Annotated in this window: 49 protein-coding genes and 1 tRNA gene (1 of these 50 only partly in view); 24 read left to right on the forward strand and 26 right to left on the reverse strand. The window is 39.5% G+C overall.

Annotation, left to right across the window (positions count from 1 at the left end; translation table 11 throughout):
• On the reverse strand, positions 1–474 hold the 5' end (the start) of the coding sequence (locus tag KV40_RS06805; RefSeq protein ID WP_036479254.1) for an NAD(P)/FAD-dependent oxidoreductase. It extends 1068 nt beyond the left edge of the window; only the first 474 of its 1542 coding nucleotides appear in the window; the start codon lies at positions 472–474; its stop codon lies off the left edge, out of view.
• 28 nt (positions 475–502) lie between these two features.
• Positions 503–1435 (reverse strand): LysR family transcriptional regulator, encoded by a 933-nt coding sequence (locus KV40_RS06810; protein WP_036479255.1) that lies wholly within the window; start codon positions 1433–1435, stop codon positions 503–505.
• Positions 1436–1609: 174 nt separating this feature from the next.
• Between KV40_RS06810 and KV40_RS06815 the strand changes: the two genes are divergently transcribed.
• The 4 genes from KV40_RS06815 to KV40_RS06830 all read left to right on the forward strand — a co-directional run bounded on the left by KV40_RS06815 (position 1610) and on the right by KV40_RS06830 (position 5763).
• Entirely contained in the window at positions 1610–2011 is a 402-nt protein-coding gene (locus KV40_RS06815) for an NINE protein (RefSeq protein ID WP_036479258.1), read from the forward strand.
• Between the two features lie 72 nt (positions 2012–2083).
• A complete protein-coding gene (locus KV40_RS06820) occupies positions 2084–2596 on the forward strand; it encodes a ComEA family DNA-binding protein (RefSeq protein WP_036479259.1) in 513 nt (170 codons plus the stop codon).
• A 201-nt stretch (positions 2597–2797) separates the two neighbouring features.
• Positions 2798–4141, forward strand: a complete 1344-nt coding sequence (gene miaB / locus KV40_RS06825; protein WP_036479261.1) for a tRNA (N6-isopentenyl adenosine(37)-C2)-methylthiotransferase MiaB — start codon at positions 2798–2800, stop codon at positions 4139–4141.
• Positions 4142–4359: 218 nt separating this feature from the next.
• The gene (locus KV40_RS06830; RefSeq protein ID WP_036479262.1) at positions 4360–5763 is read left to right on the forward strand and encodes a hypothetical protein; all 1404 of its coding nucleotides are present in this window, start codon (positions 4360–4362) and stop codon (positions 5761–5763) included.
• A gap of 97 nt (positions 5764–5860) precedes the next feature.
• Here KV40_RS06830 and KV40_RS06835 read toward each other — a convergent pair whose 3' ends face one another.
• Genes KV40_RS06835 through KV40_RS33175 form a run of 3 tightly spaced genes read right to left on the reverse strand, consistent with a single transcriptional unit; the run spans position 5861 to position 8324 of the window.
• Positions 5861–6949, reverse strand: coding sequence for a hypothetical protein (locus KV40_RS06835; protein WP_036479264.1), 1089 nt, complete (start codon positions 6947–6949; stop codon positions 5861–5863).
• Positions 6915–7991: a glycosyltransferase family 4 protein gene (locus KV40_RS06840; RefSeq protein ID WP_052055430.1), complete on the reverse strand. Its 1077-nt coding sequence runs from the start codon at positions 7989–7991 to the stop codon at positions 6915–6917. The genes KV40_RS06835 and KV40_RS06840 overlap by 35 nt, the downstream gene beginning before the upstream one ends.
• 33 nt (positions 7992–8024) lie before the next feature.
• Positions 8025–8324: a ChaB family protein gene (locus tag KV40_RS33175; protein ID WP_072013788.1), complete on the reverse strand. Its 300-nt coding sequence runs from the start codon at positions 8322–8324 to the stop codon at positions 8025–8027.
• 180 nt (positions 8325–8504) lie between these two features.
• On the opposite strand from KV40_RS33175, the gene KV40_RS06850 reads away from it, so the two are divergent.
• Together KV40_RS06850 and KV40_RS06855 are read left to right on the forward strand one after the other, a co-directional pair.
• The gene (locus tag KV40_RS06850; RefSeq protein WP_052055431.1) at positions 8505–9347 is read left to right on the forward strand and encodes a glycosyltransferase family 2 protein; all 843 of its coding nucleotides are present in this window, start codon (positions 8505–8507) and stop codon (positions 9345–9347) included.
• Between the two features lie 231 nt (positions 9348–9578).
• Complete coding sequence (locus KV40_RS06855) at positions 9579–10061, forward strand: DUF2243 domain-containing protein (protein WP_036479266.1); 483 nt, start codon at positions 9579–9581, stop codon at positions 10059–10061.
• 603 nt (positions 10062–10664) lie between these two features.
• On the opposite strand, the gene KV40_RS06860 is transcribed toward KV40_RS06855, so the two are convergent.
• The 3 genes from KV40_RS06860 to KV40_RS06870 all read right to left on the reverse strand — a co-directional run bounded on the left by KV40_RS06860 (position 10665) and on the right by KV40_RS06870 (position 13716).
• The gene (locus tag KV40_RS06860) at positions 10665–11096 is read right to left on the reverse strand and encodes a hypothetical protein (protein ID WP_036479268.1); all 432 of its coding nucleotides are present in this window, start codon (positions 11094–11096) and stop codon (positions 10665–10667) included.
• A gap of 75 nt (positions 11097–11171) precedes the next feature.
• The gene (locus KV40_RS06865) at positions 11172–12074 is read right to left on the reverse strand and encodes a YegS/Rv2252/BmrU family lipid kinase (RefSeq protein ID WP_052055432.1); all 903 of its coding nucleotides are present in this window, start codon (positions 12072–12074) and stop codon (positions 11172–11174) included.
• Positions 12075–12153: 79 nt separating this feature from the next.
• Positions 12154–13716: a metallophosphoesterase gene (locus KV40_RS06870; RefSeq protein WP_036479269.1), complete on the reverse strand. Its 1563-nt coding sequence runs from the start codon at positions 13714–13716 to the stop codon at positions 12154–12156.
• 60 nt (positions 13717–13776) lie between these two features.
• On the opposite strand from KV40_RS06870, the gene KV40_RS34715 reads away from it, so the two are divergent.
• The 4 genes from KV40_RS34715 to KV40_RS06880 all read left to right on the forward strand — a co-directional run bounded on the left by KV40_RS34715 (position 13777) and on the right by KV40_RS06880 (position 15785).
• Positions 13777–13929, forward strand: coding sequence for a hypothetical protein (locus tag KV40_RS34715; protein WP_156113966.1), 153 nt, complete (start codon positions 13777–13779; stop codon positions 13927–13929).
• A gap of 620 nt (positions 13930–14549) precedes the next feature.
• A complete protein-coding gene (locus KV40_RS35655; RefSeq protein WP_172657246.1) occupies positions 14550–14720 on the forward strand; it encodes a hypothetical protein in 171 nt (56 codons plus the stop codon).
• Positions 14721–15121: 401 nt separating this feature from the next.
• Positions 15122–15646 carry a GNAT family N-acetyltransferase gene (locus tag KV40_RS06875; protein WP_036479271.1) on the forward strand — a complete coding sequence of 175 codons (525 nt, stop codon included), beginning with the start codon at positions 15122–15124 and terminating at the stop codon, positions 15644–15646.
• A gap of 65 nt (positions 15647–15711) precedes the next feature.
• Positions 15712–15785, forward strand: a tRNA-Pro gene (locus KV40_RS06880).
• A gap of 11 nt (positions 15786–15796) precedes the next feature.
• On the opposite strand, the gene KV40_RS37255 is transcribed toward KV40_RS06880, so the two are convergent.
• Positions 15797–15940, reverse strand: a complete 144-nt coding sequence (locus KV40_RS37255; protein ID WP_081942796.1) for a PIN domain-containing protein — start codon at positions 15938–15940, stop codon at positions 15797–15799.
• Between the two features lie 99 nt (positions 15941–16039).
• Here KV40_RS37255 and KV40_RS06885 point away from each other — a divergent pair, with 99 nt between their 5' ends.
• Positions 16040–16252, forward strand: coding sequence for a hypothetical protein (locus tag KV40_RS06885; RefSeq protein ID WP_036479274.1), 213 nt, complete (start codon positions 16040–16042; stop codon positions 16250–16252).
• Positions 16253–16265: 13 nt separating this feature from the next.
• On the opposite strand, the gene KV40_RS06890 is transcribed toward KV40_RS06885, so the two are convergent.
• Together KV40_RS06890 and mgtE are read right to left on the reverse strand one after the other, a co-directional pair.
• A complete protein-coding gene (locus KV40_RS06890) occupies positions 16266–16760 on the reverse strand; it encodes a TM2 domain-containing protein (protein WP_036479278.1) in 495 nt (164 codons plus the stop codon).
• 360 nt (positions 16761–17120) lie between these two features.
• Positions 17121–18494 carry a magnesium transporter gene (mgtE, locus tag KV40_RS06895; RefSeq protein ID WP_036479281.1) on the reverse strand — a complete coding sequence of 458 codons (1374 nt, stop codon included), beginning with the start codon at positions 18492–18494 and terminating at the stop codon, positions 17121–17123.
• 284 nt (positions 18495–18778) lie between these two features.
• On the opposite strand from mgtE, the gene KV40_RS06900 reads away from it, so the two are divergent.
• Positions 18779–19081, forward strand: a complete 303-nt coding sequence (locus KV40_RS06900; RefSeq protein ID WP_036479283.1) for an RNA-binding protein — start codon at positions 18779–18781, stop codon at positions 19079–19081.
• A gap of 183 nt (positions 19082–19264) precedes the next feature.
• Here the strand turns inward: KV40_RS06900 and KV40_RS06905 are convergent, their stop codons facing one another.
• Positions 19265–19708, reverse strand: a complete 444-nt coding sequence (locus KV40_RS06905; protein ID WP_036479286.1) for a DUF4332 domain-containing protein — start codon at positions 19706–19708, stop codon at positions 19265–19267.
• 31 nt (positions 19709–19739) lie between these two features.
• On the opposite strand from KV40_RS06905, the gene KV40_RS06910 reads away from it, so the two are divergent.
• The gene (locus tag KV40_RS06910) at positions 19740–21092 is read left to right on the forward strand and encodes an aminopeptidase P family protein (protein ID WP_036479290.1); all 1353 of its coding nucleotides are present in this window, start codon (positions 19740–19742) and stop codon (positions 21090–21092) included.
• 293 nt (positions 21093–21385) lie between these two features.
• Here KV40_RS06910 and KV40_RS06915 read toward each other — a convergent pair whose 3' ends face one another.
• Complete coding sequence (locus tag KV40_RS06915) at positions 21386–23170, reverse strand: GAF domain-containing sensor histidine kinase (RefSeq protein ID WP_036479349.1); 1785 nt, start codon at positions 23168–23170, stop codon at positions 21386–21388.
• A gap of 754 nt (positions 23171–23924) precedes the next feature.
• On the opposite strand from KV40_RS06915, the gene cobN reads away from it, so the two are divergent.
• Positions 23925–27788, forward strand: a complete 3864-nt coding sequence (gene cobN / locus KV40_RS06920; RefSeq protein ID WP_036479292.1) for a cobaltochelatase subunit CobN — start codon at positions 23925–23927, stop codon at positions 27786–27788.
• Positions 27789–28236: 448 nt separating this feature from the next.
• Positions 28237–28599 carry a DUF1815 family protein gene (locus tag KV40_RS06925; RefSeq protein WP_036479295.1) on the forward strand — a complete coding sequence of 121 codons (363 nt, stop codon included), beginning with the start codon at positions 28237–28239 and terminating at the stop codon, positions 28597–28599.
• Between the two features lie 114 nt (positions 28600–28713).
• Here KV40_RS06925 and KV40_RS06930 read toward each other — a convergent pair whose 3' ends face one another.
• Positions 28714–29694 carry an ABC transporter ATP-binding protein gene (locus KV40_RS06930; protein ID WP_036479297.1) on the reverse strand — a complete coding sequence of 327 codons (981 nt, stop codon included), beginning with the start codon at positions 29692–29694 and terminating at the stop codon, positions 28714–28716.
• Positions 29695–29949: 255 nt separating this feature from the next.
• Positions 29950–31584 carry an L-aspartate oxidase gene (gene nadB / locus KV40_RS06935; RefSeq protein WP_036479300.1) on the reverse strand — a complete coding sequence of 545 codons (1635 nt, stop codon included), beginning with the start codon at positions 31582–31584 and terminating at the stop codon, positions 29950–29952.
• Between the two features lie 184 nt (positions 31585–31768).
• Here nadB and KV40_RS06940 point away from each other — a divergent pair, with 184 nt between their 5' ends.
• The gene (locus KV40_RS06940; protein WP_036479301.1) at positions 31769–32392 is read left to right on the forward strand and encodes an HPF/RaiA family ribosome-associated protein; all 624 of its coding nucleotides are present in this window, start codon (positions 31769–31771) and stop codon (positions 32390–32392) included.
• A gap of 79 nt (positions 32393–32471) precedes the next feature.
• On the opposite strand, the gene KV40_RS06945 is transcribed toward KV40_RS06940, so the two are convergent.
• On the reverse strand, positions 32472–33878 hold the full coding sequence (locus tag KV40_RS06945) for an aspartate ammonia-lyase (protein ID WP_036479303.1): 1407 nt from the start codon (positions 33876–33878) through the stop codon (positions 32472–32474).
• 147 nt (positions 33879–34025) lie between these two features.
• Between KV40_RS06945 and sodX the strand changes: the two genes are divergently transcribed.
• On the forward strand, positions 34026–34376 hold the full coding sequence (sodX, locus tag KV40_RS06950) for a nickel-type superoxide dismutase maturation protease (protein WP_036479305.1): 351 nt from the start codon (positions 34026–34028) through the stop codon (positions 34374–34376).
• A gap of 64 nt (positions 34377–34440) precedes the next feature.
• Here sodX and KV40_RS06955 read toward each other — a convergent pair whose 3' ends face one another.
• From KV40_RS06955 to KV40_RS06975, 5 genes are all read right to left on the reverse strand, one after another.
• Entirely contained in the window at positions 34441–35259 is an 819-nt protein-coding gene (locus tag KV40_RS06955; protein WP_036479306.1) for a pentapeptide repeat-containing protein, read from the reverse strand.
• A 220-nt stretch (positions 35260–35479) separates the two neighbouring features.
• Positions 35480–36232 carry a ferritin-like domain-containing protein gene (locus tag KV40_RS06960; protein WP_036479308.1) on the reverse strand — a complete coding sequence of 251 codons (753 nt, stop codon included), beginning with the start codon at positions 36230–36232 and terminating at the stop codon, positions 35480–35482.
• A 94-nt stretch (positions 36233–36326) separates the two neighbouring features.
• On the reverse strand, positions 36327–36974 hold the full coding sequence (locus KV40_RS06965) for a PD-(D/E)XK nuclease family protein (protein ID WP_036479310.1): 648 nt from the start codon (positions 36972–36974) through the stop codon (positions 36327–36329).
• Between the two features lie 20 nt (positions 36975–36994).
• Positions 36995–37447: a GNAT family N-acetyltransferase gene (locus tag KV40_RS06970; RefSeq protein ID WP_036479312.1), complete on the reverse strand. Its 453-nt coding sequence runs from the start codon at positions 37445–37447 to the stop codon at positions 36995–36997.
• 28 nt (positions 37448–37475) lie between these two features.
• Positions 37476–38144 carry a RibD family protein gene (locus KV40_RS06975; RefSeq protein ID WP_216595553.1) on the reverse strand — a complete coding sequence of 223 codons (669 nt, stop codon included), beginning with the start codon at positions 38142–38144 and terminating at the stop codon, positions 37476–37478.
• A 198-nt stretch (positions 38145–38342) separates the two neighbouring features.
• Between KV40_RS06975 and KV40_RS06980 the strand changes: the two genes are divergently transcribed.
• Positions 38343–40382, forward strand: coding sequence for an ATP-binding protein (locus tag KV40_RS06980; RefSeq protein WP_253274183.1), 2040 nt, complete (start codon positions 38343–38345; stop codon positions 40380–40382).
• 47 nt (positions 40383–40429) lie between these two features.
• On the opposite strand, the gene KV40_RS06985 is transcribed toward KV40_RS06980, so the two are convergent.
• Positions 40430–43867, reverse strand: a complete 3438-nt coding sequence (locus KV40_RS06985) for an amino acid adenylation domain-containing protein (protein ID WP_036479318.1) — start codon at positions 43865–43867, stop codon at positions 40430–40432.
• Positions 43868–44419: 552 nt separating this feature from the next.
• On the opposite strand from KV40_RS06985, the gene KV40_RS06990 reads away from it, so the two are divergent.
• On the forward strand, positions 44420–46162 hold the full coding sequence (locus KV40_RS06990) for a hypothetical protein (protein ID WP_052055434.1): 1743 nt from the start codon (positions 44420–44422) through the stop codon (positions 46160–46162).
• 97 nt (positions 46163–46259) lie between these two features.
• Here the strand turns inward: KV40_RS06990 and KV40_RS06995 are convergent, their stop codons facing one another.
• Entirely contained in the window at positions 46260–47828 is a 1569-nt protein-coding gene (locus KV40_RS06995) for a protein kinase (RefSeq protein ID WP_036479319.1), read from the reverse strand.
• Between the two features lie 396 nt (positions 47829–48224).
• Between KV40_RS06995 and KV40_RS07000 the strand changes: the two genes are divergently transcribed.
• A complete protein-coding gene (locus KV40_RS07000) occupies positions 48225–49436 on the forward strand; it encodes a HAMP domain-containing sensor histidine kinase (RefSeq protein ID WP_036479320.1) in 1212 nt (403 codons plus the stop codon).
• 1 nt (position 49437) lies between these two features.
• Here the strand turns inward: KV40_RS07000 and KV40_RS31925 are convergent, their stop codons facing one another.
• Both KV40_RS31925 and KV40_RS07010 read right to left on the reverse strand, forming a co-directional pair.
• Complete coding sequence (locus KV40_RS31925; RefSeq protein ID WP_052055435.1) at positions 49438–50145, reverse strand: DUF2382 domain-containing protein; 708 nt, start codon at positions 50143–50145, stop codon at positions 49438–49440.
• Between the two features lie 113 nt (positions 50146–50258).
• Positions 50259–51746 carry a DUF2382 domain-containing protein gene (locus KV40_RS07010; protein WP_036479321.1) on the reverse strand — a complete coding sequence of 496 codons (1488 nt, stop codon included), beginning with the start codon at positions 51744–51746 and terminating at the stop codon, positions 50259–50261.
• A 448-nt stretch (positions 51747–52194) separates the two neighbouring features.
• Between KV40_RS07010 and KV40_RS07015 the strand changes: the two genes are divergently transcribed.
• From KV40_RS07015 to KV40_RS07030, 4 genes are all read left to right on the forward strand, one after another.
• Positions 52195–53067, forward strand: coding sequence for a hypothetical protein (locus tag KV40_RS07015; protein WP_036479323.1), 873 nt, complete (start codon positions 52195–52197; stop codon positions 53065–53067).
• Between the two features lie 425 nt (positions 53068–53492).
• Entirely contained in the window at positions 53493–54167 is a 675-nt protein-coding gene (locus tag KV40_RS07020) for a GUN4 domain-containing protein (protein WP_052055436.1), read from the forward strand.
• A gap of 95 nt (positions 54168–54262) precedes the next feature.
• Positions 54263–54907 carry an antibiotic biosynthesis monooxygenase gene (locus KV40_RS07025; RefSeq protein WP_036479324.1) on the forward strand — a complete coding sequence of 215 codons (645 nt, stop codon included), beginning with the start codon at positions 54263–54265 and terminating at the stop codon, positions 54905–54907.
• A 24-nt stretch (positions 54908–54931) separates the two neighbouring features.
• On the forward strand, positions 54932–56602 hold the full coding sequence (locus KV40_RS07030) for an FAD-dependent oxidoreductase (RefSeq protein ID WP_036479325.1): 1671 nt from the start codon (positions 54932–54934) through the stop codon (positions 56600–56602).
• Between the two features lie 87 nt (positions 56603–56689).
• Here the strand turns inward: KV40_RS07030 and KV40_RS07035 are convergent, their stop codons facing one another.
• The gene (locus KV40_RS07035; protein ID WP_036479327.1) at positions 56690–57493 is read right to left on the reverse strand and encodes an SDR family NAD(P)-dependent oxidoreductase; all 804 of its coding nucleotides are present in this window, start codon (positions 57491–57493) and stop codon (positions 56690–56692) included.
• Positions 57494–57671: the final 178 nt, after the last annotated feature.

The raw sequence follows: 57671 nt of genomic DNA on the forward strand, positions 1-57671 counted from the left end.
TTTAATAAATTTTTGTTTGAGAATCTCTAATAAATAAACTGGATCGACACCAATATTTAAAACATCTTTAACCCAAACTTCTTTACCACCTAAAAAGCTAACTCTGGCAGGATTGTATTCAGTGGCGATCGCTCTATCTAGTTCGGCTTTAGTTAATAATTTTAGTTCGAGAAATACTTCTAATTCTTGACGCGAAATATTCCATTCCTGTTCTCTTCCCTCCAAAACACCTTTTTCAATTAATGTTACCTGCCAGCCCGTTTGTTGTAATGACGCACCTAAAAGTATTCCTAAAGTTCCACCACAAATAACAACATCTGTATCGTATTTATCTAGCTTTTCTTGATTCTTTGCAACTACTCGATCTGGCTCGATTTTACCTTCTTTTATCGCCTTCCAAAATTTATCTGCATTTCGCAAACCTGCCAAAATATCACTAGATTGCTGAGATAAATACTTTTCAGTTAAACTCATTAAAACCTCTATACAAGAAGAATATTTACTATTTAACTTTAGCTAAAAGGCTCGAAGGCGGAAAAGACATTTTGGGACTTTCTTCTAAAAGATATTCTAAAAAAGTCTGAGCGATAACCGATAGTTTTTTGCCTGCCAGACAACACGCATACCAACGACGTTCGATAGGGAAATGTTCTACATCCAGAACTGTTAAATCTCCAGAACCATCTTCAGAAATTAAACAGTGTTCTGACAAAATTGATATACCTAAATCTCCAGCGATCGCTTGTTTGATCGCTTCATTGCTGCCTAATTCTAATCTTACTTTGACCGATATATTGTGGCGATCGAATAGTTGATAGATTGCTTTTCTAGTACCAGAGCCTTTTTCTCGCATAATAAACGGCTCATCGTTGAGACTATCCAAAGAAATATTTTTTTTCTCTGCTAAATGATGGTTTTTTGAAGCAACTACTACCAAAGGATTATCGAGAAAAGGTTTACTATGTAAATCTATATCTTGTGGTGGATTACTAACTATATATAAATCGTCTTGATTTTCCAACATTCGCCGTTGAATTTCTTGATGGTTGGTAACTTTTAAGGCAATATCTATACCAGGATACTGCTTGCAAAAAGAACCTAATAATCGGGGAATAAAGTATTTAGCAGTAGTAATTACGCCTAAATGTAACTTTCCTTGTTTTGTACCTTTAAGGTCGGCTACTTTCATTTCTAAATTGTTTAATCTCTCGAAAATGTCCTGACAGGTAGCCAGCAGTTCTTTGCCAGCATCTGTAAGGTAGAGACTTTTGCCAATCTGCTCGAACAAAGGTAATCCGATTACTTTAGTTAGTTGTTTGATTTGACTGGAAACAGTTGGCTGAGTAATAAATAATTCTTCTGCGGCGCGGGTAAAACTGCCATGACGCGCTACTGTTTCAAATACTTTTAGTTGATGTAGAGTTGCATGAAACATAATATATTTAGATAATTACAGATTAATCATATACTAAAATCAATGCGTTTTTTGTTTGGCATAACATAATCTATATATTATATTTTCTTATATAATTATTTTTGTATGCAATAGTCGCGATCGCCAAAAGATAAGTTAAAGTGAACGGGAAAAATAGCAGAGCTAAATTTATTTATGTCTTTATTAGATAAATTAGATAAACTATTTCAGCATCGTAAAGAGCGACGAATAGCAGCAATCTTGGCTTTGAGTGGAACTATACTTCCGATCGCAGGACTGCATAAAATATATTTGGGTCAGCCATTATGGGGAGTTATTTATCTACTGTTATGGTCTACTCCAATACCCCGTATTGCTTCGGCTATTGATGCTGTTTGGTATTTGGTGCAGGATTCAGAGCAGTTTCAACTCCAATTTAGCGGCAATAGCAACCGCAAGTTAAATACCAACGATACTCAGCAAATAAGTACAGTCGCTGGCGCAATTAGAGAATTAGAGCGTTTGCGTCAGGATGGTTTGGTTAGCGAATATGAATTCGAGCAAAAACGCCGTAAGTTGTTAGATCGCATTGTTTGACAAAAAGGTCGGCAGGGGCAAAGCATTGCCATGCCCGTACAGGCGATATCAGATTATCTTTAGCCAATAATAATGTTTAATTGGTCGCAGATTGGAATTAGAAACCGCATTTTAAACGATCCTTATTATCGCTTTCAGTCACTTACAGAAGTTGCGATCGCGGCAGAGTTAGGGATTAAAATTAATGTCAATCAGGCTAGTATTGACGATTGGTTGAGATTGCCTGGTTTTTCAATTCATCAGGCGCGATCGCTGGTAGATTTGGTAGGTATGGGAGTACAGCTATTGTGTATTGAAGATGTTGCTGCCGCTATTAGCTTACCAGTCCAACGTTTGAAGCCACTAGAGCCGATATTACAGTTTGAATATTACGATCGCCTCAGTCCTTTAAGTCCGCAAAAAGTAAATCCCAATACCGCTTCGTTAGCCGAAATTGCTCAAATTCCAATTGTAGACAAGACTTTAGCCGAGAAAATGGTTGCAGAGCGTCAACAACAGGGGTATGCTAATTTGGCAGATTTACAGCGTCGTTTAGAGTTAGATGGTCGGGCGATCGCGCAACTGATGTACTATTTGCAGTTTTAGAAACAGCGATTTTGTGAATGGCGATCGCTTGCCAGAAATTTTCACTTGACTTTCCAGACAATCGCTACAAAGACGCGATCGCTACTAATTATTAACTAACCGCTAACAATCATTTCCAAGAAATGACTACAAGACCGCTTCTAGTTTTTCTTATACTAAGATGATAGATCTATCGCAATATTAAGTAACTCATTATAGTAAATGAATAACGCTACTAAAAAATATAATATTGTTACCTTTGGTTGCCAGATGAACAAAGCCGACTCCGAACGGATGGCTGGAATTTTGGAAACTATGGGTTTTGCAGCATCAGAAGATCCCAACGAAGCCGATTTAGTTCTTTATAATACCTGCACGATTCGAGATAATGCCGAACAAAAGGTATATTCTTATTTAGGCAGACAAGCCAAACGCAAACATCAGCAACCAGATTTAACTTTAGTTGTAGCTGGCTGTGTGGCACAACAGGAAGGAGAGCAGCTATTGCGACGGGTACCAGAATTAGATCTGGTTATGGGACCCCAACACGCCAACCGTTTACAGGATTTATTACAGCAGGTATACGATGGCAATCAGGTTGTAGCTACCGAACCAATTCATATCGTTGAAGATATTACCAAACCCCGTCGCGACAGTAGCGTTACAGCTTGGGTAAATATTATTTACGGCTGCAACGAACGCTGTAGCTATTGCGTCGTTCCCAACGTTCGCGGAACGGAACAGTCTCGGACTCCAGAAGCAATTAAAGCCGAGATGGAAGAATTGGGACGACAGGAATATAAAGAAATTACGCTACTCGGTCAAAATATCGATGCCTACGGTAGAGATTTGCCAGGCAGTACGCCAGAAGGCAGACACAAACACACTCTGACGGATTTACTTTACTACGTCCACGATGTTTCAGGTGTAGAACGCCTGCGTTTTGCTACCAGTCATCCTCGCTATTTTACGGAAAGATTGATTCGTGCCTGCAGCGAGTTGCCCAAGGTTTGCGAACATTTTCACATTCCCTTTCAGTCTGGAGATAACGAGATTCTCAAGGCAATGAAGCGGGGTTACACCCACGAAAAATACCGCCGCATTATCGATACAATTCGCCGATATATGCCCGATGCGGCTATTAGTGCCGATGCTATAGTAGGTTTTCCAGGTGAAACCGAGGCGCAGTTTGAGAATACTTTAAAGTTAGTTGAGGATATTGGTTTCGATTTAATTAATACTGCGGCATATTCTCCTCGTCCTGGTACGCCAGCAGCTTTGTGGGACAATCAAATAAGTGAGGAAATAAAAAGCGATCGCCTGCAAAGATTGAATCATTTAGTAGCAGCTACCGCCGCAGCGCGTTCGGATCGCTATCTAAATCGTGTCGAAGAAGTATTAGTAGAAGCACAAAACACCAAAGATCCTTCACAGGTAATGGGAAGAACCAGAGGCAACCGTCTGACCTTTTTTCCTGGAAAGATTGAAAAGTTAGAAGGAAAAACCGTCAGAGTAAAAATTACCGAATCTCGCGCCTTTAGTATTACGGGAGAAATGGTTGTGTAGGAGCAAGGCAATGCCTCGCCAGCACAAATACAAGCCAATGCTTTGCCCGAACAGACAATTATTGCGATAAAAGCCTAAGTATTATTACCGATCGCCCATAGTTTAGGTTGCCAAAGATAACTCAATTGTAAATATTTGCTTAAAATTTCCCCCAAAAACATAAAAATTGTGCCATACACAAATAGCAATAATACAATCCGAAGCTAATTTTCCTTATTATGCGCTTGAGTCTTTTAGGTAAACTATCGATCTATACGGCTATTCTGGCTATACCCCAACTAATAGTTCCCACTTCCGACACTGCCTCTTGCTGGAAGGCGATCGCCGCAGAGGTAACAGAATATGGCGAACCTGGAGAACAGGGAGTGACGGGAGCTAAAGGCAAGGACGGACGCAATAGCGATAGCCTTACTGTATTTGCAGACGGTTCGCCAATGACTTTAGATTTGTCTGGAGAAAATGGTTATCCTGGTGGGGTTGGTGGTAAGGGTACCAATGCTGTTTGCGATGAGCAGCCCAAAGATTTAAACAAAGATATACGCAGTTCTAACGGCGGTAATGGTGGCGACGGCGGTAACGGTGGTGCGGGTGGTAATGGTGGAGAATTAACCGTCTATACTACCGATAAACGCAATCTCCAGCAGATCTACGTAATTGCTACTGGAGGAGAAGGTGGCAGTCCTGGTGCTGGAGGAGAAGGCGGCAGCGGTTGTCAGTGCGATACTAATTATTGGGATCGCGAAACTTGTACGGGTAAACCTGGAAGTCCCGACTATAACTGCACCACTAGCGAATTTCAATGTCTTGATGGTTATTCTGGCAGAAAAGGCAGAGAAGGTATCGACGGTAGAGAAGGGCGTTTGGGTAAGCTGACTTTAATTAACTCCGAAAAATCTCTCGCGCCAGACCAACCTGAAGCTGCAATTCCCATTAACCAACTTCAAGAGCGAGGGGTGACTCTCTCTAAAAATATTTGGGAAACCAAAACAGGTGCGACCAAATTATTTGCTCCAGGTTCTATATTAAGGGACGAATACCAAGAATTAGTAGCACGCAATGAACATACGGTTCTGGTCGTTTGGGATGCACCCCAGCCTGTAGGTGAGTTTGCCGATGAAGAGGTGACTTTAAGTCTGAAAGGAGAAAATGATGCTAACGTTACGCTACCAGACGATCTCTGGTTAGAAACCACTACCCTCAAACAGGATAAAGTTACCGAACTGTTTGTTTTTAATGCCGTTAAAGAAAAAAATGTCACTAGACTAACCAGCAAAGGAGTATCGGGAAATGGTAGCAATCTTCAATGGGAAATAGTAGATAAAGCTAACCAATCTGATGTCTTAAATACAGACTTTACCATCGCCTATCGAGTTAGTCCTTCTTCAGAAGAAGCCAGGTTTCGTCGAGTGTACGACTACGAAACTAAATATAGTGGTGAGGTTCCTGCCGAGGCGATTATTCGCGAAGGCGATCGCTTTACTTTAGAATTGGGTAAATTACCCGTTCCCCCAGAATCTCTTCAGCCAGGTGTAGCCATAGAAGTTTCTCTGGTTGCCAATCGCTCTTTAGGCGATCGCTCGAAAGAGCAAAAAATGTTTATTCGCGACATCATTGAAGACTGATTGGTTTATTTTTGAAATTGTACAGCGATCGCGCCAGAGGTAATAATTACCAGCTGCGATCGCTTCTAAACGAAGTTAATAAACGAAAGAATCTTAGCTATCTCAAATAACTATCTAATAATTTAATCTCTAATTCAATCGCTTTAGCTGCTCGTGCCGCTCCATCAACAGCCATAATTTCGTTCCACTTACTCACATCGAGGGTTTTCAATCTTGCTAAAAGCGTTTTTATTGTATTACCGTCGGGAAAAGTATTGGCTACCAAACACAAACCAAGCCGTTCTAAAATCTTGGCTTTGATTTTTTGTTCGTCAAAGGGGCGAAATTCAGGTATACATAAAAATGGAATTCGCGCAGTACCAATTTCCATAACGGTATTGTTACCTCCAGAAGCGATCGCCACATCGGCAGCTTTAAGATATAAATAGGTATCTTCGCACCAACCCAAACTACAAAGGTTATGCGGTAAACTGCCACCTTCTTTATCGGTTTCACCCACAATTAACCACAACCAGTCTGGTGTTACCGAGGCAACCGCAGCTATTTTTGTTAGAGAATGACAATTTCCACCTCTGCCATTGAGTACTAAAACTACCTGTTGCTGGGGAGAGATATTTAGCTCGGCTCTAGCAGCAGATTTGGTCAAACAACGCTCTGAGTAGCGAGAAAAACCAGGAGCATAAATTGTTTTAGCTTTTATCCAGTTTGGTGTTTGAGGGACTTCTAGAAGCTGGGGATAGGTAGCAAAGAGTTTGTATGCCGCATCGTAACCACAGACATGAGGCAAGTCCGAGCGTTCGCCGTGTTGCCGCACTCCGATGACTGGTACTCCTAAAAATCTTAAAAATTGGGTTATTTCTGCCGATACATCGACTATTATCGCCGTTGGCTGCTTTTGTTCTACCCAATTAGCTATTTTTACCGCTCTTTGACGATAGGTTGCAGCATAGTAAGGAGCGTAGTGAAAAGAATGAGTCTGACAATTCTGGTTAATCGGTAATTTGGGGACATACTCTATCTTGTCGGGAGGTAAATCTAAAAGCTGATAGTTAGCTACCCCTTCCCAGTTATGTTGACTGACACCAGTGCCAATAAAAGTAACAGGTAAATCGAAATGTTGAGAGATTGCTTTAGCCCTGCGAGCGTGTCCGCTACCGTGGAGGTGTATGTAGTAGCCAAGATGCATGTTTTTCTCGCTGGTATTTATCGACAATGCATTCAAAAGCCAGAATGTATTTATTTAACATGGTTTCCAGGCTAAATCGTTCTAAAACTCTAGCTCTACAGGCATGACGAGACAAATGTTTGGCTTTTTTTATTGCTTCTGCCATCTCTTTTGTGTTGTCTGGAGTTACTAAAATTCCCGTTTGACTATCTAAGATTTCCGAAATCGCGCCGCGATCGAATGCTACAACTGGCGTACCACAGGCAAGACTTTCAATGACTACTAAGCCGAAAGGTTCTAACCAGGTTGGCGTACATAAAGTTACTGCGGCTGACTGCAACAATGGAACTAATTCGGCTTGTGCTAGATGTCCGACATATTCGACTCCTTTATTTAAATAAGGTGCAATTTTAGTTTCAAAATAAGGATAGTCGTCAATCGCTCCTGCTATTAATAAATCTATTTTGGCTTTTTGTGCCGCTTCTATAGCTAAATGCGTTCCTTTATCGGGAATAATTCTTCCCGTCCACACCGCATAATTATTTACACTCTGGGAATAGGTAAAAACATCGACATCCACACCATTGTGAATCATTGTCAATCTCTCTGTTTCCAAATCCCACAAACTAGTATTAAATTTAGAAATAGAAATATAGTAACCCCGCTGTTTTCTTTCTCGATATCTAACTGCACTCAGCAAGCGAGAAAAAGGCGGGGTATGTAAAGTTGTTACCAAAGGTATCGACAATCTATCTTCTAAAATTATGGGGAAATAGTTTAAAGAATTATCGTGAACCAAATCGAAGTCTGCTTCGCTCAGATAGTCCATAATATTCAGATAGGCTTCGTGAGATTCTTCTTCTGAATTGAGACAAAAAGAAGTATCGATAATTGGTTCGAGAGATAAATTCAAACTGCGATCGCTGTCGGGATGAGCGAATAACGTAACCCGACAACCTTTTTGTTGTAACCCTTTTACTATATTATGGGTAAAGCGTTCTAGCCCACCTGCAAAAGGTTCTTTAATGGGAAACCTACGATGACCCAAAACCGCTATTTTCATCTTAGTTAGATTAGTCGATAAGTGTGCCTGGCTTTAACCACCACGCATGGTTCCAGCATTGTTTTCACGGTTGCCAATAGGATCGCTACCTTCTTTTTCAGTACCGATAATATTACTGTTATCGGTCTTAGAGTTTTCAATCGATACCCACTTGCCGTCTTTGTCTTCTGCGTAACTGTTTTTGACAGAATTCCAGGCTACTTTAGTAGCATTCGCTTCATCCATTCCATCGTCAGAAGCAGCGTTATAGGCATTCATAAACAGTTGCTGTCCGTGCTGCGGTAATTTTTCTGTTACTTCATTTGGTAATTCTTCTAATTGTTGATAAGCCATAATTAATCTCCGATCTTTGCAATACGTTATTTAAGATCATCAAAGCAAAACAAAATTAATTACCAATCATTCTCTGGTTTGAATTTAACTAAAGATAAACTATATCTAAAGATTATTGCTAAATATAAAGTATATTTTTAAATTAATATTTAACGTTTTGGCTCGCTTACAAAATCGCTAATGTCTAACATTTCTGTTTGTACTATTTATGCCAAAAGAAAATTGCACTTGCAAAATTTAGTAGAAAGTTTAAACCGATCGACACTACAACCTGACGAATTAATAATCGTATGCATGAACGATCGCCTGCCCGATTTACCTCAGACATTTTTTAAAGTTAAAACAGATACTATCTTTACAGATAACCGTTTGCCTTTAGCGACAGCACGCACTAAATCAGCAGAAATAGCAACGGGGAAAAAGCTAATTTTTCTCGATGTGGACTGCATTTGCGACTGCAATTTAATTAGTAATTTTAATTATCATTTAAATCGAGAAGAGGCACTATATCAAGGTTCGGTTCGCTATCTGCGATCGGGATGGCACGCTGAAGATCGGACATTTAAAAATTTATTAGATTTATCCTCACCAAACAAAATACACGGCGATCGCATCATGGGAAATAATAAAATATCTCATCCCTACGAACTATTTTGGTCTTTGTGTTTTGGTATTAATAAACAAACTTTTATAGAGCTCGGTGGATTCGATTCGCGATACATAGGCTATGGCGGAGAAGACACCGACTTCGCTTTTACTGCTCGTTTGCATCGGATTCCTTTGTACAAAATAAATGCCTTAGCATATCATCAGTTTCATCCTGCTTGCGATCCGCCTCTCAATCATTTAGAGGCAATAGTTAGTAATGCTAAAGTATTTTATGATAAGTGGCAGATTTTGCCAATGAGAAAATGGTTAGATCGATTTGCGCGTATGGGATATATTAAACTAGAAGGCGATCGCTTGGAAATACTTCGTCTGCCTAGCGAAACGGATATAAAAGCCTGTCAAAAAGAATATTAGCGGCAATCTACTAAATATATTGCTACCGACGGATATCTAAACTATTTATCTCTTTTTAAGATCGAAGATGTTAATTAAATAGTAATTACTATTTGCCGAACAAATCGTTCCTAATTTTTTAGTAGCAAAACTAAAAGACAACGATTGCTAAAAAGCTCATACAACGAGCAACTTTTATAGATTAAATCAGTTAAAATTTTTCCAATTTAAAGCATTTTATTTTAATTAAAAATGAAAATAGATAGCCGTTTAAATCGCCGACCTTTAATAATTGCTGGAATATTATTAGGTTTGGGACAGGGCGGATTTTTTGACGGCATTGTGTTTCATCAGCTATTGCAATGGCATCATATGTTTTCCAATATCGAAAGTACCAGAACAATAGCTGGGTTGGAACTAAACACATTAGGCGACGGATTGTTCCATGTATTTGACTGGTTAATGACTCTTAGCGGCATTATTGTTCTCTGGCTAGCTGTCAAAGGAGATAATGTGGATTTGTCTACTTCTACTTTTATTGGTTCTTTTGCTGTTGGTGCTGGTTTATTTAATGTAGTAGAAGGTATTCTCAGTCATCACCTCCTACAAATTCATCATGTCAAACCAGGAGTTTATCAACAGGCATGGGATCTCGGATTTATTGGTGTCGGTCTATTGTCTATAGCAGTTGGCTGGTTGGTTTTGGGTAAAGATAAGCCTGTAAGCGATAAATAAAATAATAGACCTGTTTTAAGAATAGACGAATTTATTTTTATTTTTCTAACTCTTCACTAGTACTACCACCAGGAATAAATGAAGTAATATTTTGTTTGTGAGCGAGTTTATTTTCTGCTTCTCGTTCGTAAGTAAAATCTTGTTTCGACTTAACCGTTTCAAATTCTGTTTTTTCAGCTTCTCGTTCGATAAATTTAGAAGGCTGCTTTACTTCAGATAGGTCAACAGGTTATTTTTAGATTGTCGTTCGGTCATTTTTTGTTATTTTAATGCTTTCTGATGTTCAATTAATAGAAAGCAATCAGAATCCGATGAGCCACAGCAATTAAAGCTTGCTTACGACCACGACTACCAGCTAAACAACGATAAACAACCTTAAGAGTAGCTTATGAACTAAACGACCTTTAGAGAAAGTTTGTAAATAAAAGATTAAATAGCGAATTGCTCATTTCGAGCTAGACGTTTGGACATTAAATGAACCATTGAAATATAAATTACAGTGTGTTTGAAAAAAAATCAAGTATGTAAAATGTAGGCTTTAGGCTTTAGAATTAATAGTCCCAGTTCCGTAATTGGGATTATATGGTTTTCAGTTGTTAATTGCTATCTGCTACTTTTACTTTCTTCAGTCTGTTTGGATCTAGCTTCAATTTCGGCTAAAGTTTTAAGTACGAGGCGTTTTGCTTGTAGCTGCCAGCCTTGGCGTTGAATAGTAATAGCCAGCGGAAAAGCAATTGCAGGAGCGAGAAAATCTACTGGCTGTCGAAAAGAAATTCCCAACAGCAAACCCAAACCAGCAATTCCCCAGAAAGGTAAAGCTATTGTCTGACGTTGTTCTTCAAGGAGTTTGCTAATAAAACCTTCTGGCATTTGAGCGGCTAATTCTTGTTTGACTGCTTTTTGTTGTGAAGGAGAAACAGATAGTCCAATTTTTCGGCGCAGTCTTTCTATTTTCTGACTATCGGGACTAAAAATTGCTAGTTCGTCTTCTGCCATCCTAATCAGTTTTTCTGTTTGGGTAGGTTGAGCTTCCATATATATTGTCTTGGCTTTTGTTCTCAATCTACCATATAGCAGTAGCTCTTAAGTCCAATACTTTAAGCGCGATCGCTACAGGGTTTCGGGAACGAATACCTTTAAGCTATGAGGCAAACATTTTACCGTTACAATTTCTTCTTTACCAATAACTTCGCCGTCTAAAACTAGTTTTTGTGGTGGATTAGTAGTTACCTTAATCGATTTAGCCCTCAGATAACTTATGTCTTCTCTATCTACAGGCTCGTCTTTAAGCGCGTTTTTCATCAAATTATAAGATGCGGCGATCGCGCCAGCCCAATTTTCGGGATAGACAACGGTAATATCTAATAAACCATCGTCAGGAATAATACCCGCAGGTCCATGCGCCAAAATTGAAGTATTGGGGGCAGTGTTAGCAACCGTAATCGCCGTAGCGTTAACGGTAATTGTTTCTTCGACAGTTTCAATATGAGCTTCAAACTGAGGAAAATTTCGTAGCTGCTTGACTCCAGACACTACATAAGCCATCATTCCCAAACGCTCTTTAAACTGACCCTCAGTATCATCTACTGTTTCGGCTTCAAACCCAATACCAGTTAACAGAACCATTGGTTTGTCGTTACACAAACCCGTATCTATAGTACGAGTTGCTCCAGTTAAAATTGTCTCACAGGCTTCGTCTATATTAACTGGTATTCCTAAAGCTTTGGCAAAAGCGTTAGCCGTACCGCGAGCAATTATACCCAAAGGAACTCCTGTATTTACCAGAGCCTCAGCTACTTGAGAAACGGTACCGTCACCGCCAGAAGCAATAATCATCCGAGCATTTTGTTCTAAAGCACCGCGAGCTAGCAGATTGGCACTAATAACTTCAGATGTAAATTGTACGTTTAAATCGATTTTTGACGACAATAGCTCCTCAATTTTTGCTAGCTCTGCCTCTGAGTCACCCTGTCCTGCAACGGGATTGTAGATCAAATAAGCCGAACGATTCATAATAAAATATCCAAAGTATGTAATGTATATTGGGAAATTGCTGCGAAATTTTAAATAAATATTTGAATGTTGGGTAATTTCAGACTGTAAAACTATCGAGCTGGTATTTGTGCCATTTATGTCGCGATCGCTCGACTACCAGAGGCTGGACGATAAATTTTGGCGGATTGCCCCTGCCAACCTTAATCTGCAAACAAGTATAGGGCTTTTTCTTGTTAGAACCGTGACCATTACGACCGACAAATAAAAGTGATTGCGCGACTTGAAGTTTCTTCCCCTCTCTAGTTTCCTGTAGAATTGCTCCTTGTGGTCGTTGACGACGCAGACTATGACCGCTGCCGCCGCAAACAATCCAGTTTACATAAGAATCGGCGCGTCCTGTATCCTCGGTGTAGAGATGTTCTAGACAGTGAGCGTGACCCGATAGAACCAAATCTACCAGCGGACGCTCTGAAGGTGTTTTTCCTAGCTGTTGCGAGACCTCATCTAAAACTTGCCGCAAATGATGACGAATCTCTAAAGTTTGTCCCTGATTCCATTTGGTAGCTTCGGTCACGTAAGGAGGATGGTGTAAATAAATAACTCGTCCCCGCACTGTTTCGTCTTGCCAGGAGGCAATTAGTTTATCTCGCAGCCAGCTTAACTGTTCGTGGTCGGTGGCAATTTTTTCTTTTCTCAATCTTTTTTCAATGTCGCGCTGCATTTCTTCAATCTGATTGAGCTTACCTTGATAATCATCTAATCGTTCGGCATCTTCTTCTGACGAGTCTCGACGCAGTTGGGCTACTGACTGCCAAATTTTCTGCTTTTGAGTTTCTAGTTTTTCTCTACGCGCTTCTAGCTGACGACGAATTTTTCTGCCTTCTTTGGTATCGGGAATTGGCGGTGGTTCGTCAAAAGTATTAGAATCGAGAGCGATAAAATCAATACCACCATAACGAAAGCTATAGTAGCGGTTGGGCAAGCGCGTAAATTTACCTGGTTGATAGCTCAGACACCGTCTGTCTTGAAATTTAGCCGTGTAGTGGCGGTCGAGATGCTCGCCTAGTTTGTGACTAGCTTCGAGGTCTAGTAAATAATCTAAAAATGCTTTGGCATAAGCCTGACCTTCATAAGAGCCGTGCCAACCTACATCAATATCTAAGTAAGAACCAAATACGCGCCGTAAGGGTTTGGTTGTTTTGGCTAAGATTCCGTAAACTAATGGTAAGTCGTAATAGTCGTGATTGCCTGGTACGGGAAAAATTGGCAGTTTAAATACCATGCGGTCGTAAGCTATCTGCTCTGGTGATTCTCCCCCTACTAATAATTCTTGATAGGGAGCGATAAAGTTTTGATAGTAAAACTCTTTTGAACCTACTTGATAGACGACATCTCCAGTATGTATGACAAAATCAGCTTCATGCCCATGTTCTAGCATCATTTGTGCTACTTTTCTCTGAGGACTATGACCATGATGCTCGCCACAACCGCTATCGCCAATTACTAAAAAAGAAAAATCTTGGCTGTTGCTTTGGGGATCGTCTACGACCAACTGAGTTTGGTCGATCGCTCGTTCTTTAATAGCTGACTCTTGCCACCGCACTCTTTGCTTCATTCTGGCAATTTTGACCGCTATTGAGGGTTCGGTAACAAATTTCATACTTGTTTTTAAAAAGTTTAGTAGCTAGAATTGCCCCATTTTAATAGATAAAGTAAGTGTATGATGGATAGTTTAGCGCGGCGATCGCATCTACCTCCAGCCATAAACTTTACTTTAATTGCCATCTTTATCAATTGGCAACGCTTGTTTAATATTGAACTTTTAAGCCATCGGCGATCGATGGGAGTTAACCTCTTTTACAATAAAAAATAAACTGAGAGCTGGCTCGTTGTTTATTGCTCGTTTTTCGCTGTTCATTGATAAATGTCAGTTTTTATCGTCTAACAAGCTAAAAGGCGTTTTCTATTTGCGTACAATCTCTTTAAAAGTGCTACAGTATTATATGAAAATTAAGAAGAACTAACGGCAATTTGGGTTAGTATTAATGTACTTGTCTCCAAAGTCTTCAGTAAATGCCAAATTATGATTGAGGAGGCGATCGCTCTACGTTAATATATTCTAAGTAATTAGAAATTATCAAATTACCCCATCCCATCTAAATTCAACTGGTTATCGAAGCTAAAAACTTACAAGTAGTTCGATTTTAAAGCGATAACAATATTAGTTGTGCGATTGACTCTATTTTGGGAGAAATAGCCAAGAAGAGCGCTCCAAACTAAAGATATCGAGCAATTGAAACCTGGGGTAAATCGAGCATAGAAGTATGCGCGGAAATTGCGATCGTGGCAGTAGCCGTTAAAATAGTGGGTTTAAAAATTTTAATCTACTAAGTCGCGTTCAATGAAGCTGCTAAAGCTCGAAAAAAAAATTAAAAATAAAAACTGTCTTTTTGAAGCGTTTTGTTGTCTCAATGAGGAATTAATATAGTTAATATGGCTAAACGACGTAATGCCAAAAAAGAAAAAGCAGAGCGAAATAAAGTTAATGCTCGAAAATATCGCAAAACAACTTCTCGTTATTCTGGAAAGAGTAGGAGAAACTATAACAGCACTCGGGATAATTCAGAAAATGAAGACAATACATCTTCATCTGAAAAATCTTAATGTTTTGAGTCAAACTCTTTAATTACAAATTTGTTAATTGTCTGGCTGCCGTCTAGATCTAACATAATGACACACTAAGTTTAAAACTAAAAAAGCGGTATCTTATTTGGCAATCGACCGATAAAACTACTTCTTGGTTATTGTCTCTAGACGGCTAGCTAACAATTATCTTTTAAACGAGCAAAACATTAAGAAATATTAAAACCAGCTGGTTCGGATACAATTGTCTTGACTAAAATGCAATCTTAAAAAGTGACTGCTTCGAGCGAATGAAAAAGTCACCGGCGCATATTATTTAAAAATAAACCCGTTTTAAGCTTAAAATTGAACTATGATAACTGAGATATATACCAAACATATCTTCAGTTTGCTAAAAACATCAAACATTATCGCCCCACGGCATGGTCTTTTGGAAAAAGTTGTTTAGTAATTCAAATACCGCAGCTACCTCAGAGTTTTCCGAACTCAATGGTGAGCCAAAAGCGAATGGCAAGTATGCTTCGGAGTCTCAAATTTCGTTTAGCATCGAGCGAGATAATATAGACTTATATGAATTAGAAGAGCTTTGCGATCGTGTCGGTTGGGCTCGCCGTCCCTTACGTAAAGTAAAAAAAGCAATTCAGCACAGTTTTTTAGTAGTTTCGATGTGGGAAATCAATGGTGAAAAACGCCGTTTGATTGGTTTTGCTCGTGCTACTTCTGATGGAGCTTTTAATGCAACTATTTGGGATGTAGTTGTCGATCCTGGTTTTCAAAATCGTGGTTTGGGAAAAGCAATGATGAAATTTACGATCGACAGATTGAGAAAAGCCGATATCAGCAATATTACTTTATTTGCCGATCCTCACGTGGTAGATTTTTATCGACGGTTGGGATTTATTCTCGATCCAGAAGGAATCAAAGGAATGTTTTGGTATCCTGACTAAAAAATAAATTAGTTGGGGTTTGAGTTCTTTGGTTAAAAATTAAGCTATACTAATAAAGCCTTCTACGGGATGTAGCGCAGCTTGGTAGCGCGCCTGCTTTGGGAGCAGGATGCCGCAGGTTCAAATCCTGTCATCCCGATACAACTTAATTCAATATCTAAGAAAGTTATTATCTGTAGTCCAAATATTTCCACCTATAGCTAAAGTCAATGCTACGGTAAACCAATGATTTGGAGCTGACGGGATACGTTGTTTGACAATGTTTTTGTATGCTGCGTAAACTTCATGGGGAATTTTTGATTAAACTAAAGTTAGTTAAAAAACAAAGCGATCGCTTTTGCCGCTGCTCTTTGGGCAATCGCGCCAATTTTCATTTTAATAGCAATTTTTTTAATGAAAAATAGAATAAACCGCTCTCCCAAATTTTTACACCGTAGCTGGATACGTCTACTTCCTTACACTGCTATGGGAGCGTTTTTAATTTCTTTTAAAACTGCTGAAAACTTTAATTCTTTAGTAGTAAGTTATTTTTTATTAATGTCAGTACAGCTTGGCGCGGTCGCAGTTTATTTGTTAATAAATAAAGTTAATAGTCGGCAAAAATAAAAGAAAGTGCGGTTTAAATATCAAAATAATAGCGCACCGCTCCCGTATGCTCGTCGTTATCAATATGAGCTAATCCCTGCTTTAGAGCTTTCTGCAGTAGTTTTTCTACTTCTTCTACAGGTAGTTCGGTTGCGATCGTTGCCTGACCGATAGAAAGAACGTTGTTGTTGCTAGCAGCAGCCTGTAGCAACTTTAACATAGGGTCTGACTTTGCCAAAGCCGACTTAGTCTGCCCTTGAAGTATTGCCTCATTAGCGTTAACTATATTTGTTAAATCGTCGATCTTTGCCTGCTGTAAGAGAAAACGATTTTTTTCAGCAGTCATTCCAGGAATTAGAAACAGATCGATAAACTGTCCAAAACCAAATAGACCGAAAGTAAACAAGTACAATAAACCGCTAACAATTTTACCCAAATAAAAGCGGTGAATTCCACATATACCGAAACAGCAAAAAATCCAGAGAATATAAGCCGTTCCCGTATTAAGCTTTTGTTGTCGATAATTCATTAATGTAAGTCGATCTTGAGAATTAATATTTTGTATTGTTTATAGTTCTGCTCGATTTAGGTCATATGGTTCTTATTGAATCGCTAGAGACGCACTATATTGTCAAAATATTGTTACAAAGTTATTTAATAATTATATTTTTTTTACTTATATATATAGATTAATTTTAAGCCAAGCTCTAGCAACAATTCAAAACTTTTGTAAAAAAAATTATTATTTTGTTTATGAAGTGGCGGTTATAGCCGTAGAAACTTAGATCGGGACAATACGAAAGTTAATAGTTCGTAAGTAGCAAGTAGCAAGTAGCAATTTTTTAAATGTACTAATCTTTGCTTCGATTGCTATAACTGCAAAAAGCATTTACAATCCCAAAATTGTTTTGGCTATATTGAAATAAATCAACACCCCTAAAACATCGACGGCAGTAGTAATAAAAGGTGCCGACATCAAAGCGGGATCGAGTCCGATAGAGCGAAACAAAAACGGTAGGGCAGAACCTGCTACTGAAGCTAATAGTGCGATCGCAACTAAACTAATGCCTACAGAAGTGGCTACGGCTAAATTTCCCTGAAGAAAATATGCCCAAACCGTTGCTACAATGCCTAAAATCAGCCCTAATAGTATTCCTGCTAACGCCTCGCGAAACACTACTTTTCCCGCACCCATATCTTTAATTTCTTCTGTATTCAAACCGCGAATTACAACGGTCGAAGATTGTGCGCCGACATTGCCGCCAGTACCTGTTAGCAAAGGGATAAAAGCAGCTAAAACCACTGCCTGCTGCAGCAAACTCTCTTGAGAACGAATGATTGCTCCCGTAACCGTATTGGTCAGCAACAAAACAAATAGCCACACAACGCGCCTACGGGCAACGGTTAGTAAATTAGTTTGAAAATAACTGTTGTCATCTGACTGTAGCCCTCCCAGGGCATAAATATCTTCTGTAGCTTCTTTTTCTAAAATATCGATAACATCGTCTACCGTTACGACACCAACTAATCTCTCTTCTTTATCGACGACTGGCACTGCCAATAAATCGTAACGTTGAATAGTTCGAGCCACGTCTTCGCGATCGGTATCGGTATGTACAAAAACTATATCGCGAATCATAATTTCCCCCAGTGTCTTTTCAGGAGAAGCCGTTACCAAACTGCGTAAAGAAACAATACCTGTCAACTGCCGCGAAGCATCAGTAACGTATAAATAATAAATAACTTCAGAAGCATTAGCCAAACTACGAATTCGTTCTAGAGTTTGACTGACTGTCAAATTTTCCTTTAAAGAGATATATTCGGGGGTCATGATGCGTCCCGCCCGATCTTCTTCGTAGCCCAATAGAATATTAGTAGCCTGTCTTTCCTGCGGACTAAGCTGTGCTAAAAGGCGGCTGACAACTTTGGCTGGTAGTTCGTCAAACATTCTGGCGCGGTCATCTGGAGACATGCGATCGACAACATCTAATACTTCTTGACGTTTGAATTTTTGGATTAAAGCCTGCTGTACTTCAGAACTCAAATATTCGTATACCTGAATTGCTTCGGATTTAGACAACAAGCGAAAAGCAATTACCTGCATCGATTCTGGCAAACCTTCAATTGCTTCTGCTATATCTACAGGCTGTACTGGAACTAAAAGGGCTTTAGCTCCTTCCAAATTACCGCTATCGAGCAGCAATTCTAATTGAGAACGAACTAACTGTCGCAGTTCATCGTGTTTTACTCCATTTGCTGTCATAAACTTATCCCAATATTGTATTTAATTGTGGCTGTAATTTTAACTTTCTCCAAGTTGCCTCTAGATATATAAAAGATACGGGTATTATACATTTTTGTATTTTTTAACATTGTTTTTTATCTTCTCATTCTATGTTTGAATCTTGCTGTGTTAATGTACTAAGAAATGAGATTTGTTCGGTAAATGCGTTTGCCTTAAGATGTCACGATTTATAGATCTACAGATTGGCAAGTTAATTTCCGCAATATCGATCTCAAAACAAAATAGATTCAAGGAGACAATCGATGTCAATCTATGTTGGAAATCTTTCTTATGACGTTACGAAAGAAGATCTTTCTACTGTATTTGCAGAATACGGCACTGTAACTCGTGTTGCTTTACCTTCCGATCGCGAAACTGGTCGTCCGCGAGGCTTCGGCTTTGTCGAAATGAGCAGTGAAGATGAAGAAGCTAAAGCAATAGAAAGTTTAGACGGTGCCGAGTGGATGGGAAGAGAATTAAGAGTTAATAAAGCCAGACCGAGAGAAAATAATCGAGGTGGCGGTAATGGTAATTATCGCAACAGCAATAGCTTTTCTCGCAACTAGCGATCGATAAGATTATTAATTTTAAAACTAACTATAGCAAAAGTTAAAAGTCAAAAGTCAAAACTAAAATGCTTAACCCATAAAGTTTTTAGTAGTTAGAGGTGTATCTATTCTTCTGTCCACTACTATATATTTCATTTTAGTAACTTGCCAGTTTTGGCTGAAAGCTGATGATAAGCTTAATTATCGAGCTTTTTTTTTGCCAATTTTTATTTTACTACTCTCAACTAGCAGCTTTGCCTCTTTTATCCACTGTCTGACAATTTCTACAGAGGGCGATAAGTCTTTTCGGCGCGTGGTAGCAACCGATAGTCGGAGTACCTGCTGATGCAGGCGACCGATTGGAGTTTCGGCTAACTGAGATACAGAAGCTATACCTGAATGTAAAACCAATCCGCAATATCGATGATTGACGCTGGGAATACGAGACAAATCTGCTAGAGCTAGCCATTTGTTAACGTATTCAATTTTTAGCTGCAAGCGATTGGCTAAAAGCTGTCTTTTTTGAATAGTAGAGGTTTGTTCGATTAATTCCTTGGTGCCTATTATACCATTGATTTTAAGCAACTTAATATCCGTAGATTTTAATCCAGGAAGTTCCTCAATTGCACAATAATAAGGCTGCATCAACCGTAAATAATAAAGCGCGATCGCGACTATGAATCTTTCAATATTAAAGCACAGAAGACAAAAATTAGCAGATTTACTGGAAACTCCCGTTATTTTATGGTCTGGAAAGGCGATCGCTCGCAATTTTCCAGCTAATACTTTTCCTTTTCGCTGTAATAGCCATTTTCTTTATTTTACAGGTCTACCTTTAGAAAATGCTGCAATTCGCCTGGTAGATGGCAAACTAGAGCTATTTATTGATGAGCCACTCTCTGAAGCTTCACTCTGGCAGGGAGAAATGCCTACAAGAGCGCGAGTTGCTGCCGAGATTGGTGCCGAGCGCGCCTATCCCTTATCTGAGTTGACTGGAAAAACTGCTAATGCGGCTACCATTGCCGTAGGGGATTTATCAACCTATCAACAGCAGTGTCGGTTATTAAATAGAAATGTTTATAGCAATCGATCGAGAGATCGCGGTTTAGCCAAGGCGATAATAAAGTTGCGTCTACAACACGATGACTTGGCTGTACGAGAACTACGTCAGGCAGCATCTGTCACTGTCAAAGCCCATCAAGCGGGAATGAAAGCAACTCTTAAGGCTAAAACCGAAGCCGAAGTACGAGCGGCAATGGAAGGGGAGATTATCGCTCATAATATGAGTTGTGCGTATAACAGCATCGTTACCGTACACGGCGAAGTATTACACAATCAAAAATATACCAATAATCTTCAGTCTGGAGATTTGCTACTTGCCGATGTCGGTGCGGAAACCACTAACGGTTGGGCTAGTGACGTTACTCGCACCTGGGCAGTTTCTGGCAGGTTTTCTACCACTCAACGAGACATCTATCAAATAGTGTTAGCAGCACACGATCGCTGTATTGCCGAAATGCAGCCAGGAGTTGAATATCGAGACATTCATCTGCTAGCGGCGACGACGATAACAGAAGGCTTAGTAGACCTCGGTATCTTGCGCGGTAACCCAGAAAATTTGGTAGAAATAGACGCTCATGCTTTGTTTTTTCCTCACGGTGTCGGACATCTACTTGGCTTAGACGTTCACGACATGGAAGATTTAGGGGATGTGGCGGGATATGAAGCTGGTAGAGTAAGAAGCGATCGCTTTGGTTTGAACTATTTACGCTTAGATCGTCCTTTACAGCCTGGTATGCTAGTTACTATCGAACCTGGTTTTTATCAAGTTCCTGCAATTTTAAACGAGCCTCAAAGGTGCGATCGTTATCGAAATGTAGTTAATTGGGAGCTTCTAACCCAGTTTGCCGATGTGCGAGGTATTAGAATTGAGGATGATGTTTTAATAACCGAATCGGGAACAGAAGTCTTAACTGCCAAGCTACCTAATAAATTAACAGAAGTAGAAGAGTTAGTAATTAGCGGTTAGTAGTTAGTAGTTTTGGCAAGTAGCCAGTCGAAGCGATTTACAGCAATTCTCGGTTTGATGAGGTACGCTTCGATCGGAATAGGGAATAAGAAATAGGCGATAGGGATTTAAACGACTATCATTAAGATTAGATTTGTACTTCATAAGATTAAGAACCGCTATATATTAATACAATTCGACGAAATAATAGAGTCAGCTTTAGAAAGTCGCTCGATTGGTAAAAAAATATGCTTTTCCTCTTACCCTTTACCTCTATTCTTTTACCAATATCTCAGAATTTATCAAACTTAGGTTCATAAATCTGATTGACCTAAATCCTTAAGCTTTTTAATAATTTGCAGAGAATTTGTTGTTTCTAGAAGATAATCATCAACTCCATTTTTAGAAAAATATTGCCATTCGCTAGCGGATATTTGCGAACACCACAATAAAATTTTCACTCTACCGTTATTAGGCTTTTGTTTATTTTTTTGACTTAAGTTGGTAGCAATTGCCGAACTCTTTTTATCTACAATTATTATTGTTGGTTCTAATAGTTCGATGCGATTTATATCTATAGATGAATCCACAGACAGTACGACTTTATAACCAATTGCTGTAAGCAACTGAGAAATAAAAGTAGCGTTATCTTCATTTTCTACAATTAAAACTACGTTATCAACTTCGTTACCCAGGCGACCGATAAATTGAGACTTTTTAATATTAGGCTGAGGTAAATTTCTTTCTGGTAAATAAACTGTAAATATTGCTCCTTTTCCTATAGTAGAACGAACTTCTATAGTGCCACTATGCAGTTCGATTAGTTGTTTGGTTAAAGCTAACCCCAAACCAGTCCCCCCATGAGTTCGTCGACGAAAATCTTCTAGTTGCTTGAATTTTTCAAATAGCAGGGGAATTTCTTTTTTAGCAATACCAATTCCAGTATCCTCTACCTGAAAAACTGCTCGCTCTGATTCGTACCAAATTCTAACAGTTACTTTACCGCCAGAATTAGTAAATTTTATGGCGTTACCAACTAAATTAAGTAATATTTCGGCTAATTTTTCGCGATCGCCTTTAAATGAATATCGCTCGTCTTTTATTTTTAATTCCAACTCAAGCGCAATCTGCTTTTCCTGCGCTTCAAATCGAACTTTTTGCAACACTTCATGTGCTAAATCACCAAGAGAAATTTGCTCTATATTTAATAAATAATTACCAGATTCTACTTCCGAAAAATCTAAAATATTATCAATTATAGTAAGTAAATTTTTGCCGCTTTCATGAATAATTTTTAAATATTGTTGTTGCTTTTCAAGAGGTAGAGTAATGCGATCTTTGGATAAAGAAGACTGTAGCAAAGTGCTAGATAAACCCATTACTCTGGTTAGAGGTGTACGCAACTCGTGACTCATGCTGCCGAGAAATTCATGTTTGGAGCGAGCGGCAGTTTGTGCTGAAATCAGTGCGTTTCTAATTTGCCGTGCTTGTATTTTAACTTGCTGTTCGAGAAATTCTTTTTGCTGCTTTAGTTTTTGATAAGAACAGTCGTGTTCTATCGCCATGGCTATCTTTTCGCTCAAACGTCGCAAAAACCCGATCTCATCACTGTGCCACTGTCTGGGTACGAAACATTGATGTGCGATCGCCAAACCCCAAAGCTTTCCCCGAACGTTAATGGGAACAACTACTTCGGCTCTAACTTGCATTTTCTGCATTAAAGACCGCAGACAATCTGGTAAATTATAACGTTCGATATCATCGAGAACCAGACTAAATCCCTGATGATATTTATGCCTGCATTCGCTTAGATTGCGAGAACAATCTCTTTCTTGAAAATACAAACTAGATAAAATATCGTCTCTGGATTTGGCTTCATAAGTTACAACATCAATAGGCTGGCTTAGTTGAGAGTTAGTAGAATAATCGGCAGAAACATCTAGCTGATAAATTAGTAAACGGTCTGACTGTAGTAATTCACGACCATCTTCCAGGGTGGTTTGAATAATTTGCCAGAGAGCAGTTCCTTTAGTAATCTCAGTCTCTATGCGAGCGAATAACCGATTTTGCTCTGTATGACTGAATAGTAATTCTTCCATCGAGCTTTTGGTATGACAATTAAAGTAGCTATTTTTGTCTTCTTCTAATAAACAAATTGTTTTTGTAGCAAAATCTTGTAAACAATCTGAACTAGTATCGAGTCGATCTGTTACCTTTTTTTGTAAGTTTTCTATAATGTTAAACTTGTCACAATTCGATTTATTTAATCTTTGTAAATATGCTTTTATTGTTCGATAGTCAAAAATAATTTTTGCCTTGTATTTATTATTAGGCACATTGTGTTTGCCACATAACAGAGCCGAAAAATATGGAGTTATCAACAAATAAAAACTTTCTGTTTCAAATTGACAATTTAAATAAATTTTTTTATAGTTTTGAGACGAGTATAGTTGTCTTTCGTTTGTAGCCAATATGGTATTTTTGCCGCTAGATTCTGCCGTTGTATACCAGACAGTACGCAGCAGCGAAAAAATTCGCTCGCTGACAATTTGTTTATATACTAAAGAAGATTTGAGAAGGCTATACACAATTTAAATAATGGAATACATAACTAAGCAATTACTACCTAGCTTCTCTTATTATTTCGGCGTTGGTACTAATCCGTAATTATTTCTCAAGATTAGACCGTAAGGGTATACAAAACTTTAATTTATTAATTGCTACTAAATCCTGTTAATATACAACACCTGAAAGTCTTGTAAAGAAAAACGGCAAAATGTAAAAAAAAAATTATGCAACGCTGACAACTTTTTTTAAATAAGTTTTTACAAAGAATGAAATTAACAACTGACCATGCATAAACTAGCTGCTCTCCCTGGGGGTTGGAATCCTAATGTTGAAGGTGTAGTATTTATCGAACAAAATCCCGCACCAATTATTTTTATTACTTCAGCCGATACGGATATTCAAACAACTGCTGCTGCCCTGTCTTTGTTACAGACGGCACAAACCCCGCACTTCGAGGGCGAGAAAGCTTCCTTACCAGACGATTACGCGTCTCCGTACCCTTCGGATTACGCATCCGCGTACCTTTCACATCGCAACTTTGCCGAAGTCAGAGTAGCTAATTTGTTAAATTTACAGCAACAGGCAAGCATTGACTTTTATGTAGATACCGTACTATCTAAAGCGCGCATTATTATTTTACGTCTTTTAGGCGGCAGTAGCTATTGGACTTATGGTTTGGAAGCTGTTAAAGAAATAGCCAGACTACACGATATTGCTTTATTTGTGTTACCAGGAGATGATACGCCAGATCTCGATTTAATCAGTCACTCTACGGTTTCTCTTACGGCTGTCAATAGACTTTGGCGTTATTTAGTAGAAGGTGGCAGCCAAAATTATCTCAATGCTTTAAAATTTGCCAGCGATCTTGGTTTGCATACTAGCTATAATCCTCCTCAACCTAAACCCGTACCCAATCTCGGACTATATACAGGCGATTGGCAGAGTATTTTATCTGAATCGCCTCAATTTACTTCTGCAGTTGGCATCTTATTCTATCGTTCTCACTATTTGGCAGGTAATACCTTACCAATAGATTATTTGGTTAAAGCTTTATTAGCCAGAAATATTCGTCCAATACCGATATTTATCGCTTCCTTACGAAAACCAGAAATCCAGTCAGAATTATTAACTCTACTGCAACAAAAGTCAGTCGGATTGCTACTAAACACTACCAGCTTTTCTCTAGCCAAAATCGACGATGCAGCACAAACGAAGTTTTGGCAACGGTTAAATCTACCAGTCTTGCAAGTAATTTTTAGCAGCAGCAGTAAAGAACAATGGCAGGCAAGCTGGCAAGGATTAACCCCTAGAGATGTAGCAATGAATGTGGCACTCCCCGAAGTGGATGGCAGGATTATTACTCGCGCCGTGTCTTTTAAGTCAGTACAAACTTGGAACGAACGGTTAGAAACCAATGTAGTTGTCTATCAACCCCAAAGCGATCGCATCGAATACGTAGCCGAACTTGCCGTTAACTGGCTAAGACTTCGGCAGACTGACAATAGGAAGAAAAAAATTGCTGTTATCTTAGCCAACTATCCTAATAAAGATGGCAGAATCGCTAACGGAGTTGGTTTGGATACCCCTGCAAGCTGTATTGAAATTTTAAACGCCTTACAGCAAGCTGAATATTCAATAAAAGACATTCCTACTACAGGAGAAGAATTAATTCGGCGTTTGACGGTAGGCATTACCAACGATCCTGAAAGTCAGAATCGTTTGGTCAATCAATCTTTGTCCACAGCAGAGTATCAAAAATATTGGCAGAGTTTGCCCCCTGAAGTGCAACAGGCAATTAGCAATCGCTGGGGCAACAATCTTACACAATCTAAAATTCCCATTTCTGGCATTCAATTAGGCAATATTTTTATCGGCATTCAACCATCGAGGGGATACGATCGCGATCCGAGTTTAAATTATCACGCACCAGATTTAGAGCCTACCCATGAATATTTAGCCTTTTATTACTGGTTGCGAACTAAATTTGCTGCCCAAGCCATAGTTCATGTAGGCAAACACGGTAACTTAGAATGGTTGCCAGGAAAAAGTCTGGCTTTATCTGCCAACTGCTATCCAGAAATTGCCTTACAAACGATCCCTAATATCTATCCCTTTATCGTTAACGATCCTGGTGAAGGTTCTCAAGCTAAAAGGCGATCGCAAGCGGTAATTATCGATCATCTCACGCCACCACTAACCCGTGCCGAACTCTATGGTGGGTTGGTCAAACTCGAAGCTTTAATTGACGAATATTATGAAGCACAAAGCCTCGATCCCTCTCGTCTGGAGATAATTAGCGATCGCATTACAGATTTAGTTCGAGAAGAAAATTTAGATAAAGATTTGGGGATCGCAACTATAAATAGTCAATCGATTATTGAATTTCTTACCCTTGCTGACGGTTATCTTTGCGAATTAAAAGAAGCTCAAATCAGAGACGGCTTGCATATATTTGGTAAATGCCCCCAAGGAACTCAACTTAGAGATCTCACAGTTGCGATCGCTCGTTGTCCTAGTTTTGACCGTCTCGGTATTATCCAAGCTTTAGCTAAAGACTTAAACTTAAACTTCGATCCCCTTGTAGATCGAGATATAATTCCTATTGATTCGCTTCAAACTCTAGAGTCTTTAAACTCTCTTTTAGTATCTTTCCAGCTTGGCAGATTATCTAAGAGCGCAAATACTTACGACATCATTGAAGCTTTAGAACAAATTGCCGCCAAACTTATAGAAAACATTATTTCTAATAAGCCACTGTCAATTACAAATTCTAATTTCCCTAACACTTACCAACAACTACAGTGGATCGCTAACACCTTATTACCCAATTTAAGAAAAAGCGATCGCGAAATTTTTAATCTAATTAAAGCTTTAGACGGCGAATACGTTCCCAGTGGGGCATCAGGCGCACCAACCAGAGGTAGACCCGAAGTCCTACCCACAGGACGCAATTTTTATTCTGTAGATATTCGCGGTATTCCGACTGAAACCGCCTGGGATATGGGACGCAAAGCCGCAGAAGCCGTAATCGAACGTTATACCCAAGAACACGGCGAATATCCCCAAACTCTAGCTATTTCTATCTGGGGAACTTCTACTATGCGTACGGGAGGAGACGATATCGCTCAAGTCATGGCTTTGATGGGCGTACAGCCAGTTTGGGATGGCTTATCTCGTAGAGTTGTAGACTTTGAAATTCTAGATGAAGCAGTTCTCGAACGTCCCCGCGTCGATGTTACGGTTCGGGTATCGGGCTTTTTTCGCGACTCGTTCCCCAATCTAATTCATCTATTAAATAAAATAACCCAGGCGGTAGCTAATTTACCAGAATCAGCCTCAATTAATCCTCTGGCAGAAGGAGTTCGAGCCGAAAGTCGGTTATGGCAACAGCAGGGACTGGACGAAGATACCGCATTTACCAAAGCTAGTTATCGTGTATTTGGCTCTAAACCAGGTGCCTATGGTGCTGGCTTACAAGGTTTAATTGAGGCGCAAAACTGGCAGAGTGAAGACGATTTGGCTCGCGCCTATCTTAACTGGAGTGCCTATGCTTATGACGGCAGTGGTAAAGGTTATGCCGCAGCAGAATCTTTCGAGCGAAGATTAAAACAATTACAGGTCGTGCTGCACAATCAAGACAACCGAGAACACGATTTATTAGACTCCGACGACTACTATCAGTTTCAAGGAGGCTTAACTGCCGCAGTACGCAGTTTATCTGGTAAAAATCCCGAAGTTTATTTTGGCGATAATTCCATTCCTGCCAATCCTAGAGTTAGAAAATTGAGCGAAGAAATTGCCAGAGTGTATCGTTCTCGCGTTATTAATCCCAAATGGCTACAGGGTGTCATGCGACATGGTTATAAAGGTGCCTTTGAAATGGCAGCCACGGTAGATTATCTGTTTGCCTATGATGCCACTACTAAATGCGTACCAGACCACATGTATCGAGGCATTGCCGAGACTTACATCTTAGATGAAAAAATACAGCATTTTGTTCGCGACAACAATCCCTGGGCATTAAGGGACATGGCAGAAAGACTTTTAGAAGCCAATCAAAGAAATATGTGGAGTAATGCCACGCCAAAAATGCTTGAAGAACTAAAAGTAATTGTTAACAGCGCAGAAGGAATTATTGAAGAGATTTAATACCTGAATTTAAAACATTAAATATTATCTATTAAAAATTCTTATATTGCTTAGTGTGTTTTTAGAAACAATTTTAATTTATTTTGCATCTTTACTAACATCTAATACTTAAGAGGTAAGCCATTATAGATAAAAGTATGCTTATAATTCGTTGTTAACTAATACCATTTCTTAACTTTGACCGATGAAACTTGTTAATTAACTAAAAAAACTTATAAATTAAGAGCAGGTTAACTATTAAATTTAGACGAAACCCTGTTATTGTCTTTCGGGGATATGTGTTAAGGTGAAAAAGTCTAATTAAGCCTAAGTTTTAATGTATATTATTGGACTCGATACAATAATTTGCTGTTTGTGTTATTTATTAGGATAACCTATGAAACAGAAAACAAACCTTAAAACAATATAAAATTATACTCAATTATGACGTGGTGTTAGGAGGAACAAAGTGTTTATTAGACTCGCACAGCAACACCGTCAATTCGTTCGCGATTTGGTGATGACGCTTAAAGCATTGGCGATCGCGCTAGAAAATAAAGGTTATTTAGCTTCCTGCTACACCTGTGGTGCAGAAATGAGCAGTGCGTCTTTTATGGTCAGTCTCAAAGACGAGCATTTAATTCGCTTCTTAGTTTCCGATTATGGAATTACCTGGACTGAAATGCGCGACGATCGCGAATTAATGAAGCTAGAAGGCGCAGAAGCGATCGCGCAATTGCAAGACTTGGCAGATTTGGTAAAATATCAAATTCAGCCGCCACAGCCTCAAAATCGTAACTCACAACAAGCAGAGTATATACCTTCAGCCTAGAGTTCTTAAAATTTTTGACTTTATTAGACTTTGCTCGTCAATAAAGCATTTTATTTTAATACTCGATTGACTAGAGCTTTTGAATTTTAACTTTTAACTTTTCGTTCGGCAGCACTAGCGACTAAACTCGATACCTCTCGTTCTTAACTGCTGCATAAAGAACTCTTCAAGAGAATGACGTGCTAGCTGTAAACTAACCAGTCGAGCATTTATCTGTTGGAGATACGCTACAAATTCATTTAATTCTCCTGTCAATCGACCATAGGCGCGGTTATTTTCCCAATTAAGATCGCTCATCCAGGGTGCTAGTGATTCGGGATCGCCTCCTTTAACAACTACTTGATAGGCGTTGGTAGTACCTAAAAGTTCGTCTAAAGAACCCTGACAAATTAATTCTCCCAAAGCTAAAAAAGCGATGCGATCGCATATTTGTTCGATATCCGACAGGATATGGGAATTAAAAAAAACTGTTTTGCCCTGACGTTTTAGAGATAAAACTATTTCTCGCATACGGTATCGTCCCATAGGATCGAGTCCCGACATTGGTTCGTCGAGGAAAACTATTTCGGGATCGTTAATTAACGCCTGTGCCATACCTACTCTTTGGCGCATCCCTTTAGAATACTGCTTGAGCTTTTTTTTGCGGGCGGTAGATTGGGCTAATCCGACTAAGTCTAATAACTCCGTAATCCGCTGGCGTTTTTGAACTCTGGGGATTTGAAACAAGCCGCCAACAAAATCTAAAAATTCCCAGGCGGTTAAATGATCGTAAAGATAGGCATTTTCTGGAAGATAACCGATTTTTTGTTTTACGTGGCGATCGCCTATGGGTTTCCCCAGAATTTTAGCTTTTCCTGCGGTGGGATTGACAATACCTAATAGCGTTTTCAACAAAGTTGTTTTGCCCGCACCGTTAGGACCTAATAATCCAAAAGTCTCACCTTCATAAATAGTTATCGAACAGTTTTTTAAAGATTCTATTTTCTGATTCAGCCAAAAACCAGTGCGGTAAACTTTTTGTAGATTCCAGGTTTCCACTACTGGTCTTGGTTCGGTTTGGGGTTTTTGAGTTGGTGAATCGGCTACGTGGTGCATAAATAGCGAGATCGAATAACTGAAACAATAGTTACAGAACTATAGTTCCCGATTTCCGCCATTTTTTAACAATACGCCGACAAAATTTACTCGATCGTATTTAAATTTTTAAATCATGTATCGTCTTTAATTAAGCTAAAAGCGCAGAGCCGCAGAAGCTATCCCTTCAAAGTCATCGTAAGACTACGCACTGCGCTCAAGTCGCCGCGAAGGCGGCTTGTCACGCCTTCGCGTGACGCGGATAAAAGCTTACAGCTAATTCAATGGTGATGTATCCCATTTATCCCCTTTTGCTACTGTATGCACTTGCCAGTCAGCGACAGTATGAGGATAATCTGTACGATAATGTCCGCCTCGGCTTTCGGTACGGAAAGCAGCACTTTTAAGAATTAAATAGCCTATATCTAACAGATTTGAAGTTTCAGCATAAAGTCTCAATTGAGACTCTGCCTGAGAAGAAGTGAATTTAAAACAGCTTTGAGAAGACAAGTTGAAGACATATTTACTTAAAGATAGAGAATGTAGTTGACTGCGCCAATGTGCAATTTGAGATATCGCTGGTTCCATAACTGCCCGCTCGCGACAGATCCCCGCACTTTGCCAAACCAAATCTGGCAAGGCTTTTCTAATTGCAGTCACTAATTCAATTTCTGCTGTCCAATTTTCATTTATTTCTTTAGCAGAAGTCGTTTTAATTGCAGTAATTGGCTCGACTTTTAGTTTACTTAGTTGCGCGGCATAAACTACACATTCAAGTAAAGAGTTACTTGCCAGACGGTTAGCACCATGAACCCCCGTACTCGCTGTTTCTCCTACTGCATATAGACCTGAAATCGAAGTCTGATTCATCGTATCGACGGCAATGCCACCCATCCAATAATGAGCCGCAGGGGCGACGGGAATTGGCTGCTCGAACAAATCTACTCCCCAATGCCGACAAACGCGAATAATATTAGGAAAGCGATAGCGTATTTTAGCTTCTGGGATCGCTCTCAAATCTAGATAGACATTACTTTCCCCTGTCTTTTGTAAATGAGTAAAAATTGCCCTGCTGACTATATCTCTAGGTGCCAACTCGCCATTGGGATGATAGTCAAAAGCAAAACGATTTCCCTGTTTATCGACTAAATACGCTCCTTCTCCTCTAACCGCTTCGCTAATTAAAAATCGAGGTGCGCCTGGTTTTGTTAATGCCGTAGGATGAAACTGAACGAATTCTAAATCTCTTACTACAGCACCACTGCGCCAGGCGATCGCCACACCATCTCCCGTACTAACTTCGGGGTTGGTAGTGCGAGCAAATACCTGTCCTCCACCGCCTGTAGCTAAAACAACTGCTCTGGTGGCAATTGGTTTAACTTCTCCTTGATGTAAAAGACTAATACCCCGACAGCTACCAGTAGCCCCATCGCGCCATAAACTGAGAGCAAATGCCTGAGACAGCACTGCAATATTAGATCGTTCGAGTACTTTTTGAGTTAGAGTATTGACGATCGCTCGTCCTGTAGTGTCGGCAGCGTGCAATACACGGGGACGAGAGTGAGCCGCTTCTAAAGTCATCGCTAGTTGCTCGCCCTGACGGTCAAATGCGACTCCCATTTCTACCAGAGAAGCAATAGAACTTGAAGCATTTTCCACTAAAAATTCTACAGCGGTGCGATCGCACAAACCCGCACCAGCTTTTAACGTATCGGCTAAATGTAGCTGAGAAGAATCTTCAGGAGCGATCGCCGCAGCAATTCCGCCCTGCGCCCAATCACTAGCACCCGTTTGCAGCTTTTCTTTGGTAACTAAGCCTACGCGATAGGAACTATTCAAACAAAGAGCTGCATACAGTCCTGCCGCACCAGAACCAACTACAACAACATCAAACTGAGAATAATCGTTCAACTTAAATCGTTTTAAGATATCATATAGGATTTTATAATGACACAGATATTGTCTGGCAGCGAAACAAACTGCATTTCTATCTCTTGTAAGATTTACTGAGGGTAAAGAAATAGTTAAAATTTACTTATCACAAAAACGGCGATCGCCGTTTACAGATATTTTAATAATTGACTTACGATAATCCATGCAAATTCCACCATCTATTACCTATCGCAATCTAGAAAAAACTCCAGCGATCGAGGCTTTGATAGAGGAAAAAATTGCCAAACTCGAACAGTTTTGCGACTACATCAATAGCTGTCGAGTTGTGGTGGAAAAAGCTCAGGAACATCCCCACAGTGGCTCTCCCTATCGGGTCAGTATCGACATTACCGTACCTCATAACAGAGAAATAGTGGTAAACCATAGTCCTAATACGGGAAAACAGTACCCGCCACTACAAGCAGTAATTCGCGATGCTTTTGATGCTGCAAACCGTCAACTAAAAGATCTTAGTAACGAACAACACGGAGAAAGAAAAGCCCATCCCGAACAGGAAGTAGGCGCGATAGTAACCAACTTATTTGCCGAGCAAGATTATGGTTTTCTAAAAACTATCGATACGGGGCGAGAAATTTATTTTCATCGCAATAGTGTGGTTAATAATGATTTCGATCGCATAACCGTTGGTACTGGAGTAAGATTTCGCGAAACCCAAGGAGAAATGGGACCTCAAGCTACAACGGTACACATAGTCGATAAGCCAGGTTCGATAGACGAAACTGACGAAACCCCATCAGCAGCAGAAAAACCCTTGGGTTGGAGTTAGAAGAAAGTAAAAAGTAGAAAGTAGAAAGTAGGAAGTAGAAAGTAAAATAGATTATCCTACTTAATCTCAAGCCTAAAGCCTATGAATCTTTAGGTAAACTACTCATTTGTTTGAGATCGAGTACTCGGGCTAATTTATCTTCGTCCATCAAACCTCGCTCTAAAACGATCTCGCGAATTGACTTGCCCGTAGCTAAAGATTGTTTGGCTACATCAGCCGCATTTAGATAGCCGATATGAGGGTTTAAAGCGGTGACTAAAGCCAGACTACCTTCAGCGTATTGCAAACAGCGATCGCGCCTAGCGGTAATTCCCGATAAACAACGCTGGCTCAAGCTAGTAATTGCCTTACCTAGTATTTCGATACTGTGAATTAAATCGTAGGCAATCAAGGGCATCATTACATTTAACTCCAATTGTCCTGCTTGAGCGGCAAAGGCGATCGCCGTATCGTATCCTATTACCTGAAAACAGACCATCGAAGTCATTTCCGCCATTACGGGGTTGTATTTACCAGGCATAATTGAAGATCCTGGCTGTACTGGTGGTAGCTGGATTTCCTTAAAGCCCGTTTGGGGTCCCGAATCCATAAGGCGCAGATCGTGGGAGATTTTAACTAAATCCTGTGCCAAATTACGTAGAGAACCAGAGACACTGACAAAAGGACTCATACTTTGCATAGCTGCCATTAAGTGTGGTGCAGGATGTAAAGGCTTACCAGTAAATTTTGATAGTAATTGAGCGACGCGATCGCGATATTGAGGATGGGTATTTAAGCCCGTCCCCGTAGCACTACCTCCCAAACCTAAAGCATATAGGTCTTTGGCGGCAGTTTCGATTCGATGATGATGATCGCTTAAAATTTGTCCCCAGGCTCTAAATCCTTCTCCTAATCTGACTGGAACGGCATCCTGCATGTGAGTGCGACCAGATTTAACAATATTTTGAAACTCAACTGCTTTTTGCTTAACTGTGGCGATTGCCTCAGTCAAACCAGGATAGAGAGAATGTTCTAATGCCAACAATGCCCCAATCCGAATGGCGGTTGGGATGACATCATTAGTAGACTGACCGTAATTGACGTGGTCGTTGGGACTTATTCGCTTATAGTTTCCCTTGCGATCGCCCAAAATTTCTAAAGCGCGGTTTGCTAATACTTCATTGACATTCATGTGGTGAGAGGTTCCCGCACCTGCTTGATAGACATCGACGACAAACTGATCCCGTAACTGCCCTTGTAAAATTTCATCGACTGCGGTGACGATCGCTTTACCGATATCTTGGGGAATACAGTCTAATTCACCGTTGGCGATCGCGGTAGCTTTTTTGATTAGCAGACAGGCATCGACATAAGTCGGTAGTGGTTTGATTCCACTAATTGGAAAATTTTCTGTTGCCCTTACTGTTTGAATTCCGTAATAGACATCAACAGGGATTTGCTTTTCTCCCATTGAGTCTTTTTCGATCCGAAAATTATTCTTGCTCATAAAAATTTTTATATATTTTTGCCTACAAACCTCAAGATACAATATCTAATAACGTTTGGTGAGTTGCGATCGCTATATAGCTGCGATCTGTGTTTAGTTTGAAGCTTGTAGAGGCAAGACAGTTCCTTGCCCGTACCTAAAGAAGATATGAAAACATTACCCACAAGTAATTTTCGAGAATTATTGCTTTGGTTATTGCGTCGCCGCAAGCGGTTTCGAGTTACGGGAAATTCGATGCAGCCTCTATTGCAACCAGGAGAAGAAATTTTAATCGATCGCCATGCCTATCAAAACCGCGTTCCCCAAATTGGAGATATTGTAGTTGCGACTCATCCTTTCCGTTCGGGATTGACTGTAGTTAAGCGAATTGCCTTAGTAATGGAAGATGGTAGCCTGTTTTTAAAGGGAGATAATTTCACTGAAAGTACCGACAGTCGAACTTTTGGTACGGTAAATTTAAAATATATATTGGGTAAAGTAACCAGTCGGTTTGAGTAAAGCTGTCTACTAACAACTAACAACTAATTAAAAAGCCTCCCCTATTTTTCTACTTATTTAATAGCTATTTCTGATTTAGTTTGGCAGTCATTTTAGTGTCAAAAATTGCTTCCTGCCAAAAATTAGCAGCATTTACCTGTTCTACAGTTAAATGCTCGATACCAAAGAATTTGGTTTGTTTGAGATTAGCATGGTGCAAACAAGCCTGAGACAAGTTAACGTCACCTAAATAAGCCTGAGACAGATTGGCTCTAGTAAAATTAGCTCCTACAAAATCCGTGCCAACACAATCTGTACTTTGTAAATTTGTCTCGATTAAATCTGCATCAGACAAATCTGCCGCAGTCAGATGGGTATGGCTGAGATTGGCATTATTTAATTTAGCTTCGACTAAATTAGCGTGGCTCAAATTAGCGTAGGCAAGATTGGCAAAGCTGAGATCGGCACCTGATAAATAGGCATGGCTTAAGTCTGCACCAGCTAGATTAATCCCTCTTAGATCGGCTTCTGGTGCGTTTAAACCTTTAATGCTGATTCCATCTTCATTTAAATCTTGTAAAGCTTGAAATCTGGCATAGCTAGTTCTCAATCCATTTGCCGCATCGATAGTTTTCCAGGCTTCGTAATGTGCTTGTTTGCTTCGTTCTGGAGCTTCGAGAAAAAATAGCCAGACTGCTACCAAAATACTAAAGTCTTCTACTAAGTTCAGTAGCGTCGATTCTCGAATGTGACAGAGAATCCAAGCTTCTGTTGTGTTACAAGTTGGTTTGTTGCCAAAGAAATATTCGACTACTAAAATTAAAGCAATTAAAAATGTAGTTCCTCCAATAGCAATTGCAATTCTCTGTAAAGTACGCCGTAGTTTTTTGCTGGCAATCTTCATATTTTCGGTTTTTGTAATTGCACTATTGATGCGATCGCACAATTACTAATATAATCCTTACCAAAAATAGAATTTCTTTCTCTGCAATAAATGGTTAGGAAAGCCAAAAAGGTAAAGTGATTCACTAATTATTAATTGTAAGGTGGGCAAAGAAAAAGCATTCGTGACAATTGCCGATAATTGCCACGAATTTGCCCGCCCTACTCTAACTTTAACTATTTTAGGCTTTGACTAATTCCGATATTTTCTCCTTACCTTTAGCAGGTGTGCCATCTTTAACTAAAGAGCGAGAATTACCACCGTTGCTAATCATGTCACCTACCATAGCGAACATAGAATCTACCTTACGCTTGCGCCAGTCTTCAACTATTTCTTCAACTTTACTAGCAGTTAAACGACGGTGTAAAGCTTCATAAAGGTAAGCTGCGTGTCTAGTTTCGTCTTGGGCAACGCTGAGAATACTTTGTTTTAGTTTGTGGCTTTGGGGTTCGTCTTCGGGTAAAGCGTTTGCCATCCGCACGAAGTCTTTACTGGCATCTAACTCTAAAATATAGGTACTGCCCATAAACGCTAGCCAGTCAATGTTTTCGGCTTTAAGATCTTCAGGAGTGTAATTGCGATAGTAGTTGGCAAAAAAAGGACTGGGTTTTTGTTCTAGTTCCGATTCTCTTTGTTGTTTTAACTCTTCGGCATCCATTACCTGTTTGCCCATTTGCTTGAGTCCATAAGCAAATATTTGTCCGTGACGCTTTTCGTCGGCAGCGTGAATAGCTAATTTCTCTGCCAGCCATGTATCTCCTTCGGTGGCGGCTCGTTCGGAGAGCTTGGTTAAAAAAGGTACCGCTCCAGATTCGGCTAGTTGAAACCCCGCTAGTGTATTGGCGCGAGTGGCGCGATCGCGTAATCGATTTGCCAGAATGTAGGCTGTTGCACCAGAACCAAGGATGTGCAAAATATTGGTAACAAAGTTCATAGACGTAATAGGATGTCTGCTGGCTGAGTATATATAAATATAATATTTAAGATAAGCTAAATTTATATTTTTAGCAGGCGATCGCTTAAATTATTTATGGCAGACTTTGATAAAGGCGCAATCTCTCATTAAACTGCTGCCAATAATCATTAAGCTCTTCACTATTTAAATGAAAAGTTTGTGCCTCGCGATCGCTTAACGCAATGGCAATAATGGCGCGATCGACGTTGACGTTATACAAGCTAGCGATAGCCGCCGTGTAAGCTGTTACCTGCAAACAATAGTCCGTTATCCATTCAATTTTTTTGGGTTTAGAAGCTGTTTTCCAATCAAATACGCACAAATCACTTTCCCATTCTCCCAGACAGTCAACAACACCAGCATACCGACACTCTTGATGGTAAACTGCAGATTCGACTAGATGAACTTTAGATACTTCGGTTAATACTGGTGTAATAGAGTGCCAAAAAACATTATCTTCCACATCTTCTGGTAAAGGTTTGCCTTCGAGGTAATATTTTATTGCTGTATGTAATGAAGTCCCGCGCTGACAGGCAGCAGTGCTAATTTTTTGTGCTTGTTGATAGCCCACACGTTTCCGCCACCTTTGCAAAGCCTGGCGATCGCGTTCTGGTTTGGTTGCGGTTAAAATTTTACTTACCGAAGGATAAATTTGCCCTGCAAAACTAAAGTGTCGGCGACGAGCGATCGTTACGTAGTTAGGTTTGAGATAAGAAAACATCTAGCTTAATTTAATGCCATTTAATTTGAAGCTTGCGATAATAATTCCATTTGCAAGTGAGTTTTAGATTCTGCAAAAACTTTAAATCCCAATCTTCGATATAAATTTATTGCAGGATTGCCTTTAATAACTTTAAGCCAAATTCTATTTGTGGTACCAAACTGTTGTATTATCGAGCTAAGTAAATCGGTACCAATGCCACGATTTCGATACTCCGAGCAAATTTGGATTTCAGCTAAATAAATATTCTCTCGCTCGAAAACTATTTTGAAAAATCCAACAATTTGGCGATTGCATTCCAGGACTAGGTACTCTAGAGGAACGAATTTATCTCTAAATAGTTTGGAATTCCAGGGATAGACTCGCTCGACATAGCCTTTCATATTTTCGGTGTACAGGCGATCGAGAAGATCTAGATCTGATTTTGTTGCCTGTCGAATTAAGTACGACTTGTTATTAAGATCGATAAACATTACTGTAAACCTAAATTTATAAGTCCTTTCAGGTAACTGCGTAATGTAAGAAAACTTCTGTTTCTATTTGTTTTACTTCTAGCAATTGCAATTTTTTTGCTTGAGTCTCGGTAAAACCAATTCCCGCTACGGGCGTAGGAGCATTTTTGCCGCCTAGAATAATTGGGCAGATTGTCAGCCAGAGTTCGTCGATTAAATCTTCAGCTAATAAAGAAGCTACTAATTCTGCGCCTCCTAAAACGGCGATTTTGTTTAAGCCTAATTGCTGTAATTGACTAAAAGCATCTAGCCAGTTAAAAGAATTACCATTGCCAATTATTAGGCGATCGAATCGATCGCAGTTGCGCCAAAGTTTTGCTCCTTGCACGGTAGTTAGTAACCATCGAGGTACTGGCTGCTGGAAAAACCGTAGATCGCGATCAAGATTTCCCGTAGCAGAAACTACAATTTGAACTGGTTGAAGAGGTTGCGATCGCGTTTTTCTCGCTTGCAACAATTGCCGATCGCTTATCAATTTAGTAGTACCATAGGCGCGCAAAGTACCAGCACCAAAAATGACTCCATCTACCAAAGCAATTTGGCTTTCTAAATGAGCCTTATCAATCGTCGAACCAAAACGAGCGGGAGAGCGCGATTTGTCGGCAATTTTGCCATCGGCACTCATAGCAAGAATGACAATAGTATGAAGACGAGACAAGATCGTAAACCTCAGTTAAATTTGGTTAAACTTGGTAGTTGTAGATTGGCAAATAAATTGCGATATTACAATTTAGTACAGTAAAGTACATCATTTACATTTGGATCTATATTGATATTGAAAGCCAGCCAAACATCTTCCACTATGGCATCAGGTCAATCTTCCTTTCGTCGCATATTATTTACACGTTTTGTATCAGTGAGTATACCTGTGCTCTTGGTAGGAGTTTGGATTACCTACGACCGCGCTCGTGCGGCTTTTTCTAAAACCGCCAGTCAGAATTTAACTGAAAGTGCAGAGCGCAAAGGAGACAGCATCGAACAATCAGTTGAATCGCTTCGTTCTAATTTGGCTTCGATTAGCGATGTGGCAATTTTAAAATCTGAGTCAGCAGATTATCAGCCCTTTATAGATCGACTATCCCAGGTATTACCTACTAATATTTTATGCGTACAGCTCCACGATTTACTGCTAAATCGCGTCACCGCTACTACTTGTGATGAGACGATGAAAGTAGATGCCAGCTTGTGGAGTAGAACTCAATCGCAACTTCTTACCACTACAGAACAGATTGATGTCAAGCTGCTGCTTCCTTCCAAATCTACGATCCAAGAAGTAAGTAGTGTTGGCGAACAACCATTTCAAAGCCAGTTAAAACTTTGGCTAACGGCACCCGTTTACGATCGCCAAGGTCAGTTACGCTATGCTCTAAGCGTCAAATCAGCAGTGCTAGATCGAGAAAATATCGAGCCTGGTTCTTTAAATGGTTATCCTGTAGTGATCGATCAAGACGGGATTATCCTGGCACATCCGTTGGTACAAAAGGTCGGACGTAATATTCAGCAAATGCCCGACGTACAAAAACTCAATGATTTGCTAGAGAAAGCTACTTCTGATTCAGCTGAGTCTCGCGATTTAGAACGTTTATATTATCTGGAGCAAGATGGTGTCGAACTAATTGTAGGCTATAGCGCGATCGCCAGTCCTCTAACTCAAGATCGACAGCAAAAATGGATGGTTTTGGCCGTTACTCCCGTAAATGCTGCTTTAGAACCGCTTAAAACTATTCGGCGTGCTTTAGTGGGAATGACTGTCGGCTTAATTATTGGTTCGATACTTTTTACCGTATATGTATCTCGCGAACTAGCTCGCCCTCTAGAGCAGCTTAGAGATTATGCTTTTAAAAAAGAACTATTAGATTCGAGCGATCGCCTGCCCGAAGATTTTCCCATTCGCGAGTTTCAGCAGTTGTCCCTGGCACTCAACGAAATGGTCGATCGACTAAGAGCCTGGGGAGCAGAAATTGTCTCTGCCTGGCAAGAAGCTAAAAACGCCGATCGCCTGAAAAGTGAATTTTTGGCGACTACTTCCCACGAATTGAGAACCCCTCTCAATGGCATCATTAACTGCGTACGAATTGTCAAAGACGAATGTTGCGATAGCAAAGAAGAGGAACGGGAATTTTTACAGCAGGCTGATGCTGCCGCACTACATCTGTTAGAAATTATTAATGATATTCTCGATCTTTCTAAAATTGAAGCGGGCAAACTATCTGTAGAACTCGAACGGGTTAGTTTACGCAAGATAATTAACGAGGTTGTAGAGTTACATAAAGTTCCCATTCAAAAAAAAGCTCTAAGTTTTAGAACTCCTGTTTGGAATCGCGAGCTTTATGTTCTTGCCGATCCTGCCAAACTAAAACAAGTATTAATTAATATTGTTAGTAATGCGGTTAAATTTACCGAATTTGGCAGCATTGAAATTACTGTTAATGTTATTGAATCTGAATTGGTAACAAGCACGCAGCCGAAATCTCTGTTACTAAAAGCGAACAATTATTCATCTCATGACGAAGAAGTTGGTAACTTTTACTCCGCTTCATCTAATGAACGAGAAAGTTCTACTGAAACTTTAGCTACTGATGCCAATACTGAAGAGAGCGATAAAACAGCACTTTTAAAAACTAGAGAACAAATTAGTAATTCTTTAGTGGCGATCGTTATTAAAGATACGGGAATTGGCATCGATATCGGCAAACAAGAGCGTTTATTTCATCCTTTTGTAATGGTAGATGGTTCTACTACTAGAAAGTTCGGCGGTACGGGTTTGGGTTTGGCTATTTCTCGCAATCTTGTCGAACTGATGAACGGCAAAATTTCTTTATACAGTGCTGGTGAATTTCAAGGAACCACAGTTACCATTATTTTGCCTTTAGCAGAAGCCACATCTTATCAATGAGCAATGAGCAATTAGCAATGAACAATAAGAGTTTAACTGCTAAGTGTTCATTGTTCATTGTTCACTGCATTTTCTGTCAAGCGTCGCAATGCCGTTTGAATTTTCTGGGCTAATACTCGAACTTGAGGTTCTTCAAGGATTTCCATATGTTCTCCAGGAATATCTTCAATAGCTAAACCTAGCTCAGCTACTTTTTGCCAATCTAACTTGGTGTCTATATCATCGGCAGCGCGAAACATATTAATTTTTACCGCACACGGGCGGATTGCATAGTCTTTATTTACTCGATGGTGTTCCCGTTGCTGCTGAATATATTGAATTTGTGCATAATTACGACTCGTGCGATCGACAAAATTTTCTCGTAGCCAATCGATTTTATACAACCAATACAGAGTGTTATTTGCGGTTGCTCCGAGCCTCCATTTAATACGATTTTTGACATGGCTCAATCCTTTGGTACGAACTTTTTGCAAATGTGCCAACATTCGCTGTTGTAGAGAAAAATCCTGGAAAGCTGTGTTCGAGCGTGGATAGTAAGTATCTACTAATCCCAAAAACTTGACTTCATGTCCTCTGGCTATAAGTCGTCGAGCAATTTCAAAAGCAATAATACCGCCAAAAGATATTCCCATTAAATGATAAGGTCCCTGGGGCTGAATTTGTTGAATATCGCGAGTATAGTACTCTGCTAAATTAACAATATCTCTAAAGTGAGGTGTGTCGGGTTCATTGCTAAACGAGGATGATAATCCATAGAGATTTATTTTTTCGCCTAGATATCGAGCTAGAGGAAGATATAGTTCTAGCCCGTAACCTAAATTATGAATGCCAAACAAAACTAGTGAAGAATTACCATCTTTAATTGGTACAAAACTTTTAGGATAACCAGTTTTCTTCTCTTGCCTGACTAGTGCTGCTAAAGCTTCTGGAGTTGAGGTTTGAAAAATTGCAGATATAGAGATTTTCTGAGCGTATCTATTTTCTATTTCAGTAACCAAACGCGCTGCAAGTAAAGAGTTCCCGCCTAATTCAATAAAGTCATCTCTAAGGCTAATTGGTTCGATACCCGAAATATCTTCTAACATCTCAATGATTTCTGTTTCCAAGCGATCGCGAGGCACGTCAATTAATTTTGATGGTTTATCTAGTTTGAGTTGTGACAAAGTGCGATAGTCTACTTTACCGCTCGTAGTTAATAGAAAAGTATCTACAAAAACAAAAGTTCTAGGTATCATATAGCTGGGTAATTTCTCTTGCAGATAACTTTTTAAAGTCTCTGCTGTTAGCTGCTTGTCTGCATTGGGTACGATGTAGCCAGCCAAATATTCGCCTAATTTGTTTTGACGGACAACTATGGCTGCTTCTCGAACCAATTTATGTTGAGCTAACACTGCTTCAATTTCTCCTAGTTCGATCCGCAGTCCTTGAATATTAACCTGGCGATCGATTCGTCCGAGAAACTGAATCGAGCCGTCGGCTAAAAAGCGTCCTAAATCTCCTGTTTTATACAGACGTTCTCCAGGTACATAGGGATTGTCTACAAACTTTTTAGCAGTTAGTTCGGGACGATTGAGATAACCGCGAGCGACTCCCGCACCGCTAATATGAATTTCTGCCGCAACTCCAATAGGTACGGGCTGTAACTTTGAGTCCAAAACGTACGCTTTCATGTTGGGAATTGGAGAACCCACAGGCAGCGATCTAAACTGCCAATCAATCTGGTGAGGTATTTGGTACATAGCAACTACACCAGTACCTTCTGTTTGACCGTAAATATTAGCTAATTTGACTTCGGGTTTAAATGTTTCGCGCCAGTACTGATATATTTCTGGAGTTACCTGTTCCCCTCCTGCGGCTACCAACCGTACCTGATTGTCTAATAAATCACTACGGGTACTGCTGTTTTGCCCGTCTAAAATACCCGAACAGTTACGCCAGAATGAAGGAACATGATCTACTATACTCACTTCATATCTTTTGATAAGTTTAAATAGCTCTAGAGGATCTTTTATTTCTGCTGGCGAGACGACAACAACCGTCGCCCCCTGCGTCAAAGGCATAAGCAACTGTCTGGCTGAAACTATTAGAGCGATGGAACCGCGATGAAGATAAACATCTGCGGGAGTTATCTCAAAAGCTAACTCTAAGGCTTGGGCATAATGGCTTAAGTTGCCGTGAGTCAACATTACTCCCTTTGGTTTGCCTGTAGACCCTGAAGTATAGACTATATGTGCTAAATCTGAAACATTGACGGCGTTATCTAAGTTGTTTGAAGCTTGTCGGGTAATTGACTGCCAGTCGCGGTCTATGCAAACTGCACGTTCTACTTTAGTTGGTAACTTAGCGAGTAAACTTTCTTGGGTGAGTAATATCTCGATCTGAGTATCTTCTAGAATAAAAGCCAGTCTAGCGGGTGGATTGCTAATATCTAACGGTACGTAGGCTCCTCCCGCTTTGAGAATAGCCAACACTCCTACAACCATTTCCAGCGACCGCTCGATACACAAACCAACTAAAGAACCCGACTCGATCCCCAGTTTTTTTAGATAGCGAGCTAGTTTATTGGCTCGGGCATTCAATTCGCCATAAGTAAGTCGTTGTCCCTGACAAATGACTGCCACTGCTTTTGGGTTTTGCTTGACTTGTGCCTCAAATAGCTGATGAATACATTGCGGTTGAATTTCTTTGTTAGTTTGATTCCAATCGTTTAAAATCTGTTTTCGTTTGGTTGTAGATACTATAGACAAAAAGTCAATGGAGGTTTGAGGAGAGCTAACGATTGAATCTAGCAACACTTGATAGTTTTCGCCTACACGGCTAATAGTATCTGTGTCAAACCACTGGGGATCGCAATCGACGCTACAAACCAAATGCTGTTTTGTTTCGGTAATATCCAATAAGAATTTTGATTCGGGAAGTTTTTTTGAAGATGTAACTTCAGCAGATAAGCTATTAAATCCAAACAGTATTTGAAACAGGGGAGAAAATTCTGTTTTTCCCGACTTTACAGCTAGATCGAAACTGATTGAAGATGTATTTAAATATTTTTGTGCTTCACAAATTTGGTTTTTAGCAACTACTAACAATTCTCTAAACTTTTGTCTAGCTTCTATCGTTGCTTTTACAGGTAAAATATCTAATCTATTATCGCGATCGCCACTCCAACTCAAACAGCTAACTACAAAATTTTCACGAGCAGTATAGCGGTACAACAGAACCTGAAAAGCACATAAAAGGAATAGCGAAACTGTAACATCTTCTTGTCGAGCAACTGTTTTAATAGCTTGGCTTAATTTTTGAGAAAATATAAATCGCTCTTGTTTGCTTCGATTGTAGCGATCGCCTTTTGCCTCCAAATTATTTTCAACTAGTCTGGCTCGCTCTGGGGGAAAATTTAATAGAGGTGGAATACCTGCAAAGTTTTTTCGCCAGCGATCGGCTATTCGGTTAGCTTCATGTACTAATGAATCGTTTAGATCGAGCATGTTTATTTTTCTTGTAGATCGACTACTTTAAGTAGTTAATCAAAACTAATTCGGGTTTATTAAGGTCAGAGTGCGAAACTTCTAAATAATTACAGTGGCTAAAAATAGTATCAAGTTTTGTCTTATTTTACAAACAACACAAAATGAGAGAGTTTATATGGTGTTTTAAGAAATTTAAATATAAATTGAGATAATTAAATAAAGCACACACTATATCTGTAGTGTGTGCGATCTAGTAGTTAAAAACTACATAATAATAATTAAATTCAATTATTATTGCGTTCTGTTAACTAAATAAAACTATCAAAAATAAATAATTTAAGTCTTTAACTAAAAACAATTTTGATAGTAGCTTATATATTTCAGGTAAAACAAATTTCGAGCGATCGCTCCGCGAGCGAACTCGATATAGTTTTAAATAGCGAAAATATTAAAATGAGTTTTCAGATGCAATTGACGGTATTGTTTCTATACTTATCGTTGTATATCTAAACCGCCAGACGAAGCTGCAATTTACTATTGGCTCAAGCGGTATGCAGTATTATTTCCAGAATGAAAGACTTTATTTATTACTTTTTTTTGGGCAGAGAAAAAGTAGCTTTTAGCCAATTGTCCAAAAACGGTGGGCGAAAATATCGGGCTATTTGTTTATTTTGGTTACTGCTGAGTATAGCTTTTAGTTTGTTGTATGGCGCGATCGCTTTAAAACAAGCTTTTGGTAGCGAATACATAGTTCAAGATGATGCCAGACAACACGTTTTTTGGATGTATCGTTTTCTCGATCCCAAACTATTTCCTAACGATTTAATTGCCAACTATTTTCAATCTGTAGCTCCTTTAGGCTATAAAATCGTCTATGCCGTACCAGCTTTGTTCGTTATCGAGCCTTTTTTAGTCAACAAACTACTTCCTACTTGTTTGGGCTTAATAACGACGTGTTTTAGTTTTGCTATATTTCTAGAATTATTACCAATTCCCTGGGGAGGATTTATCGCAGCCACAATTCTCAATCAAAATTTGTGGTTGCAAGATGGTTTGATTTCGGCAACTCCTAAAGCCTTTGCCATTCCTTTGTTTTTGGCATTTTTATATTACTATCTAAAGCGATCGCTCTGGGGAGTCGCTATTAGTATCGCGCTGTTGGGGTTATTTTATCCTTCTCTAGTCTTTATTGCTGCTGGAGTTTTAATCTGGCAGTTGTTGCCTTTCAGTCGCGGCAAGCAAAAAGGCAATTATATTCTAAGCTGCGTCGGTTTACTCGTTGCTTTGGTAATTTTATTACCATACGCCATTTCTAGTTCGGAATATGCTCCAGTAATAACCGTAGCTCAAGCTAGAAAGCTGCCTGAATTTGTAGCGGGAGCGAGAGCGGGATTTTTCGATGATAATCTTTGGGATTTTTGGTTCAACGGCAGTCGTAGCGGCATTAAACTGAGCGCGGCTTTAATGCCTCCCTTGACCTATTTGGCAATCTTGTTACCAGTAATACTAAAATTTCCTCGGATATTTCCTGGTGTTACCAGACTAAATTCTAAGCTTAAAGTTTTGCCAGAGCTAATTATAGTCTCTCTATTACTGTTTGCGATCGCTCATGCCGTATTGTTCAAACTACATCTTCCCAGTCGCTATACCCAACATACTCTTAAGATAGCGATCGTACTTGCTGCCAGTATAGTCACTACTCTGATTTTTGAATCTTTGTTTGGGATTTTTATCAAAGAAAGTAATAAGTTAAAGTCTTTAATGGCGATTGCTACGGCTTTTTGTTTGGCTGCCGTACTAATTTTTTATCCTTATTTTGCCAAAAGTTTTGTTTGGACGCAATACATTACGGGTGATGCTACCGAACTCTATCAATTTCTACAGCGACAACCAAAAGATACCTTAATTGCTTCTCTCACTTCCGAAACCGATAATCTTCCGAGTTTTACCAAACGTTCTATTTTAGCCAGTCGGGAATACGCCATTCCCTATCATACAGGCTATTATTTTCCCTTTCGTCAGAGAGCGATCGATACCATAGCCGCACAGTATAGCCCAGACATTGAAGTAGTTAAAAACTTTATTCGTAAATACGATGTCGATCTCTGGCTTTTAGAAACATCTGGCTTTACTGTAGAATATCTGCAAGGCGATCGCTGGATCGCCCAACATCAATCGATTACCAGAGAAGTTACTAGAAGTTTGCAACAAGGTAACACTCCAGCTTTAGCAGCCTTTATAGACCGCTGTTCTATTTTTTCCGATAGTAGGTACGATATCCTCGCTACCGAATGTATTTTGTCTCAAAAGTAAAAAATTATTTAAAAGTGACCGAACAGATAAAGCAATAATTTTTATAACTCAAACAAGTTCAAAGCTTTTTTTTACTATTGCCTTTCGCGCAGCGGCACTAGTGAAAATCTTTATCCCAAATTCCTATATAAACGTTGTCTTCTTTACCTTCTCGTATTCTTTTTATAGTTCCTTCTAATTGCTCTGTTTCAAATGTATAAGAATCAGTTTGGCGTTGGTACACTTGTCTGAGTCCCTTTTCGATCGCAGGATTGGTTTTACCCTGCAATAAATCGGATAGAGCTTGCTGCATAACTTTTAATCCCAAAGTTTGAGCTAAAGCGATTTCGGTTTGTCTTAGAATACCGCTATTTATATCTACTAAATAACTGACATCAACGGTGTCATCAACAACATTTTTATAAATCAAAGCATTACTATTTCCCCAAAAACCTCTGGCGATCGCTTGTGGTGTTCCCAAAGCCTCAAGCAACTGATTTTGTGGTATACCCGTAACAAAAATTGGAATATCTTGCGATGGGGAAACGGAAACAGGTTCTGGAGGCTCGACAGTAACAGAGCGTGAAGCGACATTTGGTCTAGGAAGACGTAAGAGTTCTTCATCTTTAGGTTGAGGATTGTCAGAAGCTCGATACCAAGTTCGCTCCTGCTGCCAAAAAAGCAAGCCAACTATGATAGTTGCAACTCCAACTGTTAATAAAGATAGAGCTACTACAAGTTTATTAATACCAATAGCTTGAGTTTTAGGCTCTCGTTTTTTATTAGAAGTCAAAGAGCTTTCAGTAGCATTAACATTTTGAGATGGAAACGGAGGTAAAGCTTGCAAATCCGAAAGCATCTCTGTAGCTGAATAACTTGCCTGAAGCTCGATCGCCCGTTTAATAATAGCCGCTAAATCAGGGGTGATTGTCGTTATTGTTTCTGGCAGATAAATTTTATTGGTTGGTAAAGTAGATAAGTCTGAGGGCGATTTACCAGTCAACAAGTAAATAGCGGTTAATCCCAAACTATAGATGTCTTTGGCTTGGCAGTCAGTATTGCTAGAGTAATTTGGCGCAACATCATTACTTTCATTAGTTTCTATAGGCAATTCTTGGACTTGGCAATCTGTTGTTGTTAGTTGTCGCTCGATATTGCCAAAACCTACTAGTACGGGTAAATTATTTTCTCGCAGAATAATATGTTCTGGCGCGATTTTCTGGTGAGTTAAGTTGCGATCGTGTAGTTTTACCAGTACCCGCAGTATTTCGGACAGAATTTGTATGACTTGCGCTGGAGGCAATACTCCTTCATGGCAGATCTTTTGCTGCAGATCGATCCCTGTAATTAGTTCTCGAACTAAATAACAAGCGTCTGAAGTATAAAAATAAGTGTATATCTGAGGAATTTGCGGCTGTTGTTGACTTAGCTGTTGGAGAGTTTTAAACCTCTGTTGTATGCGCTGTCTTATAGGAGTATGAACTACCGATTTTGAGCGGCGATCGAGAGCAACACCTTTGTCAGAACTTTTTTCTCGAACTTCGCTTATTAGAAATTTCTCGTCTTCCAAAGGTAGAGGCGACATTTCAATTACACATCTTCTCTGCTGGCGATCGCTCAAATCTACAGCTAAAAAAGTTTTATAGCCTTGTTGCGGTTGCGTAGCAAGTCCTTCGGACTCAGTCATAACGTTCGGCTTATCTCTACTTATCGCATGCAAAATTAAATAACGACTGTCTAAAAACTTTGACTCCACTGAAATAATTTAGTAAGCAAATATGTTTATATTCTTAGTCTAGTTAAAATTTTTTGGTGTTTGAAAAGTTTTTTGCTTGCACTAATTAGATTTACCATTCTTGATATTGTAAATAGAAGGTAGTAATTATACTTATAGCTAGTAGTAGCTAATTAATCCAGCAATTCTAAACTTATCGAACTAAGGTATCAAGCCAACCTCAAAATCGCAGGTTTAAATTATCGTTTTGTTAACTACTCTTTCTTAACTTCAGCCAACAGAGGTATACCCCCTACAAGCAAAAATTAGCGAACCCGATCTAATTAATATTGTGTATTGTCTATTTTTATGGATGTAGAAAGTATTTTAACTGCTAAAACCAATAAGATTATCGAACAATGGCTCGAATCTTTAAAGCAAGAACGAGAAATTGAAAGCACTTCAGGATTGAGCAACCAAAGTTTACAAGATAGTATTCCCGCTATTCTTAAAGCAATTGCTAAAAATGTAGCTGACGGCAATACCAAAATTGAAAATTTATCGAAACAAAAAGCTGATATTCATGGAGTTTTGCGAGCCAAACAAAATTTTAATCCCGAAGAAGTAGCCAGAGAATTTTTTTTACTACGTCAGATTGCCATTGCCGAACTAAAACCAGAATTAATTCAATGTTCGCCAGTTGAAATAGTTAATATCATTACCTCAATAGATGTCTCTCTCGATCATTTAGTTTCACAAAGCTTTAAAACCTACATGGAGCAAAAGCTAAAACAGCTAGGACAACTTCAGCATCAGCTACTGTTAACCAATCAAGAACTAACTCGCTTAGTAGACGCACACCAGGATAACTTTTCGTATTTAACTCACGAAATGAAAACTCCTCTTACCTCAATTTTGGGCTATTCGGATTTGTTTTTACGACAATCACAACAAGATAAATTAAATAACGAATCTACCGCTAATTTAAGACACATTGAGGAGGTTCTAACTCAAGGCAGAAAACTGTTAAGAATCATCAGCGATAATCTGGAACTTGCTAGCTATCAGTCGGAGAAGCCAAATTTAAACTGTGAAGTAGTTGAAGTTTGCTCGCTGATTAATAACACGCTTTTAACTCTCAAGCCGCTAGCCGATCGGCGAAAACTAAAACTAATTGTAGCTTGTCAACCCAGAACCTTAGAGTTTGTAACCGATTCTCTCAGACTTCAACAAATATTAATTAATTTGGTTACTAATGCCATTCGCTATACTGAGTCGGGAAAAATTGAGGTTATCTGTCAGATGAGCGAAAAAATTAGCGATCGATTGAAGATCGAGATTGCCGATACTGGTATTGGCATCGCTCCTGAATATCAATCGTGTATTTTTGAACCTTATTTCCGAGTCAATCCCCAACAAAACTACAATTCCGAAAGCAGAGGACTAGGTTTGGCAATAGTCAAACAGCTAGTCAAAATGTTACAAGGGGAAATATCAGTTAACTCGAAACTAGGAGTTGGTTCTACTTTTACTGTAGTTTTACCCAAGTTAGAACGGTCACTAGCTGGCGATCGCAATTAAATTAAGAAAATCGCTGACATATCGACCGATAAATATTTCGTTGGGTTTCATCAGCAGTAATTATTTCTAATCTTACTTTGGCTTCATCATTAGTTTCTCGCTCTAATGCCTGTAAGATTTGTCGGGCAGTGTCAATGTTAACAAATTTACTTTTGTAAGATGCGGCGAGTTCTGGAGAGTCAGTTAAAAAAACTCGTTCTGTTCCTAACTCAACTTCTGATAGTACTTCAGGTTCTGCACCAACTCTTTCAACAACTAGCTTTTCACTTCTAATAGGTATTTGCACCATCCGCGTTTCAATTTCTTTGCGAACCACAATTTCGCCAACTTTACGTCGATAACGCTTGACGGTTAGTTTTTCTTCTAATAAAGGAATTTTTTCAAATTCTATTGGTAAAGATGTAGATAACGAGTTTGCTAGAGGTAATTTAGTTAGTTCTGGTAAAGATAAATTAGTTGTTATAGTTTGTTTTTCCATGTCAATTAAAGCGATATTACTTTCGCTCAATTGATACCAATTAGAATCTGAAGTTTGTTCGATTAACTGAATTAATAAATATAAATTATTCCGCTCGTCTCGATAAAGATCGGCAACTTCAGCTATAACAACGCCGCTAGAGTCTGTGACTCGATAAGTAATTAATTGTTTGCCTAACTTATCGATTAAATAGCTGAGATTTGCTTGACTTCGGTCGTCTAGATTAGCCATAAAAAGAATGTCATTAAATTAAATTCTTAATATTGTTGTTTAAAGTTATTTGGGGGAATAAAGTTTATAGTCTTTATTCCCCCTCAAATTAACTGATAATCTTGCTAGAGCGATTAGCGATCTACTACTGGATTACCGTCAGTGTCTATATCTAACTCTTCACGTCGAATACGTTCTTCAGCAGTTACCGTATCGCGTTCGACTTCTTTTCTTACGCTTACTTCTTCGCGTACGAAAGCTTGTTTATCGATATCTGCCGTCTCTTCGTAGACTTCTACTCTCGCTACTTCACCTTCATTGAAGTTAGCCGTTCCTGGTGTAACTGCAGTAGTATCGGTAGGATTAGTTCGTTCGATTACTACTCGTTCTTTTTCTACAGGAACCGATACTTTAGCAGTTTCAGTTTCAACTCGTTTGCCTACTGTTACCGCACCAGTTCTAAAGCGCTCTTTGTTGGCAATCAAGCGTTCTTCATAAAGCTTCAAGTTCTGGTGATTTTGTTCGTTAACACCATATAAATTGGGTTCGCGATCGTAGGAATAGGTATCGCGATTGTAGGAATCTACTGCATTAGTAGCATCTACTCGGCTGGTAGTGTCTACTGCGCCTGTAGTACCATAACCCGCACTACCTCTGTAACTATTTCTGACTCTTTCTTCGTAGTCATAATCGACAGTCATGTCGCTGTCGTACTTAGGAAGATTTTCGGCTTGTTCTTTGGTTAATCCCTGGGCATAAATTCTGTTGCGACTGCGATCGATTCTAGCGCGACCCATAGGCAATAAAACTTTTTTACCAAAAATCCAGAAACCCGTATCGATGACCAGATAGCGGAAATTACCATCGCGGTCGACGAGAATATCGTGAACCGAACCTAATTTATCATCGCGATCGCTATAGGCAGAGTAGTTAGTAAGGCGATCTTCACCAAAAACATTTTCGTAATCTGGATACAGATCTCTTATTTTGTAGAGATTGACGTTTGGCTGAGTTCTAAAGTTATTTTTGTTGCTGGTAAAGCTGTTTTGATAACCTTGCCAATTATCATGGTCGCGATCGTTTAATCCATACAAGTCGGGATCGCGATCGTAACTATAGGTTGTATTATCGTAGGTAGAATTCATAGTATTGGCAGTACCCATGGTGTTGGTAGTACCCATGCTTCCCATAGTTCCCGCAGTTCCTGCCGTAGTTCCCATAGTTGCAGCGGTTCCTGCCGTAGTTCCCATAGTGCCGTATCCCGCACCACCTCTATAAGAATTTCTGACTCTTTCTTCGTAGTCGTAGTCAACGGTCATCTCGTCACTATATTCAGGAAGATGTTCTACCTGATCCTTAGTCAAACCTTGAGCGTAAACTCTTTCTTGACCATAATCAATGCTGGCACGACCTATAGGTAGCAATACTTTCTTGCCCAAGAACCAGAATCCAGTATCGACTACTAAATAGCGAAAGCGTCCGCTTTCATCTACCAAAATATCGTGTACCGAACCGACTTTATCGTTAGTATCTGCATACACGGAAAAACTTTTGATATCGTCTCCACCAAAAATATCCTGTTTGTAATCGGGATATAAGTCTGCTATTCTTGTTAAAACCATAAAATAGTCCTCCTATTTTTTTAAATTGAATATTTATACAATTTTTGTCTGTACAGTTTTTACATTAATATTATTTTTAATTAGTTTCATCTAACTAATGAAATAGATAATTATGAAACTTAAAAGTACTATCTTTAGATAGACTCTAAAGCATTAATTATATGAATTTGGCAGTAAAACAAATTAACTATCTATCTTTGGAATTAAAATAGACATAAAATACTTTATTTTCTCGAACTAGTTATTGGCAATTTGAAAAACAATTTGAAACTTTTGAATTGCAATCGCTTTACTTAAGCTATTTTTCTTAACTAGTTTTTTACTTTTTAAACTAATCGAGCAATTTTTAACCTGCAGTAATTACCGTAAGTCTTTAGCTAAGAGAAAGTTTTACAATAAATTACAATAAAATTTATAGAAAATAGAAAAAAGTAACTGTTTTTGAATTATGTTACGAAAAATTGTAGCTATATTAATTTCATTGTCTTTGTGCTGTACTTTAGTTGGCTGTGGTACGGCAAATTCAGCCCAGACTCAACCTGTATTTAATAAAAGTTCCGATCTTGCCTCTACACCAACATCTATAGTTGATGGTACATATCCCGTGCAGCAGGCTACTTATGATGATGCTACGGGAGAATACAGCTTGATGCTGCTTAATACTCCTCCTGGAACATCTCCAGTATTAAAAACGGATAAGCTACAGATGGCGCGTCTTAGTGATGAAGAAATTACTAATGGCAAAAAAACTTATCTTCAAGTCGATCGCGGTCAACCAGTGATGTATTTATCCGAAGATTTTAAAATTGAATACGTACACAACGTTACCGAAACCGTTAGTAATCCTCAAACTGGTCAACCAGAAACAGTAGTAGTTAGAAGGGAATCAAACTTTTGGACTCCGTTTGCTGGTGCTTTAGCAGGACAAGCCATCGGCAGCCTATTGTTTACACCTCATTACTATGTACCCCCAGTTTATCAATCGGGAGGAATTATCACGGGCTATGGTGGCTATGGTCGCAGTTATTCTCAAGCTGTCAACAGCTATCGCGATCGCTATAATGCACCACCTGCAGCAGTACAAAATCGACGTACTTTAAGAACTACTGGCAGCATTAGAAATGCGTCTGGTAATAGAAATACTTTTGGTAGTAAAGCGAATAACAACAGCCGCGCTACAGGTTCTGGTGTTGGTTCTAGCACCTTGCGCTCTTCTGGTAAATCTTCCTCGAAACAATATCAGCGTCCGAGTAGCTTTGGCAGTAGCAGTCGCAGTCGAATGAGAACTAGAACTAGAAGCTTTAGCAGACGTAGAAGATAAAAAGTTTAACTAAAAATCAACTTTGGTTTTGGGCGATCGGTTGCGCGATCGCTTTTTTTAGCTTAAAAAAACATAAAAAGAAAAAAGCTTTGGGAGTCTTGCCGTGTTTCGACCCCAAAGCTTTTCTCTCTTACACTTACTCCTCACACACAATTAATAGTTTAAACAATCTATATAGTTTTAGCTACCTTAAAGTGACAGTTTGTAGATTGACCTAAGTATGGTGGCTAAAATGCTGGCTGCGTTATAAAGAAAAATTCCTAAATTAATCCCAATTTAACTCAATCGACTTAAATTTACTTTATATGTAAAGACAGATTAATAAAGAATTAGTCCAACATTTACTATTACTATGCAAATTTAGCATTGTCAAACTATGACTTAATTTTGTTACCCTTTTACTAAATAAATAAGTGAAACTACCGATGAGTGAAAGCCAGGAAATAACTACCTCACAGCTTGCCAAACAACTAGCTGCCATTCAAGAACAGTTAACCAAAATGACTGGCCGCTTTGATGCAATTGAGGAACGTTTAGAAACGATATCGGCTCTACCCAAGAAAATGAGCGAGTTAGAAGACGATTTAATGTTACTTGGCGATCGCTACAGATATAAAAATCTCCAGCAATATTTAGCCGAGGAAAACTGGTTTGAAGCAGATAAAGAAACCATCAGATTAATTTTGGCAGTATCAAAACGAGAAATTGAAGAACTAACTCCAGAGGATATCCAACATTTTCCCTGTAACGATCTAATGGTAATCGATCGCCTGTGGAGCAAATATAGTAACGGTCGCTTTGGTTTTAGCGTTCAGCTAAACGCCTATCAAAAATTAGGAGGTAATTTAGATAGTACGGTCGAACAAAACCAGCAGTTAATCGAACAATGGGGAGAAAATTTGGGATGGCGTAAAAATAACCGCTGGCTTAAGTGTAAAGACTTGGATTTTAGTTTGAACGCACCTGAAGGTTGTCATCCTTCGCGGTGGTGGAATTCTCCTTATGGTTCTAAAATGACCAACTTTTTTTTAGGGAGATTGATGACCTGCAAATTAGCAAAACATAGCGAAATAGATATGAGAGGACGGGAGGAGGTTTAGAAAAGCTATAAACTATAAGCTTTTGACTGGTTAGTACGAAAATTATAACCTCTGGTTGTTTATTAAATTTACGATCGACTACAGGAGTAATATTAATGGCTGCTACTCTTTCTTTAGATAATAGTTTGACTACGGTAATTATTATTTTTGAGGTCTTACCAGAACTACAGCAAAAATTAATCGAGGCAATTAAAAACTTTACGCAAACGGTCAAAACCCAGCCTGGTTTTGTCTCAGCTAATTTGCATCAAAGTATTGATGGAGTTAAAGTGGCTAACTACGCTCAATGGGAGAGTTCAAAAGCTTATCAGGCTTTTATAGCTAATACCGAAGTTCAAGCGCAAGCCGAAGGATTGCTTAAATTAGGCAAACCAGATTCTCAAGTCTATGAAATTGTCGCGTCTGAGTCAAAAGTCGGTACGCCCAAAATTGTTGAGCGACAATACTTCGCTCACTTTGCCGAATTTAGGATGTCCTCAGATAAACAACCGCGCATGGTGGAATTAGCCAAAGAACACATCAAACCAGCAATGAAACAAAAAGGTTTAGTTTCGGCGACTTTTCATCGTAGTTTGGATGGTACTCGCGTGATTAATTACGGACACTGGGAAAATAAAGAGGCGATCGAGGAATTGCAGAAACAACCTGGATTTAATACTCAAAAATCTCCTTACTGGGAAGGTGTGGCGGAGAACGAATTTCATCTCTATGAAGTGGTTTATACCGAAACTGCTGCCTAACTATTACTAAAAATAAATTGTGCTATGGCTAAACCAACGATACTAACGGTAGATGACGATTTAGAAGTCTTAAGTGCGATCGCTCGCGACTTGAGAAAACAATATGGCGGTCGCTTTCGGATCTTACGTGCTAACTCTGGAACATCGGCAGTAGAAACCCTAGAACAGCTAAAGTTACGCAACGAAACCGTAGCTTTGTTTCTCACCGATCAAAGAATGCCCCAAATGAGCGGTGTAGAGTTTATCGAACGGGCAACACCTATGTTTCCCGCAGCCAAACGAGTATTGTTAACTGCCTACGCCGACACCGATGCGGCGATTAGAGCGATCAATTCTGCCAGACTGGATTACTACCTGCTCAAACCCTGGGATCCACCAGAAGAACAGCTATATCCTATTCTTGACGATCTTTTAGATGACTGGCTAGCAGTGTATCGCCCTGCTTTTGAAGGTATACGGGTTATAGGCGATCGCTGGTCGCCTTGTTCTCATAGCGTCAAAGACTTTCTTGCCCGCAATCAAATTCCCTATCAGTGGCTGGATGTAGAACTAGAACCAGAAGCCGAAAAGCTGATTGACTATGTAGGTAATAATGGCGATCGTCCCAAGCTGCCACTAGTACTATTTGCCAATGGTGACAGATTAGAACAGCCTACCAACATCGAGGTCGCCTCAAAAATCGGTCTGCAAACAAGAGCAGAAAAACCTTTTTACGACTTGGTAATCGTTGGCGGTGGTCCTGCTGGTTTAGCTGCAGCAGTTTATGGTGCTTCTGAGGGGTTGAGTACGGTAGCAATTGAAAGATCCGCACCAGGGGGACAGGCAGGATCGAGTTCGCGCATTGAAAACTATCTTGGTTTTCCTGTCGGGTTGAGTGGTGACGACTTAGCTAGAAGGGCTGTTACCCAAGCCAAGCGCTTCGGCGTAGAAATTTTAACTCCCCAGGAAGCTGTAGAAGTGAGAGTTGAAGATCCCTATCGCATCGTCAAATTAGCCGACGGTAGCGAGATTAATTGTCATGCTTTGCTAATTGCCACAGGGGTACACTGGCGTAGATTGAATCTTCCAGGTTGCGATCGCCTGACTGGACGGGGTATTTATTACGGTGCGGCTAAAACTGAGGCGATCTCTTGTCAGGACGAACACGTTTATTTAGTAGGTGGTGCTAATTCTGCGGGACAGGCAGCGATGTACTTTTCACAATATGCCCGCCAGGTAACGATGTTGGTTAGGGGAGATTCACTAACTAAAAGTATGTCGCAATATCTCATCGACCAAATTGAAGCTACTGATAATATTGAGGTTTTGACTTATACAGAAGTCGTAGAAGTAGAAGGCGAAAAAAGCCTGGAGGCTATAACTTTATTGCACAACGATACGGGAGAAAAAGAACGAGTAGATGCCAACTCTTTGTTTATTTTTATCGGTGCCAAACCAGAAACCGATTGGCTAGATGGAGTAGTAGCTAAAGATGAAAAAGGCTTTATCTATGCAGGTTCGGACTTAAAAAAACACCAGCATTTTCGCGGCTGGCATTTAGAACGAGATCCTTATTTATTAGAAACCAGCGTTCCTGGGATCTTTGTCGCTGGCGACGTACGCCACAATTCTGTCAAACGAGTGGCTTCTGGCGTGGGGGAAGGTTCGATTGCGATTATGTTCGTCCATCGTTATTTAGCAGAAGCGAAAGCATAATCTCCGTAGGGGCGATACTCTTACGAGAAGGCTTACGCCAACGCGAATCGCCCTTACACTATTATGGCAACGCCAATTGCACGTATATTAGGTGTGCATCGTGGCAACAGAACCGCCATCAACACGATAGTTGGCACCAACGACAAAGCTAGAATGCTGAGAACATAAGAAAGCAATTACTGCCGCTACCTCTTGTGCCTTACCGCGTCTTTGTAGCTCTAGGTGAGGACGTTTTTCTTTTAAGAAAGTGGAAATTGCCTCATCAAAACTCATATTGTTTTCGTTAGCTCTTTGCTCCATCATCGCGTCGGTCATGGGAGTAGCAATGTAGGCAGGAGAGACAGCATTTACCAAAACACCATCTTTGGCGAAGAACTTAGATAAATTTTTCGAGAGATTCAATACTGCTGCTTTAGCGGCACAATAAGGCATTTCGTCGGTGTAAGGCTGGACGGCATCTTCTGAAGAAATTAAGACAACTCTTCCCCAACCAGACTTTTGCATCAGGGGAATAAAAGCCCGACAGACTCGTACCGCCGCCATAAAGTCTACCTCGATAGTTTCATACCAGTCTTCGTCAGTTAGTTCTAAAAAAGGGTCGGTCGCGCCAGTTATTCCCGCACAGTTGACTAAAATATCTACCGTACCAAAGCGATCGACAATCTGCTTTTTAGCATTTTCTACTGCATCAAGCTTAGTCAAATCGGCACTTACGCCCATCGCTTCGCCAATTTTATTAATCTCATCCACCGTTGACTGTAGCTTATCGGCAGTTTTATCGAGTAAAGCAATTTTGACTCCTTCATCAGCTAACAGTTTGGCGGTAGCTTTGCCAATACCAGAGTCACCGCCCGTAATCAGTGCGACTTTACCTTTAATTCCAAAATCCATAATTAGTTTTTCCTCCAATTTCGAGCAGATTCAAAGCATTTAAAAATACCTTTTAAGAATTAATACTCGGATGTGTATATATATAAATCCTGTTTGATATCTTAAGTAGGATAAAAACTTTGTTAATCTACCCCAAAGTAGAGTTTGGTTAGTTAAACAACAAATCCCAGCCAACAAT

It is taken from the genome of Myxosarcina sp. GI1 (assembly GCF_000756305.1).
GTDB lineage: Bacteria > Cyanobacteriota > Cyanobacteriia > Cyanobacteriales > Xenococcaceae > Myxosarcina.

What these genes read in the sequence shown, in the direction of transcription:
- miaB (WP_036479261.1), top strand. Translation starts at nt 2,798, where the DNA reads ATGAATAACGCTACTAAAAAATATAATATTGTTACCTTTGGTTGCCAG.
- KV40_RS06840 (WP_052055430.1), bottom strand. Translation starts at nt 7,991, where the DNA reads ATGAAAATAGCGGTTTTGGGTCATCGTAGGTTTCCCATTAAAGAACCT.
- KV40_RS07000 (WP_036479320.1), top strand. Translation starts at nt 48,225, where the DNA reads ATGGATGTAGAAAGTATTTTAACTGCTAAAACCAATAAGATTATCGAA.
- KV40_RS06810 (WP_036479255.1), bottom strand. Translation starts at nt 1,435, where the DNA reads ATGTTTCATGCAACTCTACATCAACTAAAAGTATTTGAAACAGTAGCG.
- KV40_RS06870 (WP_036479269.1), bottom strand. Translation starts at nt 13,716, where the DNA reads ATGAAATTTGTTACCGAACCCTCAATAGCGGTCAAAATTGCCAGAATG.
- KV40_RS06875 (WP_036479271.1), top strand. Translation starts at nt 15,122, where the DNA reads ATGGTCTTTTGGAAAAAGTTGTTTAGTAATTCAAATACCGCAGCTACC.
- KV40_RS06985 (WP_036479318.1), bottom strand. Translation starts at nt 43,867, where the DNA reads ATGCTCGATCTAAACGATTCATTAGTACATGAAGCTAACCGAATAGCC.
- KV40_RS06940 (WP_036479301.1), top strand. Translation starts at nt 31,769, where the DNA reads ATGCAAATTCCACCATCTATTACCTATCGCAATCTAGAAAAAACTCCA.
- cobN (WP_036479292.1), top strand. Translation starts at nt 23,925, where the DNA reads ATGCATAAACTAGCTGCTCTCCCTGGGGGTTGGAATCCTAATGTTGAA.
- KV40_RS06915 (WP_036479349.1), bottom strand. Translation starts at nt 23,170, where the DNA reads ATGGAAGAATTACTATTCAGTCATACAGAGCAAAATCGGTTATTCGCT.
- KV40_RS33175 (WP_072013788.1), bottom strand. Translation starts at nt 8,324, where the DNA reads ATGGCTTATCAACAATTAGAAGAATTACCAAATGAAGTAACAGAAAAA.
- KV40_RS06930 (WP_036479297.1), bottom strand. Translation starts at nt 29,694, where the DNA reads ATGCACCACGTAGCCGATTCACCAACTCAAAAACCCCAAACCGAACCA.
- KV40_RS07030 (WP_036479325.1), top strand. Translation starts at nt 54,932, where the DNA reads ATGGCTAAACCAACGATACTAACGGTAGATGACGATTTAGAAGTCTTA.
- KV40_RS06890 (WP_036479278.1), bottom strand. Translation starts at nt 16,760, where the DNA reads ATGAATTATCGACAACAAAAGCTTAATACGGGAACGGCTTATATTCTC.
- KV40_RS06995 (WP_036479319.1), bottom strand. Translation starts at nt 47,828, where the DNA reads ATGACTGAGTCCGAAGGACTTGCTACGCAACCGCAACAAGGCTATAAA.
- KV40_RS07035 (WP_036479327.1), bottom strand. Translation starts at nt 57,493, where the DNA reads ATGGATTTTGGAATTAAAGGTAAAGTCGCACTGATTACGGGCGGTGAC.
- KV40_RS34715 (WP_156113966.1), top strand. Translation starts at nt 13,777, where the DNA reads ATGATGGATAGTTTAGCGCGGCGATCGCATCTACCTCCAGCCATAAAC.
- KV40_RS06965 (WP_036479310.1), bottom strand. Translation starts at nt 36,974, where the DNA reads ATGTTTTCTTATCTCAAACCTAACTACGTAACGATCGCTCGTCGCCGA.
- KV40_RS06860 (WP_036479268.1), bottom strand. Translation starts at nt 11,096, where the DNA reads ATGGAAGCTCAACCTACCCAAACAGAAAAACTGATTAGGATGGCAGAA.
- KV40_RS07020 (WP_052055436.1), top strand. Translation starts at nt 53,493, where the DNA reads ATGAGTGAAAGCCAGGAAATAACTACCTCACAGCTTGCCAAACAACTA.
- KV40_RS07010 (WP_036479321.1), bottom strand. Translation starts at nt 51,746, where the DNA reads ATGGTTTTAACAAGAATAGCAGACTTATATCCCGATTACAAACAGGAT.
- KV40_RS06850 (WP_052055431.1), top strand. Translation starts at nt 8,505, where the DNA reads ATGTCTAACATTTCTGTTTGTACTATTTATGCCAAAAGAAAATTGCAC.
- KV40_RS31925 (WP_052055435.1), bottom strand. Translation starts at nt 50,145, where the DNA reads ATGGCTAATCTAGACGACCGAAGTCAAGCAAATCTCAGCTATTTAATC.
- KV40_RS06830 (WP_036479262.1), top strand. Translation starts at nt 4,360, where the DNA reads ATGCGCTTGAGTCTTTTAGGTAAACTATCGATCTATACGGCTATTCTG.
- KV40_RS06820 (WP_036479259.1), top strand. Translation starts at nt 2,084, where the DNA reads ATGTTTAATTGGTCGCAGATTGGAATTAGAAACCGCATTTTAAACGAT.
- KV40_RS06885 (WP_036479274.1), top strand. Translation starts at nt 16,040, where the DNA reads ATGAAAAATAGAATAAACCGCTCTCCCAAATTTTTACACCGTAGCTGG.
- sodX (WP_036479305.1), top strand. Translation starts at nt 34,026, where the DNA reads ATGAAAACATTACCCACAAGTAATTTTCGAGAATTATTGCTTTGGTTA.
- KV40_RS06990 (WP_052055434.1), top strand. Translation starts at nt 44,420, where the DNA reads ATGAAAGACTTTATTTATTACTTTTTTTTGGGCAGAGAAAAAGTAGCT.
- KV40_RS06970 (WP_036479312.1), bottom strand. Translation starts at nt 37,447, where the DNA reads ATGTTTATCGATCTTAATAACAAGTCGTACTTAATTCGACAGGCAACA.
- KV40_RS06835 (WP_036479264.1), bottom strand. Translation starts at nt 6,949, where the DNA reads ATGCATCTTGGCTACTACATACACCTCCACGGTAGCGGACACGCTCGC.
- KV40_RS35655 (WP_172657246.1), top strand. Translation starts at nt 14,550, where the DNA reads ATGGCTAAACGACGTAATGCCAAAAAAGAAAAAGCAGAGCGAAATAAA.
- KV40_RS06900 (WP_036479283.1), top strand. Translation starts at nt 18,779, where the DNA reads ATGTCAATCTATGTTGGAAATCTTTCTTATGACGTTACGAAAGAAGAT.
- KV40_RS06865 (WP_052055432.1), bottom strand. Translation starts at nt 12,074, where the DNA reads ATGAATCGTTCGGCTTATTTGATCTACAATCCCGTTGCAGGACAGGGT.
- KV40_RS06855 (WP_036479266.1), top strand. Translation starts at nt 9,579, where the DNA reads ATGAAAATAGATAGCCGTTTAAATCGCCGACCTTTAATAATTGCTGGA.
- KV40_RS06945 (WP_036479303.1), bottom strand. Translation starts at nt 33,878, where the DNA reads ATGAGCAAGAATAATTTTCGGATCGAAAAAGACTCAATGGGAGAAAAG.
- KV40_RS07015 (WP_036479323.1), top strand. Translation starts at nt 52,195, where the DNA reads ATGTTACGAAAAATTGTAGCTATATTAATTTCATTGTCTTTGTGCTGT.
- KV40_RS06955 (WP_036479306.1), bottom strand. Translation starts at nt 35,259, where the DNA reads ATGAAGATTGCCAGCAAAAAACTACGGCGTACTTTACAGAGAATTGCA.
- mgtE (WP_036479281.1), bottom strand. Translation starts at nt 18,494, where the DNA reads ATGACAGCAAATGGAGTAAAACACGATGAACTGCGACAGTTAGTTCGT.
- KV40_RS06910 (WP_036479290.1), top strand. Translation starts at nt 19,740, where the DNA reads ATGAATCTTTCAATATTAAAGCACAGAAGACAAAAATTAGCAGATTTA.
- KV40_RS06815 (WP_036479258.1), top strand. Translation starts at nt 1,610, where the DNA reads ATGTCTTTATTAGATAAATTAGATAAACTATTTCAGCATCGTAAAGAG.
- KV40_RS07025 (WP_036479324.1), top strand. Translation starts at nt 54,263, where the DNA reads ATGGCTGCTACTCTTTCTTTAGATAATAGTTTGACTACGGTAATTATT.
- KV40_RS06960 (WP_036479308.1), bottom strand. Translation starts at nt 36,232, where the DNA reads ATGAACTTTGTTACCAATATTTTGCACATCCTTGGTTCTGGTGCAACA.
- KV40_RS06905 (WP_036479286.1), bottom strand. Translation starts at nt 19,708, where the DNA reads ATGCAGCCTTATTATTGTGCAATTGAGGAACTTCCTGGATTAAAATCT.